Below are 56689 nucleotides of genomic sequence, written 5' to 3'. Positions count from 1 at the left end.
GGCCTCCGAGAGCCGGTCGTCGGCCCGGGTGGCGCCGCGCTCGGTGACGGTGCTGGCCGCCACCTCGGCGAGCACCTCCTGCACGTCCACGGCCTCGGAGAGGACCGCTCCGGTGCACGACATGTCGCCGACGGTGCGGTAGCGCACCCGTCGGGCGGTGGTGACCTCCCCCGGCCGGGGCCTGCTCCACGGCCCGGGCGTGAGCAGCATCCCGTCCCGCTCGAAGACCTCGCGCTCGTGGGCGTAGTAGAGGGTCGGCAGCTCGATCCCCTCCCGCGCCACGTAGCGCCAGACGTCCAGCTCGGTCCAGTTGCTGAGCGGGAAGACGCGCACGTGCTCACCGGGGCGGTGCCGGGTGTTGTAGAGCCGCCACAGCTCGGGGCGCTGGTTGCGCGGGTCCCACTGGCCGAAGTCGTCGCGCAGGCTGACGATCCGCTCCTTGGCACGGGCCTTGTCCTCGTCGCGACGGCCTCCCCCGAAGACGCCGTCGAAGCGGTGGGCCGCGATCGCCTCCAGGAGCGGGAGGGTCTGCAGGGGGTTGCGGGTGCCGTCGGCCCGCTCCCGCAGCCGGCCGTCGTCGAGGTAGTCCTGCACCCGGGCGACCACCAGCTCCACGCCGTACCGCTCCACCGCCCGGTCCCGGAACGCCAGCACCTCGGGGAAGTTGTGCCCGGTGTCCACGTGCAGCACCGGGAAGGGCACCCGGGCCGGCCACAGGGCCTTGGCGGCCAGGTGGAGCATCACCACGGAGTCCTTGCCGCCCGAGAAGAGCAGGACCGGTCGCTCCAGCTCGGCGACCGTCTCCCGGATGATGTGGACGGCCTCGCTCTCCAGGGCGTCCAGCAGGGCGTGCTCGCCCCCGCGCACCGGCAGCTGGGCCACCGGCGGCAGGGACGCGGGTCGCAGGTCGGGGGTCAGGGTGCTCATGGCGCCTCCCGGGGCGTCGGGGTGGTCGAGGAAGGGGGTATGGCGCGCGCGCCGGCGGGTGCGGTGCCGTCGCCACCGGCGGGAGCGCCGGGATGCAGGCCGCACTCGGTCTTGGCGAAGCCGGCCCAGCGACCGGCCCGCGGATCCTCGCCGGGGGCGACCGGGCGGGTGCACGGCGCGCAGCCGATCGAGGGGTATCCCTGCGCGAGGAGGGGGTTGGCCGGCAGCATCTCGCGCTCGGCGTGGTCGAGCACCTGCTCGAGGGTCCACGTGGCCAGCGGATTGATCTTGACCAGGCCGAAGGCCTCGTCCCAGGTGACCAGGGGGGTGTCCGCCCGCGTGGGACCCTCCTCCCGGCGCACGCCGGTGACCCAGGCGTCGTAGCCCGCCAGGGTGCGCCGCAGCGGGTCCACCTTGCGCAGGGCGCAGCACCGGCCGGGGTCACGGTCGTGCAGGCGCGGACCGAGGTCGGCGTCCTGCTCGGCCACGGTCCGCCCGGGGAGCACGTCGACGACGGTGACGTCGAGCTGGTCGGCGACGCGGTCGCGGGTGGCCAGGGTCTCGGGGAAGTGGTAGCCGGTGTCGAGGAAGAGGACGTCGACCCCGGGCCGGTGCTCGGCCACCAGGTGGGGGAGCACGGCGTCGGCCATCGAGCAGGCCACGGCGATCCGGTCGAACTCCTCGGCCGCCCACCCCAGGACGAGGTCGGCCAGGGCGCGCGGACCCAGGTCGGTCTCCACCGCCGCGAACCGTCGGCCGGCCTCCTCGGCGAGCGTGCGAAGGTGCCCGGGCGCGAGCGCCGGCTCGGTGCGGTTCATCGCAGCTCCTCGTCGTCCACGCGGTGCGCCCAGCGGGCGAAGGTCTCGCCCGCGGTGCGCGTCGCGGCATACCTGCGCACGACCCGTTCCACGTAGTCCGGCAGCTCCTCGGCCGAGACCTTCAGCCCGCGGACGGTCCGCCCCAGGCCCGGCTCCTCGAGGCCGACGGAGGCCAGTCCCCCGCCGAGGTGGACCTGGAACCCCGGCGCCTGCACCCCGTCGCCGGTGGTGATGATCTGGCCCTTGAGCCCGATGTCGGCCGTCTGGATGCGGGCGCAGGAGTTGGGGCAGCCGTTGACGTGCAGGCTGATCGGGCTGTCCAGGAGCGGCTCGACGTCGGCCAGGCGCCGCTCCAGCTCGGCGACCGCGGTCGCGGCCGTCGCCTTCGTCTCGACGATCGCCAGCTTGCAGAACTCGATGCCGGTGCAGGCGATCGTTGACCGCCGGAACACCGAGGGGGTGGCGGTCAGACCGAGGCCTGCCGCGCCCTCGAGGAGCTCGTCGACCCGGTCGGGGGGCACGTCCAGCACGATGAGCTTCTGGTGCGGGGTCAGCCGGACGCGTCCGGACCCCACGGCCTCGACCAGGTCGGCCAGCCGCTGCAGAGCGCTGCCGGGGAGTCGGCCCACCGTGGGGGCCAGGCCGACGTAGCGCAGCCCGTCCTTCTGGCGGTGCACCCCGACGTGGTCGCCGGGCCCGCTCGGCGCGGCGGGCGCCGGACCGTCGGGCAGCGGGTGACCGAGGTAGTCGGTCTCCAGGACCTGCCGGAACTTCTCCGGACCCCACTCGGCGAGCAGGAACTTCAGGCGCGCCTTGGTGCGCAGACGGCGGTAGCCGTGGTCGCGGAAGATCCGGACCACGCCGTGCCAGACGTCGGCGGCCTGGTCCGCCGGGACGAAGGCCCCGAGCCGCTCGGCCAGCCGGGGCGCCGTGGACAGCGCGCCACCGACCCAGAGGTCGTACCCGGGCCCGAGCTCGGGGTGGACGACGCCGACGAGGGAGATGTCGTTGATCTCGTGGACGACGTCCAGGCTGGGGTGGCCGGTGACGGCGGACTTGAACTTGCGGGGCAGGTTGGCCAGCTCGGGGTCGCCGACGAAACGGGTGACGATCTCCTCGATGACCGGGGTCGGGTCGATGATCTCGTCGGCGGCCACCCCGGCGACCGGGGAGCCGAGGACCACCCGGGGGGTGTCGCCGCACGCCTCGGTCGTGGACAGCCCGACCGCCTCCAGCCGCGCCCAGATCTGCGGCACGTCCTCGACCCGCACCCAGTGCAGCTGGATGTTCTGCCGGTCGGTGATGTCGGCGGTGTCCCGGGCCAGCTCGGTGGACAGCTCGCCGACCACCCGCAGCTGGGCGGTGGTCAGCGCTCCGCCGTCGATGCGGACGCGGAGCATGAAGTAGCGGTCCTCCAGCTCGTGCGGCTCCAGCTGGGCGGTGCGCCCGCCGTCGATGCCGGGGCGCCGCTGGGTGTACAGGCCCCACCAGCGGAACCTGCCGTGCAGGTCGTCGGTCGGGATCGAGTCGAAGCCCTCCCGGGCGTAGATCGTCTCGATGCGCTCGCGGACGTTGAGCCCGTTGTCGGCGGCCTTGACGGCCTCGTTGGCGTTCAGCGGCTCGCGCCCGTCCACCGCCCACTGACCCTGCGGCCGGCCCGGGCGCGAGGGACGGACCCGGGCCCCGGTCGGAGGTGAGCCGGCACGGGCGGCGGCGGACGGAGGCACGACGGGAGTGACGGTGGGGGTGGAGGCGTTCATGGGGCAGCCTTTGCGGTGCGGGCGGGCAGGGGGCGGTCTCGGCCGGAGGGGCCTGGGTCGGGACGGGCCGGAGCGGACGCGCGTCCGACGGGGCCGGAGCTGACGGGGGCACCGGGGCGCGGCAGCCAGCGGCCCGGGCGGGGGTGCAGGCGACGTCGGTGCGTGCGGCGCGGGACGTCCTGCCGGACCGAGGAGGTCGGCCGGCGGCCGGTCAGACGCGCGGCGGCGGGGCGGGGGTCAGCGACACGGGCACATCAGCATGCTGCTGACGCGCAGAAGGTCCAGCTCGGCGCACCGGGTCAGGTGCCAGCCCGTCGACGTCATGCGGACCATCATGCACGGTTATCCGTCTGGTGACAAGTGGTTACCACCGAGGGGTGCGTGGAGTGCGGCTTCGTCGCCGATCTCGACGTCCGCACCGTCGGGAACGTCACGGCGCGGCCCGAGGCCCGCCCGGACCCGGCCCCCGTCGCCCGGGGACGGCACGCTGCTGCGCGCGGGGGCAGAGACGCGCGACGCCCGGCCCCCCTGGCGGGGGACCGGGCGTCGCGACGCGGAGGGTGCGTCAGTCGTTGACGCGGTCCTTGAGCTTGGAGCCCTGCTTGAAGCCGACGGACTTGCTGGCGGCGATCTGGATCTCGGCGCCCGTCTGGGGGTTGCGGCCGGTGCGGGCCGAACGCTCGCGGACCTCGAAGGTGCCGAAGCCGGGGAACGAGACCTTCTCGCCCTTGGCGAGCTCGGCGGAGACGGCCTCGAGGACCGAGCTGACGACCTTGTCGGCAGCGGCCTGGGTCATGCCCGCCTCGCGGGCGACGGCCTCGACGATGACCTTCTTGCTCATGGGTACAGCCTTTCATCGCATGGATGGGTCGGCTCACGGTAGGCAGAGTTGCGGCCGGATTGCCAAAGCAACACGCCCGAATCCTCGTCAGAGAGCGGAAAAACGGACCCGGGAGACCCCTGACGGCCGTCCGGGGGTACCCTGACCACGTCGTGCAGACGAAGTCCGGTGGGAAACCGGCACTGTCCCGCAACGGTGGAGCTCCGCAGCAGCTGCTGACGGAGCCGAGTCCGGTCGAACTGCACGGCGATCCGCACCACACGCCCTCGAGGACCCAGGGCCGGTTCGGACGACGGCCCGCTGGATGCCAGGCCCTGTCGCTCGAGCGAAACCCGACCTCGACCGACAGGAGGACCTGATGACCGACCCGCGCCCACCGCATACCCCCCGTGGCCCCCGGCCCCCTCGCACCCCACGCGCCCGCACCCTCCTGGCCGCCTCGGCCGCCCTCGGGCTGCTGCTGGCCGGCTGCGGCAGCTCCGGCGACGACGACCCGGCCGCCGTCCCGTCCGCGGGTACCGACGAGGCCGGCACCACCACGGACGCCAGCACCGCGACCGACGGCGGGTCCGCGGCCGACGGCGGCTTCCCCGTGACCGTCGACACCGACGGCGGCGAGCTGACCCTGGAGGAGCGTCCCGAGCGGATCGTGTCGCTGTCGCCGGCGGCCACCGAGATCCTCTTCGCGATCGGCGCCGGCGACCAGGTCGTGGCGGCCGACGAGTTCTCCACCTACCCCGAGCAGGCCCCGACCACGGACCTGTCCGGCTTCGAGCCCAACGTCGAGGCCGTGGCGGCCTACGAGCCGGACCTCGTCGTCGTGGCCTACGACCCGGGCGACCTCGTCGCCTCGTTGGACGCCCTCGACATCCCGGTCCTCGTCGACGCCCCGCCGGTGGACGTGGAGAGCGGCTACGACGACATCGCCGCCTACGGCCTGCTCACCGGGCACGTGGACGAGACCGCGGACGTGGTCGCGCAGATGCGCTCGGAGATGGAGGAGGCGTATGCCGCCGCGCCCCAGGACGCGGACGTGCGCGTCTACCACGAGGTGGACGACACCTTCTTCGCGGCCAGCAGCAACAGCTTCATCGGCTCGGTCTACGCCGAGCTGGGCGCCGAGAACGTCGCCGACGAGGCGGACACCGACGCCAGCGGCTACCCCCAGCTGACCGAGGAGGCGGTCGTGGCCGCCGACCCCGAGCTCATCGTCATCACCGACGAGATCGGCTACGGGCCCGAGGACGTCGCGGCGCGCCCCGGCTGGTCGGAGGTCACCGCCGTGCGCAACGACGCGATCGTCGTCGTCGACGCCGACATCGCCTCCCGCTGGGGGCCCCGCCTGCCGCAGCTCGTGCAGACGCTCGCCGATGCGGTCGCCGAGGCGGCCGCGGTGCCCGCCGGTCGCTGAGCCCGATCCGCAGCACACCGACGAGTCCGAGGAGACCGTGGCCACCACGACCGCGCACCGCCCGGGCGACCCCCTGGACCAGGCGGCCGCCCGGGCGTTCCGGCTGACCTGGCCGGCCGTCCTGGGTGGCGTCGCCCTGCTGGCGCTCGCGGCGCTGGTGTCGGTCACCCAGGGCGCGGCGGGGCTGTCGGTCGAGGGGGTGCTGCGCTCGCTCGTGGGAGCCCTTCCGGGCCTGTCGGTGGAGCAGACGCTGACCGACCAGCAGCAGGCCGTCCTGTGGCAGATCCGGCTGCCCCGCACCGCGCTGGCCGCGCTCGTGGGGGCCTCCCTGGCGGTGGCCGGGGCCGGCTACCAGGGGGTCTTCCGCAACCCCCTGGCCGACCCCTACCTGCTCGGCGTCTCCGCCGGGGCCGGCCTGGGGGCCGTGCTCGCGCTGGGCTTCGGCCTGGACCTGTCGTGGGGGCCGGTCGGCGCGCTGCCGGCGGCGGCCTTCGTCGGGGCGCTGCTGGCCGTGACCGGGTCCGTCGTGGTGGCCCGCGGGTCCTTCCGCGACCCGGCCACCCTCCTGCTCGCGGGGGTGGCCATGGCGGCCCTGTTCTCCGCCTCGCAGACCTTCGCGCTGCAACGGCTGGACCAGACCGCGGCCCGCGAGGTCCTGTCCTGGCTGTTCGGCCGGCTGGCCACCCACGGCTGGCCCCCCGTCCTGCTGCTGCTGCCCTACGTGCTCCTCGCCGGGCTGGTGCTGCTGCTGCACGCCCGGCACCTCGACGTGCTGCGGCTCGGCGACGACGAGGCCCGGGCCCTGGGGCTGAGCCCCGCACGCTCCCGGCTCGTGGTCGTCGGGGCCGCCACCCTCATCACCGCGGCCGCCGTGTCGGTCAGCGGGCTCATCGGCTTCGTCGGGCTCGTCACCCCGCACGTGGTCCGGCTGCTCGTGGGCCACTCCTACCGCGTCCTCGTGCCGCTGTCGGCCCTCGTCGGCGCGGCCTTCCTCACCATCGCCGACGTCGGTGCCCGCACCCTGGCCGCCCCGGCCGAGCTGCCCGTCGGGGTCATCACGGCCTTCGTCGGCGCCCCGTTCTTCTCCTTCGTCCTGTGGCGCGGAAGGCAGGATCCATGACCCCCGCGAACCCCCCGTCGTCGACGTCCCCGCGCACGACCGCGGTGTCCCGGCCGTCGGCCCTTCCCCCGACCACCACGGCGGTCCCCCTGCGCCCGGTCGACGCCCTCCGGGTGCGTGACCTGCGGGTCGTCTACGACGACACCGAGGTGCTCGGCGGCATCGACCTGGACCTGCGGGCCGGCGAGTGGCTGGGACTCATCGGCCCCAACGGCTCGGGCAAGTCCACGCTGCTGCGGGCCCTGGTCGGGCTGGTCCCCTCCACCGGCACCGTCGAGCTGGGCACCGGGTCGCCCCCGGGCCCCACCGACCTGTCGCACATGCCGCAGAACCCCGAGCTGCCGCCGGGGATGACCGTCGTCGAGTACGTCCTGCTCGGCCGCACCGCCCACGTGGGCTGGCTGCGCTCGGAGTCGGCCACCGACCGCAAGGTGGCCACCGACGTGCTCCGCCGGCTCGGGCTGACCTCCTTCGCGGGGCGGTCGGTCCGCCGCCTCTCCGGCGGGGAGGCCCAGCGGGTGGTCATCGCCCGCGCCCTGGCCCAGCAGTCCCCGGTCCTGCTCCTCGACGAGCCGACCAGCGCCCTCGACCTGGGTCACCAGGTCGAGGTGCTCGAGCTGGTCGACGAGCTCCGCCGCGAGGACGGGCTCACCGTCGTCGCGGCCATGCACCACCTGGACTCCGCCGCGCGCTACTCCGACCGGCTGGCGCTGCTCGACCGTGGTCAGCTGGTCGCGCTGGGCACGCCCGCCGAGGTGCTCGAGCCCGCCCTCCTCTCCCGGGTCTACGGCCACCCGGTCCACGTCCACGAGGTGGCCGGCGACCTGGTGGTCGTCCCCGCCCCGAGGTCCCGGCCGGGGCGCGGGGCCGAGGCGGGGCCGGTGCTGCTCGAGGAGCGGCGGACCGAGCGGACCCGGACCATCTCGTGAGGCTCACCACACCGTGGGGACGGCGGCGAGCGCCGTCAGGGCCGGGTCGGCGGTGACCAGCACCCCGGACCGGGTGAGCGCCTGAGCGGCCAGCATCCGGTCGAAGGGGTCACGGTGGCTCCACGCGAACCCCCCGGCCAGGATCGCGTCCTGGGGGGTGATGTCGACGAGCGTGGCGCCGAGCGCCGCCACCTGCTGCTCGAAGGTCGCCACGAGCAGCTCCCCGCCCGGCAGCTTGCCCACCCGTGACCTCGTCGCCAGCTCCCAGGCGGACGCGGCCGAGACGAGCAGCTCGTGGCGGACGTCGGTGATGAGTGCTCGCGCGTGGGTGGACAACCGGTCCGGCTCGTGGACCGCCCAGACGACGACGTGGGTGTCCAGCAGGAAGGGGGCGCTGCCGCTCACCGTCCCTCCCAGGCGTCCAGCTCCTCCCCTGGGAGCTCGTCGAAGAAGGTGGCGGGGAGCCGGTAGGACCCGAAACCCAGCCGTCGGGGGCGGGGGGTCACGGGGACGAGCCGCGCGACCACGCGGTCCGCCCGGGCGATGAGGACCTCCTCGCCCTCCTCCACGCGCGCCAGCAGCGCCGACAGGTGGGTCTTGGCCTGCTGCACCTTCACGACCTCCATCGTCCGAGACTAGGTTGGTCGACCAGGTTGGTCAACACCTCGACACCAGTGACCGTCGCCGTAGGAGCGGATCGCCGCCAGCGGCGGCTCAGGCGCGCCACCCGGACGCCGGTGGCTGCCGCCAGCGGCCCGGATCGTGGCCCTCGTCCTCCGGGAACCGCCCGGCCGCGTCCGCCCAGGTCAGCTGGGACGCGGGTATCGGCTCCCACGGCGGGCGGTCGTAGTAGTCGTGCGCGGCGAGCAGGACCATGCCGGACATCGGCAGCTCCTCCACCCGGACCGTCCGCCCGGCGACGTCCAGCTGCTCTCCCGGGGCCAGGTCCGAGCCACGCTCCAGGACGCGCTGCGCCGCGCCGTTCAGCACGGCGGACGCCTCTCGAGGTGGAAGACCCAGCACGACGAGCTCGGCGTGGCCGGCACCGAACAGGCCGGTCGTGTAGCAGAACGGGACGCCCACCCGCGGGGGCAGGAGGGCCGGATCGCCCCCGGCCGCCACGAACAGGTCGCGGACGCCGTCCTGCGCGTCCTCGGCCTCCTCGGGGCCGGTGCCGAGCGCCCGGCAGCACGCACAGGCCGGCTCGTCCCCCTCGGCCGCCGCGACGGCCACGTAGGTCAGGTGCACGCCCGTACGGCGGATGTTCTCGGTGATCGCACGTCGCTCCTGCTCCAGGAACGCCTCCATGGCAGAGGTGATCTCCATGCCAGCTCCCTCCCCGTGCACCGCTCGCCCTCACGCCCTCCCCCGGCGCGGGCCCCGGACCCTCCGGCCGGTGCACGTCGAGCACGGTACGCCGACCCGCCGACGGAACAGGCCGCCTCGTCCACAGGTCGCGGTAGGTTGCCGCACGTGCCGATGACCTTCCTCACCGGCGGCGCCCGCAGCGGCAAGTCGTCGATCGCCGTCCGCCGGGCGCAGGCCGTCGGGGGACCCGTCGTGCTCGTCGCCACCGGGCAGGCCGACGACGGGGACGTCGAGATGGCCGACCGGATCGCCCGCCACCGGGCCGAGCGCCCCGCGGGGTGGCGCACGGTCGAGGAGCCGACCGAGCTGGTGACCGCCCTCCGAGAGGTCGCCGGTCCCGGAACCGACCCCTGCCCGACCATGGTCGTCGACTGCCTCTCCCTGTGGGTCGCCAACCTCATGGCCCGCGGCGACGACGAGGCACCCACCCTGGAGCAGGCGCACGCCCTCGGCCGGTGGGGCGCGGCATACCCCGGGACCGTGCTGGTCGTGACCAACGAGGTCGGCTCCGGCATCGTCCCCATGCACCCGCTCCCGCGGGACTACCGCGACCGGCTGGGCCGGGTCAACGCCACCGTCGCGGGGTATGCCGACCTCGCCCAGCTCGTCGTCGCCGGCCGCACCCTGACCCTCGACCCCGTGGAGGGGACATGAACGACCACCCCACGTCCCGCCCGCACCGGGAGGACCACGTGACCGGCCCGTCCGACCCGGAGGCGCTCGCGGTCGTCGAGCGCACGGTGGCCGCCGTCCGCCCGGTGGACGCCGAGGCCGCGGCCGCCGCGGCCGGGGCGATGGACGGCAAGGTCAAGCCGCTGCGCAGCCTCGGCGAGCTCGAGCGGCTGGCCGCCCGGCTCGCCGGCATCCAGGGCACGGCGCAGCCGCACGTCGACCGGCCCGCGATCGTGGTCTGCGCCGCCGACCACGGGATCGCCCGCAGCGGGGTCAGCGCCTACCCCCAGGAGGTCACCGGCCTGATGCTCCAGGGGTTCGCCGCCGGGACCGCGGCCGTGGGCGTGCTCGCCCGCCAGGCCGGCGTCCGGCTGGTGGTCGCCGACCTCGGTGTCGTCGACCCGCCGGCGACCGCGCCGGGGGAGAACGAGGTGCTCGACCGCCGCGTGCGGGCCGGCACCGCCAGCAGCCTGGACGGACCGGCGATGAGCCTGGCGGAGGCCCAGCGGGCCGTGGCGCACGGCATCGCCCTGGCTGACGACCTCGTCGACGACGGGGTCGACCTCGTGGGCCTGGGCGAGATGGGCATCGGGAACACGACCACCGCGAGCGCGCTGACCGCCGCCCTGCTGGGCCGGGACCCGGCCCGGGTCACCGGACCCGGCACCGGGGTGAGCGGCGACGTCCTCGCCGCCAAGGTGCGGGCGGTCGACGCGGTGCTGCGGCGGCACGAGGGCGCCGAGGGCACCTGGGCGGTGCTGGCGCGGATGGGCGGGCTGGAGGTCGCGGCCCTGGCCGGGGTCGCCCTCGGCGCCGCGGCCCGCCGGGTCCCGGTGCTGCTCGACGGCTTCATCAGCACCGCCGGGGCGGTGGTGGCGTCCCGGCTGGCCCCGCGGTCGGTCGACGCGATGGTGGCCGCGCACCTGTCGCCCGAGCCCGGGCACGCGGTCCAGCTGGAGGAGCTCGGCCTGGAGCCGGTGCTGCGCCTGGGGATGCGGCTGGGCGAGGGCACCGGGGCGGCGCTGGCCGTGCCGGTGCTCCGGTCGGCGGTCGCGCTGCTGCGCGAGATGGGCAGCTTCGCCGACCTGGGCCTGCCCCAGGACCGGCCGACGGTCTGAGCGCGTGCGCACCGGGTTCCTCGACGCCGTCGCCCTCCTCACCCGCCTGCCGGTCCGGCAGGCCGGTGGTGACGGCGCCGACCTCGCCCGGGCGGCGGTCTGGTTCCCCGTGGTCGGGGCGCTGCTGGGCGGCGCTCTCGTGGGGACGGGCCTGCTGCTCGTGGCGTGGGCCGGGCTGCCGGTGCCGGTGGCCGTGCTGCTCGTCGTGTCCCTCGAGCAGCTGGCGACCGGGGCCCTGCACCTCGACGGGCTGGCCGACCTCGCCGACGCGTCCGGCGGGACGGACCGGCAGGCGCGGCTGCGGATCATGAAGGACCACGCCACCGGTGTCTACGGGACGGCCGCCGTGGTGCTGGCGCTGCTGCTTGAGGGAGCGCTGCTGGTCGAGCTCGTGCCGACGGCGGACCCGGGCGCCGCCGGGATGACCTCCGCCGTCCTGCTCGGCGCGGCCGCGTGGTCGCTGTCGCGGGCGGCCATGCTCCCGGTCGCCCTGGCGCTGCCCTACGCCCGGGAGGACGGCACCGGCCGGGCCGTCGTGGACGGGCTGGCGCGACGGCATACCCTCCTCGCCTGGGTGGCCCCGGTGGTCCTGTGCGCGCTGCTCGGGTGGACCGGGGCGGCGATGCTCGGCGGCGCCCTCGCCGCCGCCCTGCTGGTGGGATCGCACGCCGGGCAGACCCTGGGAGGGGCCACCGGCGACGTGCTGGGCGCCACCGCGCAGGCCGCGCTCCTGGCCGCGCTGCTGGTGGCCGTCGCGGCGCTCTGACGGGGTCCCCGGGCTGACCGTTCATCTCGTGAGGACGACCGTTCGTCGTCCGGTCGGCGCCGCCGGACGACCTGCCCTCCGCGGGGACTGACGCCGACGACGACGCTGCCCCTACCGTGGCGCGGGTCACACCGCCGTGACGCCGGCGGACCGCCCCCGTCCACGAGGAGAACACCCGTGAGTCCCACCCTTCCACCAACGTCGGAGGTCATCTGATGGACATGCAGCAGCGCCAGGCGTACTGGCGACGCAACCTGCGCCTCATGGCCGTGCTGCTCACGATCTGGGCCCTCGTCTCCTTCGGGGCGGGCATCCTGTTCGTCGAGCCGCTCAACAACGTCAACTTCATGGGGGTCCCGCTCGGCTTCTGGTTCGCCCAGCAGGGCTCGATCCTGACCTTCCTCATCCTCATCGCGGTCTACGTGTGGCGGATGGACAAGCTCGACGCCGAGTTCGGGATCACCGAGTACGAAGAGGAGGTGCACCACTGATGGGTGCCGTTCAAGCCTGGACCCTCGTCTTCGTCGTCATCACCTTCAGCCTGTACATCTACATCGCCTACGCGAGCAAGGTGAAGGACACCGCCGGGTTCTACGTCGCCGGCGGCGGCATCCCGGCCCCGGCCAACGGGGCGGCGATCGCCGCCGACTGGATGAGCGCCGCGTCGTTCATCTCGATGGCCGGCATCATCGCCTTCAGCAGCAACGGGTACGCCGGGTCCGTCTACCTCATGGGGTGGACGGGCGGCTACGTGCTGCTGGCCCTGCTGCTGGCGCCCTACCTGCGCAAGTTCGGCAAGTTCACCGTCCCCGAGTTCGTCGGCGACCGGTTCTCCGAGACCGCGCGGATCATCGCCGTCATCTCGGCGATCGTCGTCTCCTTCGTCTACGTCGCCGGCCAGATGGCCGGTGTCGGCCTGGTCTTCCAGCGCTTCCTGGGCGTCAACCAGACACTGGGCGTCGTCATCGGCATGGCGATCGTCTTCGCCTACGCCGTCTTCGGCGGCATGAAGGGGATCACCTGGACCCAGGTGACCCAGTACTCCGTGCTGATCGTGGCCTACCTCATCCCCGCGGTGGCCATCTCCCAGAAGCTCACCGGGATCCCGATCCCGCAGATCGGCTTCGGCCAGATCATGGGCGAGCTCAACGCGCTGCAGACCGAGTTCGGGCTCAACGCCTACACCGGGGCGTTCACCCAGATGAACATGCTCAACATGTTCCTCATGACGGCCACGCTGATGTTCGGCACCGCCGGACTGCCGCACGTCATCGTGCGGTTCTACACCGCCCGCAGCGTGCGCGCGGCCCGGTTCTCGGCCCTGTGGGCGCTGTTCTTCATCTCGCTGCTCTACCTGACGGCCCCGGCCATCGGCGCGTTCAGCAAGTACAACGTCCTCAACCAGATCCCCGGCACCGGCGTCGACGACGTCCCGGCCTGGTTCGCCTCCTGGCGCGACGTCGGCCTCATCACCGTCAACGACCTCAACGGCAACGGCACGATCGACGTCGCCGGCGGCCTGGGCGAGGGCTTCGAGCTGGCGATCAACAACGACATCGTGGTGCTGGCCGCGCCGGAGATCGCGGCCCTGCCGGCCCCGGTCATCGGCCTGGTCGCCGCCGGCGGTCTGGCGGCGGCGCTGTCCACCGCCTCCGGCCTGCTGCTCGTCATCAGCTCGGCGGCGGCCAACGACGTCTACTACAAGCGGATCAACCCGCAGGCGACCGAGGCCCGTCAGCTGATGGTCGGCCGGTTCGCCATGGGTGGCGCCATCCTCGTGGCCGGCTACCTGGGCATCAACCCGCCCGGGTTCGTGGCGCAGGTGGTCGCGCTGGCGTTCGGCCTGGGAGCGGCGAGCTTCTTCCCGACCCTGTTCCTGGGGATCTTCTGGAAGAAGTGCACCGCCAAGGGTGCGGCGGCCGGAATGGCGGCCGGTCTGCTCATCACCTTCGCCTACATGATCTGGACGATCCCGATCTACGGCGGCAGCGAGGGCATCTTCGGCATCGCGGCCACCAGCTTCGGGTTCGTCGGCATGCTCATCAACTTTGCCGTCACGATCGTGGTGTCGCAGTTCACCGAGAAGCCGACCGAGGTCATGCAGCAGCTGGTCGAGGAGGTCCGCTACCCCGGGCGCAGCGAGCTCGTCGCCGCGCACGCCACGGGCGCCCTGGACGAGGAGCTCCTCCACGGGGAGCACCACGACCACGACCCCGACGCCCGTCACCCCTGACGGACGTGCGACCGGTCCGACGTCAGCACGAGGACCGGTCCTGCACCGGTCAGCGTCGACCGGTCCCGTCCGGCCGGCACGGTCGCCAGGCCTCGCGCCTGCGGCCGTGCCGGCCCGGACCGGCGGACGACCCGGCCCCCGCCCCAGGTGGGCGGACCGGCCGCCCCGCCCCGCTCCATACCCCTGCAGCACCCTCCGCGTTAGGCTGATCCCGATGGCGACCCAGACCGCCCCCGTCCGCACCCGCAGCCGCAAGATGCCCGGGCAGATGCGCCTGCTCGCCGCCAGCCTGATGATCCTGCTCGGGGCGTTCGTCCCGTGGCTCTACACCCCGCTCGGCACCATCACCGGGATGCGCGGTCCCGGCCTGTGGACCGCCACCGTGGCCATGCTCGCGCTCGCCGGGGCCCTCGTGCCGGCCAAGCTCCGGATGATGGCGATCCTGCAGGCCCTCGTCGCGGCCGGCATCAGCATCGTGCTGCCGGTCTGGCAGTTCGTCCACATCTTCAGCCTCGTCGGGATGAGCGGGTGGATGCCCGGCCCCGGCCTGCTGCTGACCTTCGCCGGCGGCATCCTGTCCGCCGTGGCCGCCTGGCAGCTCTGGACGATCCGCCCCGTGCAGGCCTGAACCGAGCCCGTCGGCCGGTCGCCCCGACTCTCGGCCGGTTCTTACACGAACCCCGTCAGCTGACCTGCGGAAACGCGCACCGGCCCTGCACAAACCGGACGACAGTGGGCGCCGCGCCGGCGTCGACCGGTCCCGTCAGCCGCGGTAGCGGTGCTGACCCGGCTCCCCCTCGCCGGCCGTGCCGGTCGCGTGCTCGGCGTGCGAGAGGGCCTCGGTGAGCAGCCGGCGGACGTGGTCGTCCTCGGCCCGGTAGAAGACGTACGTCCCCTCGCGGCGCGTGCGCACCAGCCCCGCCAGCCGCAGCTTGGACAGGTGCTGGCTGACCGCCGTCGGGCCGGCCTCGACCAGCTCGGCGAGCGCCCCCACGCTGTGCTCGCCGTGCAGCAGGGCCCACAGCAGCTTGACCCTCGTGGGGTCGGCCAGCAGCCGGAAGGTGTCCGTCACGGCACGGGCGTGCAGGTCGTCGGGGACCTGGACCGTCCGGACCGGTTGCTCGTGCACGAGCCCACCCTAGCGAATTCACTACCTTCGCAGGTATGCAGATATGCTGGGCGGGTGCGAAGGGACCAGGAGGAGCCGGTGACCGGGGTCGACCCCGCCCCCGAACGGCCGGTCGTCGGCGAGCGCCACGACCACGACCACGACCACGACCACGACCAGAGTCTGCTCGGCCGGCTGCGGCACGCGGTCACCCCGCACAGCCACGACCACGCCGAGACGATCCAGTCGGCGCAGGAGTCCAGCGCCGAGGGCATCCGGGCGGCGTGGATCAGCCTGGTCGGGATGGGGATCACGGCGGTGGTCCAGGTGGCCATCGTCTGGATCTCCGGGTCGATCTCGCTGCTGGCCGACACCGTGCACAACCTGGGCCACCTGGCCACGACGATCCCGCTGATCATCGCCTTCCGGATCGGCCTGCGGGCGCCCACCCGGCGCTATCCCTACGGCTTCCGGCGGGCCGAGGACCTCGTGGGCCTGTTCATCGGCCTCATCATCGCCCTGTCCGCCGCCCTCATCATCTGGGAGTCCGTCCGCGCGATCGGGCAGCCCCGGGAGCTGACCAACCTCGGCTGGGTGGCCGCGGCGGCGCTGGTGGGGGCGGCCGGCAACGAGGTCGTCGCGCGCTACCGCATCCGGGTGGGCCGGCGAATCAGCTCGGCGGCGCTCGTGGCCGAGGGGCAGCACGCCCGCACCGACGCCCTCACCTCGCTGGCGGTGCTCCTCGGCGTGGGCGGCGCGATGCTGGGCTACCCCCAGGTGGACGCCGTCGTCGGCCTGCTCATCGCCGCGGTCATCCTTCTGGTCCTCTGGGCCTCGATGCGCACGACGGTGCACCGCCTCATGGACGGCGTGGAGCCGCAGGTGCTGGCCCGCCTCGAGGAGGTCGCCGGCTCCGTCCCCGGCGTGCGGACGGTGCGCCGGACCCGCGCCCGGTGGTCGGGCCACCGGATGGAGGCCGACCTCGAGGTCGACGTCGACCCCGCCCTCACCGTCGGCCAGGCCGACGACGTCGCCCACGAGGTCCGGCGGGCGCTGACCTCCACGGTCCCCAACCTCGACGGGGTCGCCGTGCACGCCTGCGCGGCTCCCGACACGGCGGTGTGAGGCGGCAGGCCCAGGACGACGCCGACGTCAGCCGATGACCGGGACCTTCGCCCCCTCCGGCTCCTCCTCGGGGTCGCTGGAGGCGATGTGCACCAGCGCGTCGCCGCTGTTGACCAGCGGCGCCTCGGTGCGGCCGATGACGATGCCGTCCCGGTCGGCCTTGACGATCGCCAGCCGCCGGCCGAACGAGTCGTGCAACTCCCCCAGCCGCTCCCCCTCGACGACCCGCTGACCCAGGGAGGCCCCCAGGCCGAGGATGCCGGTCCGCCGGGCCCGCACCCAGCCGCTGCGCCAGCAGACCACGCTCGGACCGCCGGGCGGGACCACCTGCTCGTCCTCGGGCAGCATGCCGAGGGCGTGCAGGACCCGCAGGACACCGTCCACGCCGGCGGTGATCGCCCACTCGTCGAACCGCCAGGCCTCCCCCGCCTCATAGAGCAGCACCCGGGCCCCACGCTCCCGGGCGGCCGAGCGCAACGACCCGTCCCGCAGCCGGGCGTGGTAGAGCACCGGGGCGCCGAAGGCCTCGGCCAGCTCCCGGGTGCGCGGGTCCTCCAGGTCGCACCGGACCTGGGGCAGGTTGGAGCGCCGGTCGGAGGCGGTGTGCAGGTCGATCCCGACGTCGCTCTTGGCCACGATCTCGGTCATCATCAGGTGCGCGATCCGGGCGGCCAGCGAGCCGCGGGCCGCGCCGGGGAAGCTGCGGTTCAGGTCGCGGCGGTCGGGCAGGTAGCGGTCCCGGGACATCACCCCGAGCACGTTGACGATCGGCACCGCGATGAGGGTTCCCCGGATCCGTCGGGCGGACACCTGGGCCAGCACCCGCCGGATCACCTCGATCCCGACGACCTCGTCGCCGTGGATCGCCGCGTCCACCCACACCGTCGGGCCGTCCTCCCGGCCGTGCAGCACGTGCACCGGCAGGCTGACCTCGGCCCCGGTGACCAGGCGGCTGATCGGCAGGGACACCTCCTGCCGCGAGCCGGCGCGGACCCGGACGGACCCGATGGCGAAGGAGGGACGGGGCCGGCGGCGCGCGGCGGCCACTACCGGCCCCAGTTCCGGCGGCGCACGGTCCGCTCGGGCCGCCCGCCGGCGTAGGAGAGCGCCGGGTCGACGAGGAAGCCCTGGACAAGGGCCTCCCGCCCGACGAGCATCCGGAAGCCCATCTCGTCGCGGTCGGTCAGCGTCACCTCGGCCTCCACCGAACGGTGCCCGAGGACGAGCTGGAGGAGCACGACATACCGGGTCTCTTCGTGGCCGGAGCTGCTGCGCACGGCCCGCTCGTCGTGGACCGGCAGCTCGACCGTGACCGCGTCGGCGGCGCCCGCCTGCCAGGGGTGGACGTCGAAGCGGACCCACGGGCGCCCCTCGACCTCGTAGGTCCTCAGGTCGAAGGCGTGCAGCGAGGAGGTGCGCGCACCGGTGTCCACCTTGGCCTTGATCCACGGCACACCCACGGCGTCGATGCGCACCCACTCGCGCCAGCCGACGACGACCTTCGGCGGGGTGGTTTCATGGGTCTGCCCAGGCACGTCCCCATCTTGTCAGGAACACCCGATGAAGCTCGCCATCCTCTCGCGGTCGCTGCGCGCCTACTCCACCCAGCGGCTGCGCACGGCCGCCCTCGACCGCGGCCACCAGGTCAAGGTCCTGGACACGCTGCGCTTCGGCATCGACCTGTCCGGCCTCGAGCCGGACCTGCACTTCCGCGGCCGTCCCCTGTCGACCTACGACGCGGTGCTGCCCCGGGTCGGCGCGTCGGTGACCTACTTCGGCACCGCCGTCGTGCGGCAGTTCGAGCAGATGGACGTGTACACGCCCAATACCGCCAACGGCATCATGAACAGCCGGGACAAGCTGCGCGCCAGCCAGATCCTCTCGCGCCACGGCATCCCGATGCCGGCGACCGTGCTCGTGCGCAACCGCTCGGAGATCCCGCACGCGATCGAGATGGTCGGCGGGGCCCCGGTCGTGCTCAAGCTGCTGGAGGGCACCCAGGGGATCGGGGTCATCCTCGCGCCGGAGGCCAAGGTCGCCGAGGCCATCGTGGAGACGCTCCACGGCACCAACCACCAGGTGCTCATGCAACGCTTCGTCAGGGAGAGCAAGGGCACCGACGTGCGGGCCCTCGTCGTCGGCGACCGCGTGGTGGCCGCCATGCGCCGGCGGGCCACGGGCGAGGAGTTCCGCTCCAACGTCCACCGCGGCGGGTCGGTCGAGGCCGTCGACCTGGACCCGGCCTACGCCGAGATCGCCGTCCGCAGCGCGCACATCATGGGCCTGCGGGTGGCCGGCGTCGACATGCTCGAGGGCCGTGACGGCCCGCTGGTCATGGAGGTCAACTCCTCCCCCGGCCTTCAGGGCATCGAGACCGCGACCAGGCTCGACGTGGCCGGCGCCGTCGTCGACTACATCGCCGACCAGGCCGACTTCCCCGACATCGACGTGCGGCAGCGGCTGGCGGTCTCGACCGGCTACGGCGTGGCCGAGATCGCGGTGCTCGCCGGCTCCGAGCTGGTCGGCCGGACCATCGGCGACTCGGGGCTGCGGGAGAAGGACGTGCAGGTGCTCACCCTGCACCGGGGCACCCGCGTGGTGCCCAACCCCGGGGCGACCAAGGTGCTGGAGGACGGGGACCGGCTGCTGTGCTTCGGCCGCCACGAGAGCATGCGCTCGCTCATCCCCGCGCGCCGGCGCCGCCCCAAGCGGGTGCGCCGTCTGCCCAAGGAGCCGATCCACGACGTCGTCCCGGAGGTGCCGGCCGGTGGTTGATCCGCCAGCCCCGTCGCCGCGCAGCAACCGGGGGCCGGCGGTCGCCGGGCGCAACCGGGCGGCCCTCGTCGACGCCGCCGCGCGGCTCTTCTCCGAGCAGGGGTTTGACGTGCCGCTCTCCGCGGTCGCGCGCGCCGCCGGGGTGGGTCAGGGCAGCCTCTACCGGCACTTCCCCACGCGCCAGGACCTGGCCGCCGCCGTGGTGTCCCGGAGCATGGAGCGGCTGCGTGCCCTGGCCGCCGACCACCCCGGGGCCGACGGCTTCGCCGTGCTGTGGCAGGCGGTGGTCGAGCAGCTGGTCCACACCGGCGGCTTCCTCGACGCCGCGCTCGGCCCCCGGGGCGAGGTGGGCGGCACGGTCCCGGCGGAGGATCTGGCCGGGCTGCTCGCCGAGCCGCTCGCGCTGGCCGCGGCGGAGGGCCGCGTGGACGCGGGCCTGTCGGTCCCGGACGTCATGCTCGTGCTGACGATGGTCCACGGCGCGGTGCACCGGCTCGGCGAGGAGCGGGAGCGACGCGCGACGGCATACCGCGCCCTGGCCCTCGTCGGGCGGGGACTGGTCCCGCCCGACGGGCCCCAGGTCTGACCGGCCGGGTCAGGCGGAGGCGACCAGGTCCTGCGCGGCGACGGCCATGTGGCGACCGCCCCGCAGGCCGAAGACCGAGGCGGGCGCGATGGTCGAGCCCGGGCCCGGGTAGGTGCGGCCCATGACCGAGGCGGAGACGTTGCCGGCCGCGTAGAGACCCTCGATGACCGAGCCGTCCTCCCGCAGCGCCCGCGCGTGCTCGTCGGTGAGGACCCCGCCCTTGGTGCCGAGGTCGCCGATGACGACCCGGTAGGCCGAGAACGGTCCCTTCTCGATCGGCCCCAGGCACGGGTTGGGCCGCACCGTCGGGTCGCCGTAGTAGCGGTCGTAGGCCGAGTTGCCCTTGCCGAAGTCGCCGTCGACGCCCGAGCGGGCGAACCCGTTGAACCGCTGGACCTGCTCGCGGAAGACCTGCGGGTCGAAGCCGGCCTTGTCGGCCAGCTCGGCCAGGGTGCGGGCCTTGACGAGCAGGCCGGCCTCCTCGAGCTTCTTGTTGGCCCGCGGGTCGAGGGCGTAGTTGCGCAGGTAGCGACGGGCGTGGCGGGCCTCGCTGATGATCCAGTAGGCGCCGTCCTTGTCGTGCTCGAGCATGTGGTGGCCCAGGTCGACGTAGGACTCCGCCTCGTTGGCGAACCGCCGCCCCTGCGCGTCGACCATGATCGTGTAGGGCAGCGCCCGCTCCCCGACGATGAAGCCCGGGTCGTGGTCGCCGACGGGGGCCACCGAGGCGCCCCACCAGGCGTCGTCCATGAGCTCCAGCGCCGCCCCGTGGCGGGCGGCGAGCGCGTGGACCTGCCCCAGGTTGCCGGGGGCGCCGGAGGGGTCGCCCTCGATGCCGTGGTGCTTCTGCCGCCAGTCCTCGTTGTGGTCGAAGCCGCCCGCGGCCAGCATGACGCCGCGCCGGGCGCCGATGCGCACCTCCGCCCCGTCCCGCCGGGCGACGACCCCGACGACGCGGCCGTCCTCGACCTCCAGGTCGACGACCGGGCTGTCGAGCCACAGCTCCACGCCGAGCTGCTGCACGGCGACGTCGTAGAGCGAGGCCGCCAGGCCGGCGCCGATGCCGGCGAGCTTCTTCCCGCGGACCAGGCCGCCGAGGATGCGGCCCACGACCCGCACGCCGCGGGTCATGCCGCCCACGGTCGACCAGGCCCGGCCGATCTGCCACACGTCGTCGGTCATCAGCGGCAGCGCCATGAGCAGCCGCAGGGTCTTGGCCGCGTCGCCGATGCGGTCCAGGTCGAAGGGCCGGGCCTCGATGCCGCGGCCGATCTTGCCGCCGGGCAGCTCGGGGTAGTAGTCGGGGTAGTCCTTGGCCCGCGCCCACTGCACGCCGTAGCGCTCGGTGAGGTCGACGACGTCGCCGACGCCGTCGACGAAGGCCTCCTTGCGCTCCCTGGAGGTGGCCCGGCCCTCGTCCCCGACCGTGGCCTCCAGGTAGGTCAGGGCCTCCTCCCGGGAGTCCCCGGCGCCGTCGCGGCGCATGAGCGGGTTGTCCGGCATCCACAGGCCGCCCCCGGACATGGCGGTGCTGCCGCCCCACTTGTCGGTGCTCTCGAGCATGAGCACGGTCAGCCCGCGGTCGGCCGCGCCGATCGCGGTGGCGAACGCGGCGGCGCCGGAGCCGACCACGACGACGTCGTAGCTGTGCCGGCGCGGGCCCCGGTCTTCAGGTGCGGTGGTGTCCATGGGCGCTTCTCCTCGGGTCGACCATCCGGACAGCCGTGTCCGGATAGTCCACTCTACCGAGGAACGCCGCCGGCCGGGAGGGCGGGGAGGGTCTGCTCCCACGGGGCGGAGGGAGGGACCGCCGGCACCACGGCATACCCCTGGCCCGGGGTCGGTCGGGGGTCCGGCTCGCCCCGGCAGGGCCACATCGCCATGGCCCGTTCGGCCTGGGCGGTGATCGTCAGCGAGGGGTTGACGCCGAGGTTCGCCGAGATCGTCGAGCCGTCGACGACGTGCAGCCCGGGGTGGCCGTGGACCCGGTGGTAGGGGTCGACCACGCCCGTGGCCGGCGAGTCGCCGATGACGCAGCCGCCCAGGAAGTGCTCGGTCATCGGCACGTTCAGGACGTCGCCGACGGCGCTGCCGGGCCGGCCGGACAGGTGCCGGGCCATCCGCCGCACGGCCTCGTGGGCGACCGGGATCCAGGTCGGGCTGGGCGCCCCGTGGCCGCGGCCCGAGGTGAGCCGGTAGCGGCCCAGCGGCCCGCGCCCGGCCCGCACGGTGATCGAGTTGTCGAGGGTCTGCATGACCAGGGCGATCGTCGTGCGCTCCGACCAGCGGGACAGCCCGAGCACGTGGTCGACGAGCCCCCCGGGGTCGGCGGCGGCGGCGCGCAGCCACCGGCCGGCCCGGCGCACCCGGGCGGCGGTCCCCGAGGTCCCGGGGTCGGGGTCCCCGTCGGCCAGGAACGGGGTGCTGAGCAGGCCCATCGCGTTCTGGCCGCGCCCGTAGCGGCACGGCTCGACGTGGGTGTGCTCGTCGGGGTGGAAGCTGGAGGTGATCGCCACCCCGCGGGTGAGGTCGGGTCCGGCGGCGTCCCGCGGGCGGGTGGCACCCAGGAGGGCCTCGGAGTTGGTCCGGGTCAGCTCGCCCAGCCGGTCGGACAGGTGGGGCAGGTCCCCGTCCCGCCGCAGGCGGTGGAGCAGGTGCTGGGTCCCCCAGGTGCCCGCGGCCAGGACCACGTGGTCGGCGGTGCGGGTATGCCGTGCTCCCGGGCGCAGGCGCGTCAGCCGGGTCCCGGTGGGCACGGTGGTGACGACGTAGCCGCCCTGCGGCCGGGGCCGGATCCGGGTGACCGTGGTGTCGGGGACGATCCGGGCGCCGAGCCGCTCGGCGAGGAAGAGGTAGTTCTTGACGAGGGTGTTCTTGGCCCCGTGCCGGCAGCCGACCATGCACTCGCCGCACTCCAGGCAGCCGCGCCGGCGCGGGCCGGCCCCGCCGAAGTACGGGTCGTCGACCTCGACGCCGGGCTCGAGGGCACCGTCCCGGCCGAAGAAGACGCCGACCGGCGCGGCACGGAAGCTCTCGCCCACCCCCATCTCCTCGGCGACCCGGCGGTAGAGGGCGTCGACGGGCGTGACGGTCGGGTTGGTCACCACGCCCAGCATCCGCTCGGCCGTGTCGTAGTGGGGGTCCAGCTCGGCCCGCCAGTCGGTGACGTGGGCCCACTGGGGGTCGCGGAAGAAGGCGTCCGAGCGGGGCCGGTAGAGCGTGTTGGCGTAGTTCAGCGAGCCGCCGCCGACCCCGGCGCCGGCCAGGACGAGCACGTCGCGCAGCAGGTGGATGCGCTGGATGCCCCGCAGGCCCAGCGCCGGGGCCCACAGGAAGCGGCGCAGGTCCCAGGAGGTGGCCGCGAAGTCCTCGTCGGCGAACCGGCGCCCCGCCTCCAGGACGGTGACGGCATACCCCTTCTCGCGCAGGCGCAGCGCGGCGACCGAGCCGCCGAAGCCGCTGCCGACGACGAGCACGTCGGTGTGCTCGGGCGTCGGCGCCGGCCGGGTCACCGCTGGTGCCCGTCCGCGACCACGGCCTCCAGGCGCTCCAGCGTCCGCTCCATGGAACGGCGGGTGCTGCCGGCCAGGCGACGGACGGCCGGGCGCCCGAGCGGCGCCTCCGTGCTCACGTCCCAGGTCTCGGTGACCTGGGTGCCGGCCTCGACCGGGCGCAGGTCGTAGCGCCAGGTCCGGCCGGTGAACAGCAGCCGCAGCGGGAACGGGGCCAGGGTCCGCCAGGCGATCACCCGGTCGGGCTCGAGCTCGACCACCTCGTTGCGGGTGGCGTAGCGCAGGCCCCACCGCATGTCCATGCCGAAGCTGTCGCCCTGCCGGAGGGTGCGCGACCCGCCGCGGGCGGCGGTGACGGTGCCCGACCCGTCGATCTCGGCGTGGCGTGCCGGGTCCGCCAGGACGGCGAAGATCCGGTCGGCGGGGGCGGGGATGGTGCGGGTGACGCTGACCCGGTCGGTGCTCATGGGTCAAGGGTCGCACCGGCGTCCCGGGTGGAGGTCGTCGGCCCGCTGCGCGACAGTGGAGGCATGGCCGAGAAGAAGAAGGACCAGGACCCCGGGCCCAGCGTCAAGGACCCGGAGATGTACGAGTCGCTCCGCGAGGACGGGGCGAGCAAGTCGAAGGCGGCCGCGATCTCCAACGCGGCGGCCAACAGCTCCCGGGAGGAGGTGGGGCGCCGGGGCGGCGAGAGCGAGGCCTACGAGGAGTGGACCGTCGACGAGCTGCAGGAGCGCGCCCGCGAGCTCGACGTCGAGGGGCGGTCCTCGATGACCAAGGACGAGCTGATCGAGGCCCTGCGGAAGTAGCGCCGGGACGACGAGACCGGCGCCGTCCTCGTGGTCGAGGACGACGCCGGTCGCGTCAGGGTCGGGTCCGTTCCGGGCCCGGTGCGGCTCAGCCGCGCAGGTGCTCCACCGGGCGCCAGGAGGCGCCGGTCCGGGTCAGCACCTGGGTGCCGCGGGCGACGCCACGCCCGAGACCGGCCGGGGAGTGCTCACGGGCGCCGGCGGCGTGGCCGATCGCGAGCAGGGCGACGAGGGACAGGACGACCAGCAGGGTCAGTTCGAGCATGGGTCAACCTCCTTGGAGATGGTCGGGGACGACGGTCGACCACCTCCCGGACCGGCCGGGCGGGTGATCTGTCACCAACCCTGACAGGGGTTTTGCGTAAGGACAAGTCACGGTTTCTGCTCGGTACCTGTCAGAATCGCTACATGTTCAACCCGGACCACCTCCGCACGCTGCAGGCCGTCGTCGAGGAGGGCACCGTGCTCGCGGCGGCCGACCGGCTGCGGCTGACGCCCTCGGCGGTCAGCCAGCAGCTGAGCCGGCTCCAGCGGGAGGCCGGACAGCCCGTCATGGTCCGCCAGGGCCGCAACCTCGTGCCCACCGACGCGGCCGACGTCCTCGTCCGGCTCGCCGAGCGGGTGGTCGACCTCGACGAGCGGGCCCGGGCCGAGCTGGAGACCCTGCAGGAGGAGGTCTCCGGCCCGCTGGTGGTGGCCGCCTTCGCCACGGCGCTGCGCGGCCTGGTCGCCCCGGCCGTGACCCGCCTGGGCGAGCGGCACCCCCACCTGGAGATCACCCTGCGCGAGCACTCGCCCGAGGAGTCGATCCCCGCGCTGCTGCGCGGAGAGGTCGACCTGGTCGTCGTGCACGACTGGACCGACCGGCACGCCTCGCCGCGACGCGGCCTGCAGGCCCACCTGCTGGGGCTGGACCCGGTCGACCTGGTCACCCTCCGGGACGAGCCGCTGGAGCTGGGCCCGGACGGCGTCGACCTGGACGACCTCGGCGGGCGCGTGTGGATCGACGACACCCCCGGGGTCTTCAGCGACTGGCTGCTCGAGGCCTTCGCCCAGCGCTCGCTCCCGCACCGGATCGGGGCGACGGTGGACAGCGTGAACACCCGGGTCACCCTCGTGGCCGAGGGGTTCGGCATCTGCCTGCTGCCCCGGCTCGGCCGGGAGGTGCTGCCGGACGAGGTGGTCGCCACCCCGCTGGTGGAGGCGCCGACCCGGCGGATCCACGCCGTCCACCGCGAGGCCAGTGCCCGCCGCCCCGCGGTCGAGGCCGCGGTGGCGGCCCTGGACGCGGTCTGGCAGGAGCGCGAGGAGCTGCCCAACTCGCCGGCCCGCGACGACGGCTGAGGCGCATCCGGCCACGGCCCCCGGCTCAGGTCGGGTCGGCGACCCGCAGCACCACCAGCGTGTCCAGCGCGGGCCGGGCGGCGTCGGCCACGGGCCGCTCGCGGAGCTCGGCCCGCTCCACCTCGACCTTGACCTCAACGGGCAGCCGGCCCACCTCGGCCACCACGTGGTCGGGGTCGCGCAGGACGGCCGGGTCCTGAGGTCCGCCCGTGCCCTCCCCCAGGTTGCGGCGCGCGTGCAGCACGACCACGACCCGCCCTCCCGGGCGCGTGGCCGCGACCGCGTGGGCCAGGGCCGCCTCCCACGGCCCCGGGGGCAGCTGGAGGTAGACGAGCAGGACGAGGTCGTAGCCCCCGCCCCCCGTGTCCGCCGGCTCGGTGGCGTCGCCGACCGCCGTGCCCAGGCGGTCCTGCTCCTCGGGGGTCAGGACCTGCCCGGCCAGCTCGCGCATCCGGTCGACCGCCACGGCGGAGAAGTCGACGGCGTCCACCGTCCATCCCCGCCGGACCAGCCAGAGGGCGTGCCGACCCTCCCCGGCGGCCACGTCCAGGGCGCGGCCGGGCTGCCAGGGCCCCACGACCTCCTCGACCCACGGGTTGGGGTCGCTCGTCCCCACCTGGTCGGACGCGGCCTACCGCTCGTCCCAGTCCTTGGCCTCCACCTCAGTCCTCCTTGTCGGGTCGGTCGGCCCGTGGGTCCCGGCCGGCGTCGGCGCCGACCGCGGCCCGCAGGTGCTGCGCCGTCAGCGTGTCCGAGCCGTCGACCATCTCCTGCGGGGTGCCCTCGAAGACGATGCTGCCTCCCTCGTGGCCGGCGCCGGGACCCAGGTCCACGATCCGGTCGGCCTGGGACACCACCGCCAGGTTGTGCTCCAGGACGATGACCGAGGTGCCGCCGTCGACGAGCCCGTGGAGCATCTGCACGAGCCGGTGCGTGTCGGCCAGGTGCAGGCCGCTGCTGGGCTCGTCGAGCACGACGACCTCGGCCTCCCGCAGCTGGGCGGCCAGCTTGAGCCGCTGCCGCTCGCCGCCGGAGAGGGTGGTCAGCGGCTGCCCGAGACGGACGTAGCCCAGCCCCACGTCGAGCAGCCGTCGCAGCACGGTGGCCGCCTTGCCCGTGGTGAACACCTCGGCGGCGTCCGCGACCGAGAGGTCCAGCACCTCGGCGATCGTCAGCCCGTGCAGGCGGTGCTCGAGCACCTCGGGCCGGAACCGCCGACCACCGCACTCCTCGCACGGGGTGCTCACCCCGTGCACCATGACCAGGTCGGTCCAGACCACCCCCTGGCCCCGGCAGACCGGGCAGGCCCCCTCGGAGTTGGGGCTGAACAGCGAGGCCGGCACCCCGTTGGCCTTGGCGAACGCCGTCCGGACCGGGTCGAGGAGCCCGGAGAAAGTGGCCGGGTTGGACCGCCGCGACCCCCGGATCGGGGACTGGTCGACGATGAGGACGCCCTCGCGACCGGCGAGCGACCCGTGCACGAGCGAGGACTTGCCGGACCCGGCCACCCCCGTGACCGCCACCAGCACGCCCAGGGGGACGTCGACGTCGACGTCGCGCAGGTTGTTGGTGCTGGCGCCCCGGATCTGCAGGTATGCCGTGGGCTCGCGCACCTTCGTGCGTAGGCCCGGTCGGTGGTCCAGCCACTCCCCGGTCACCGACCCGGAGGCGGACAGGCCGTCGGGTGCGCCGGCGTAGACCACCTGCCCGCCGTCGTCGCCGGCGCCCGGGCCGATGTCGACGACGTGGTCGGCCAGGGCGATGACCTCGGGCTTGTGCTCGACGACGAGGACGGTGCTGCCGCTGTCGCGCAGCTGGAGGAGGAGCTGGTTCATCCGGGCGATGTCGTGCGGGTGCAGCCCGACGGTGGGCTCGTCGAAGACGTAGGTGACGTCGGTGAGGGCGGAGCCGAGGTGGCGCACCATCTTCACGCGCTGCCCCTCCCCGCCCGAGAGCGTCCCGGTCGCCCGGTCGAGGGAGAGGTAGCCCAGCCCGACGTCGATCATCGAGCGCAGCACGCCGGCCAGACCTTTGGTGACCGGGGCGACCGAGGGCTCGTCGAGCCCCTCGACCCAGGCGAGGAGGTCACCGAGCTCCTGCGAGGAGCACTGGGGCAGGGTGCGGCCGTGCACGGTCGCGGTGCGGGCGGCCTCGTTGAGCCGGGTGCCGTCGCACTCGGGGCACGGGCCGGTCGTGGCGATCCGTTCCTTGAACCGGCGCACGTGCGCCTGCTTCGGCTCCACGTCCCCGAACCAGCTGCGGCGGAACCGGGTGACCAGGCCCTCGTAGGTCATGTTGATGCCGGCGACCTTGACCTTGGTCGCCGGCTGGTGCAGCAGCCAGTCCCACTCCTCGTCGGTGTAGTCGCGCAGCTTCTTGTCGGGGTCGATCCGCCCGCTCTCGGCGTAGCTGCGCCACATCCAGCTGCCGACCGCCAGGTTGGGCGCGTCGATCGCGCCCTCGGTGAGCGAGCGGTCCCGGTCGAGGAAGGTGTCGGGGTCGATCCGGGCGATCGTGCCCAGGCCCTCGCAGGCCGGGCACATGCCACCGACCGTGGAGAACTCGCGGATCTCGGCCTGTGCCTCGCCCTTCTCGACCGTCATCTTCCCGCGGCCGGACGCGGAGGCCAGGTTGAAGGAGAAGGCCGAGGTCGGCCCGACGTGCGGCTCGGACAGCCGGCTGAAGATCACGCGCAGGTAGGTGAGGGCGTCGGTGGCGGTGCCGACCGTGGAGCGGGCGTTGGCGCCGATGCGCTCCTGGTCGACGACGATGGCGGCGGTGAGGTTCTCCAGGTGGTCCACCTCGGGCCGGGCGGACGGCGGCATGAACGACTGCACGAAGGTGGAGTAGGTCTCGTTGATGAGCCGCTGGGACTCGGCGGCGATCGTGCCGAAGACCAGGGAGGACTTGCCCGAGCCGGAGACGCCCGTGACGACGGTCAGCCGGCGCTTGGGCAGGTCGACGTCGACGCCGCGCAGGTTGTTGACACGGGCGTTGCGCACGCGGATCGTGTCGTGGGAGTCGGCGGGAACGGTCATTCTTCGATCATGGCAGCCGGCACCGACGGACGAGGGAGGCAGCGATGTCCGGGACGAAGGACCACGCAGGAGGCTTCAGCCAGGCCGAGCGGGAGGCGATGAAGGCACGGGCCGAGGAGCTGCGGGCCGAGAAGGGTGGCCGCAAGAAGGCCACGGACCTGGAGAAGCTGCTCGAGGCGATCGAGGAGATGCCGGAGGAGGACCGGGCGATCGCGGCGGGACTGCATACCCTGGTCTCCCGGACCGCACCCGGGCTGGACGCGCGCACCTGGTACGGCATGCCCGCCTGGGCCCGGGACGGGCAGATCCTGCTGTTCCTGCAGCCCTCGGGCAAGTTCGGGACCCGCTACTCCACGCTGGGCTTCAACGACGGGGCGGCGCTGGACGACGGGGAGATGTGGCCCACGGCGTTCGCGGTCACCCGGCTCACGCCGGAGGTGCAGGAGCGGATCACCGGGCTGCTGCGGAGGGCGCTGGGCCGGGACTCCTGACTCAGGGCGAGCGTCAGGCGCGGACCCGTGACGGGTCGTGATCCTCGGCAGGGGCAGTGTCGCGCGCCAAGCTGGCCTCGATCGCACGGCAGAGCCGTTCGCAGTTCCCCCCTCCGGAAAAGGCGAAGAACCGGTCGGCGCGATCTCGGTACTCAGGCTGCATCTCGCACGAGGTCCCCACCAGATCCACCAGCGAGTCGACCAGTTCGGGAACGGTCTTCACCACCGGGCCGAACCCGTCCCGCTCATAACTGAAGTAGCCCTCCGAGTAGAGATGACCCTGGAAGAACTCGTCCCGGTCACCCTGCGCATAGACGACCGGCTTGCGGAGGTAGGCGAAGTCGAAGGCGACGCTGGAGTAGTCCGTCACCAGGACGCTCCCCCGGGAGAACAGATCGCGATAGTCGTGGGGGTAGGGGCTGATCGAGATGCGCTCCGAGGGTGCGAAGGTCGAGTGCTCGGCACTGTGGGAGGGGTGCAGAGCCAGAATCCCGGTGAACCCGCGCTCAGCCATCACTGCGTTGAGCCTGGGATCGGAGATCACGCTCTGCCAGTACGCCAGGTAGTCACTCTCGGCAAAGCGCTCAGACTTCCCCACTCTCCCCGTCTCCGGATCGAGAGGTCCCGCCAGCGCCTTGCGCCAGGTCGGCGCCAGCACCAGGAGTCGGTCCGGACGGGAGACGAGTCGGTCGAACCGCGGCAGTCCGGTCAGGGCGACCTGGTCCGGACGGTAGCCGTAGTCTCCCTGGACGATCGAGTCCCGCTCGGCCGGGCTGCTGGTCACGAAGAGGTCGAAGCCCTTCGCTCGGCGGTTGAGCCACGCGCTCTGGTCGTCCTTGGTCACCCCGTGCTGGAGGAAGACCGACCGGTGCGACAGGAGGTCGTTGAGGTAGGTTCGCCTGCGCCCCAGCGGATCCAGCATATAGTTGTCCCCCGCCGAGTTCATGACGACCGCCGCGTCCAGGTAGGCCCGCAGATGCGCCCGAGACCCCGGGACGACGACCTTGCCCAGACGCTTGAGCTCTGCATACTCGTCAGCATCCTTGCGGAGCACGAAGTACGGGACCACCCCGGGCCGGGGCTGAGCGCAGAGGTGCCGGAACATCGCCTCGCCGTTGTCGCCGGCCTCGGACTTGTGGTCGGCCATGAGCCAGATCTCACGCCGGCGCAGCGCGCGGCGCGCTATCGCCCCCGCGCGCATGGCAAGCACCTGCGCCTTGGCCCCGGCTCTGGCGGCCCGACGGAAGACACCCGCCTCCGCCCGGAGGACCTCGAGCAGCCCGAGGTCGACGCGCTCGATGGAGAAGCGACGCTGCCGTCGGAAGACCGTCCTTCCCAGACGCCGATAGTAGAACGCGTCCGACCGGCCACTGAAGCCGGTGAAGCGATGCATCAGGGGCTGGACGGGGACCGCTATCCCCCCGTCTGCGGCGTCATGCCCGGCGCGGACCATGGGAGTCAGCAGCTCGCCGGCCCGAAGCTCCACCTGCACGTGGAACGGCACCGCCGCCGCGACCTCGTTGCCGTAGCTGGACCGGACCGGACGCGGGTCGTGGACGCGCTCCACGGGGTAGCGGCGGCCTCCGACCTCGAAGTGGAGGTCGAAGTCGTCGATGTCCGGAAGACGGAACACGCCGTCCACGAGGACGCGGTCCCCGTGCACCTCGAAGAACTCGATGTCGCACCGGACCGGACGGTGCCGGGCCCGGGGCTTGACCTCGAGGCTGTAGACCGGCTTGTCCCCCACGAAGTAGGTCGTGCCGCGACGCTCGGCCAGGTCGCGGATGGGGACTCCCGCGCGCATGCTCAGCATGCTCAGCCGCACCTCGACCGGTGCTCGCTGCGCCAGGATCACGCCGACGTCGAGCTGGCGCAGCAGACCACGCAGCAGGTCTCGGTAGTCCGGTTCAAGATCTGGATCCATGGCGGCCAGATCGGCCCGGAACCTCCAGGAGAGGTCGTAGGCCACCATCGCCTGCACGTACCGCGGGGCTTGTCCGTACATCTCTCGGCCTGCGTCGAGCACGCGTTGGTAGGCGTACCGGGGGATGTCGGTATAGAACTCCCGACGGAACTGGCTGCTGGAGACGAGAGAACCACCGACTGCATGCCGCCGGTTGTAGTAGGTCGCTTCGGCGACCACGCCGTAGGCCATCTTCCGCAGAATGACCAACGTGTTGAGCGTCTGATCCTCGGAGATGAACAGGCGGGGGTCGAAACGCAGTCCCGGATCCTTGAGGACCTCAGACTTGATGAACGTCCCTCCCCCGGCAGCCTGTGGGGTGTTCCACTCGCGCGAGACGTCGATCACCCTGGTCGTGGCGAAACGGTTCCGGTTGTTCCAGTGCGGGCCGCGTCGCGCGCCGAACATCATCAACGGGATGGCAACGAGATCGCACTCGTCCTCGTGCTCGGCGAAGAAGTTGCCGACGGCCTCCAGTGTGTTCTCGGAGAGCCGGTCGTCCGAGCCGAGGAATCCGACGTACTTGCCGCGGGCGGCGTCGACACCCGAGTTCAGTGCGACGGAAACCCCTCCGTTGGGCTGATGAAGCGCGACGACCCGGCCGTCCTGCGCGGCGTACTCGTCCAGGATCGATCCCGTCGAGTCCTCGGACCCGTCGTCGACGACGACGACCTCCACCTCGTGCGGGTCGATGGTCTGGTCGAGAACGGACTGGATCGCCTCGGCGACGAAGTCCTCGCCGTTGTAGACCGGGATGACGACCGAGAAGAGCGGAGCATGGTCCTCGACCGGTGCTGGACTGACGGAGGTCACGCGACCACCTTTCTGGAAGTTTCCTGTGTGGCCGTGGCGGCGCATCAATGTCCGACGATCGGCGACTGAGCACTCGGAGTCCATCCATCCGGGTGCCCTCGACCCGTGACGGAATGTCAGCGGGACACTACCAAATGGCCTGGTCGGGATGACGACCTGCGTGTTTGCGCACCGGCTGCCCCTCGATACGGCAGCATGGCACACTCACCCGGCCAGGAGAGGAGCATCAGTGCGCCAGCGAATCGCCCGGGCCGCCCGGCTGACCAGGCACGCCGGCAAGGTGGCGGGCCGTCTGACCAACCGTGTCGTCCGGAGCCGCCAGCCCCAGAAGGAGATGAGACGGGAGTGGGCCCGGCAGCGGACGGCCTACCACGATGCCGTTGCGCGTCGGGCGGCGAGAGCGGGCGAGGAGACCATCGCGGTCGACGGTCGTCGGCTGCTGGGCGTGCGCCGGGACTTTCGTACGCCCGCAGAGCATCGCTTCGGCCTACTACGGGCGGCGCTCGACGCCTTCGAAGCCCAAGGACTGTCGGCGTTCGTGCTTCCCGACCCGAGCCGGCTTCCACGGACGGTCGCCGTCGTCGCCAGACCCGGCGATCCAGCCGTGGGACGTGCCGTGACACAGATGACCGCCGAAGCGGGTCACTTCGTCGCGGCACCAGCCCCGCAGCTACCCGGCAAGGTCGCCGTCCCGCAGCAGGAGGTTCCTGAGGGCAGCGTTTTCCGGCTCTTTGCCGTGGTGGCTGGCGACGGCTTCGTCTACGGCCCACGCACGGGCATCGACGTGGAGTGCTGGGAGGTCGACGGCGCGGACCTCGCGTGGGTCCCGCCGCGCCCCAACCCCTATGTCGAACGCGTCTCACCAGCAGGACAGCAGCTGGCACCCCTGACCACCGTCCTGGGCGAGCTCCCCACGCTGCGGACCATGAGTGTCCCCAGCATCACCGACGTCCAGTTCCCCGTCGACGTCGTCTACACCTGGGTGGACGGCAGCGACGAGGAATGGCAACGCTCGCGAGCGGCGGCGTTAGGGGTGAACGACCCCGAGCAGTTCACCGAGTCCGCCACGGCAGAGGCGCGCTTCCGTCAGCATGACGAGCTGCGCTACTCGTTGCGTTCCTTGGAGCGGCACGCGCCATGGGTGAATCACATCTGGATAGTCACCGCCAACCAGGTGCCGGGCTGGCTGCGGACCGATCACCCGAAGGTGACCGTGGTCAACCACCACGACATCTGGAGCGGTGAGGGCAGCCTTCCGACGTTCAACTCGCACGCCATCGAGGCGCACCTGCATCGAATCGATGGTCTCGCGGAGCATTTCATCTACTTCAACGACGACGTGTTCCTCGGGCGCGACTGTGCTCCAGAGCTGTTTTTTGAGGCGAACGGGATCCAGCGCCTCTTCCAGTCTCGCGCTCTCATCCCGGACGGCGACCCACGGCCAGGCGAGATCGCGTCCGAGTCGGCGGGCAAGAACGCCCGCTCGCTCATCGAGGAGCTTGTCGGCCGCAGAATTCGGACGAAGTTGTTCCACGCTCCGTTCGCGTTGCGCCGTTCGGTGTCGGAGGAGATCTGCTCGCGGTACCCGGCAGAGGTGGAAGAGACCGCCCGTTCCGTCTTCCGGCGGATGAACGACGTGACCCTCTCCGGTGCGCTCCACATGTACTACGCCCTGGCCACCGGACGGGCGGTGACGTCGCGACTTCAGTACCGGTACATCAACGTCGACAGCCCGGCGGCCGAGGAGCGTCTTCGCACGCTGACCAGGACACCCTTCGACGTCTTCTGTCTCAACGACACCGGGGCCCACGACACCGACCCCCAGGTCGTCGACCGTCGGACTCGCGGATTTCTCGCGTCGTACTTCCCGGACCGCAGCTCCTACGAGACTGGCTGACCCGTCAAGTTCACCGCAGGTCGCTTGCTCGTTGCGCCAGTCGTGCCTCGATCGCCTCGAACAGGCGCTCGGCGTTGTGCTGGTCGTGGTACGTGAAAAGGCGCTGCACACGTTCCTGGTAGACCTGCTGCTGAAGACATCCCCCGCTCAGGACGCGCTCCAGCTCGTCCAGTGTCTGCTCGAGGGTCTGGGTGACCGGTCCGAAGCCCTCGCGCTCGAAGTCGAACCACGACGGCGCGGCATGGCGCGTCTCGTATTCTTCCCGGTCGAACCTGGCGTAGATCACAGGCTTGCCGAGATACGCGGCGTCGAAGTGCACGGATGAGTGGTCGGTGATGAAGACGTCGCAGCTGCGCACCAACCGCTGGATGCCATCACCCGTGGGCTCCACGACCTGGACGTGGTCGCTGGAGGACTGCACGTCAGCGAACTGGTCGGCGAGGTTGTGGTGGGGCACGAACACCAGCCGGTAGCCGTGGCGTTCCAGGACGTGGTGCAGACGTCTGCTCTGCAGAAGCCCCGACGTGAAACGCTCGTAGGAAGACCCCTCGAACGTGTCCGTCCGGCGATCCTGCCCGGCGAAGACCCGCGACGGCAGGTACCGCCGCCAGGTCGTGATGAACAGCACCGTCCGACTCCCATGAGCGGGAAGGAGCGCGTCGTAACGAGCCAGTCCAGTCTCCGTGAGCTGCTCGTCGTAGCCCGAGACCTCCCGCAACGCCTGGGTCTCCCGGGATGCACTGGTCACGACCATGTCATAGCCCGTCGTCCTGCGTTGCAGCGCTGCGGGACTGGTGTGCACCCCGTGCTGCAGGAATACGCGCAAGGCGCCGATCCGCCATGCTAGATGGTAATGATAGTCGAACCGGTCCCAGGAACGCGGGATCAGGTAGGGGATCGAAAAGGCGTCCGACAGCACGTCGGCGTGGAGCATGAACAGTTGATGACGCCACGAGGAGTGTTCCACGACGTTGCCCAGCCGGCGGAGTTTGCCGAACTCGGGGCTGTCCTTCTCGATCACGTAGTAGACGCGACGGCGCGGATGGCTACGACGGACGTAGCGGAAGAAGTGCAGGCCGTTGTCCTGGGCAGTGTCACTGCGCTCGCCGACGATCCAGACCCGGCGGAGGAAGAGGGGGCGGGTGATGAGTCGGACGAGCAGCAGGGTCCTCACGTGTCGACCGCCCTTCCCCCGGACGATGTCACGAACATCCTGACGCAGCCGGCGCACCTGCCAGGTGAGGGCCGCGCGCCATCCGCGGGCGTCCTGCTGCACCGCGAGTCCTGCCACTCGGGCGGACCCGGTGGTGTACGGCAGGTACCGGGTGTCTCCTCGGCGTCCGTCGATCACCCAGGTCGTTCTTCTGACCTGCCCCGGAGTCACCGAACCGACGCTGGGCCGCAGCGCGCGCGGCTTCGCGGGCCGGTTCCCGACGACATCGATCGCGAGCTCGTAGTTCCCCGTCGGAAGATCGCTCAGCGGCACGTCGGCGACCAGTTGTTCCCACTGTTCCCGACCGGCCCAGTCGACACGCGCGAGCAACCCGGTGGGGGAGGACCAGGCCGAGACACCACCCCGGCGGCGGAGTCCCACGCGAAACTGCCACGGTGGCCGCTCCTGCCACCCGTGGGGCAGGCTCACGCGGACAGTGACCCGGATCTGGTGACCTCGCGGGTCGAGGGCTTCTACCACCGGGCGCGCCGCGGCAGTGGCCAGCGTGCCGGCGTGCGCCAGTCTCTCGGAGTCCTCCCGCGAGGAGCGAAGCACCTCTCGCACGTAGGAGGCGATGACCCAGCGTGGTGTCTTAGCATGCGGGGCCAGGTTCGTTTCACGCCGTCCGGCTGCCGGAGTGTCGGCGGCAGCCGTAACGAGCTCCTGGCGCACGTCCAAGGGACTCTTCAGGACTTTGAGCGGGATGGCAGCGACAACCGGTGCAGACACGAAACGGGTCAGTACGTTCCACTCGACCGCCTCCTTGCCGGCCGCCGAACCCCCGACACCCACGACTGGGACGTCCTGGATACCGTCCAGCCGGAGGACGTGGTCATCCACCACGTCCTCGTCCGCCAGGATCACCACCTGCAGGGCGGGCCGGGCGGCGCGAAGGACAGCCATTCCATCCGCCAGCATTGGCGCGTCACGTCCACCCACGATGAGAAGCACCGCGACGTCCTGCACCATGGGACTCCTTTGTGACTGGGGCAAGCACGAAACTCTATACCGTGCGGCCTTGGCATCTGCTGGGGTGCCACGGCACGCCGGGGTTGGCGTGAACTCGTGGTCGGACGTCCGATCAGCGGGCCTGCGTGTTCGTCGCGGTCGGCAGCAGGCCCATCCCGCCGCCTAGTGGCCTTCGAGCGCGCGTGCCACAAGCGGCGACACATCGGCGGCAGGACTGCGCCAGTCGACGCGTGCGGGATGAGTGACCGACACCACCTTCAGACCGTCTCGCCCACGATGCGTGTGACTGGTCCAGCCCCGGTTGTTCCTCTCGACGATGTGGTCGATGTGCTCGTGGGCTTCGAAGCGGTCACGCACGTAGGCGCCGGTCTTCTTGCCGAAGCACACGACCACGTCAGCACCGAGGTCGCTGACCACCGTCTCGTGGAACGGCCAGCACAGGTCGGCGAGGCGGCTGAAGCTTCCCTCGATGTCCGACTCGCCGCGTGTCCGGGCGAAGATCAGGCAACTGGCCGGCACAGTCGTCGGGTCGAGAGATAGCTGACGAAGGAGGTGAAGCACGCTGCGATCGATGCGTCCGGCCGGTTTCCACGTGTGGGTCGCGTACGCGGAATACGCCGAGGGCCCTGCTTTGACGTTATGCAACTGCTGACGCACTGTCTCCGTGCCGTCGCTGCCGGGGTTCTCCGCGAGCAGATAAAGCCGTGACCGCCCGGCGAACCCGTCCTCCCCGGAGTAGAAGGCGTGGCCCGGGACATCCATCAACTCGTCCGGGATGAGGGCAGCGAGCCGATCAATGGTCGGGGTGGCACTCTCTGGAACGCTCGTCCCAGTCATCATGCCCTCGTGCCGCTTGACTGCCCGCGGCTCGACCGCAGCCCCGCGCCCCTCATCGTCGACTTCATGCCCGCACGTCATACGGGATGAGGTCACGGCACAGGACCGACTGCATCTCGACACCCGCCGGTCGGGCTCGGTCGGTGCATCCCATCAGAAGTTGCTGGCCATGTTGGTGAACCGGGAGTAGTGACCCTGGAACGCCACGACGACCGTGTCCGTGGGGCCGTTCCTGTGCTTGGCCACGATGACGTCAGCCTCCCCCTCCCGGGGTGACTCGCGTTCGTACATCGACTCGCGGTGGAGCAGAATGACGACGTCCGCATCCTGCTCGATCGAGTTGTGGACGGCGATGCCGTTAGCCACGAAGTTGTGGTTGCCCAGGACCGTGGCGTCGAAGACCTCCTCGACCCCGTCCAGCTCGACGGAGACGACGTCGTCGAAGAGGACGTCGTTGACGGCGGCGAGATCGAAGTCCTCGGTGTCCAGCACGTCCACCACGGTCGCGAGAGCGCCCCCCGTCGTGTCCTGCTCCAGAACCCGGGCCATCTCCTGCCACAAGGGCGCAGGCCGATCGAGGACGGCCCGCGGCTCTGTGCGGATCTCGCCCGCCTCGACCAGAGCGAGGGCAGGCGCAGCCTCTGGGCCAAGGTCAACCAGGGGCGCGATCTCACGGAGGAACCGTCGCTGGTCGTCCTTCTCGACGACGGCCAGGGTGGCCGTCCCAGTCATGCTCCGCCGGCGCGTACTGATGCCGAACCGGAGCAGCTGCCGGGACATGTGGTCAGCCAGGGCAGCGGGTCCGGTCCAGTCGATCACGACACCGCCGTCGACGATGCGCACGGCACCCCCGAGGTTCCAGAGCGAACCGAGGAGCAGGCCGATCTGGCGCTTGGACATGTGCGCGGCTGTGTCGGGCGGCAGGTCGAGCCGCCCGCTGCCGAGGTCTCGGGCCAGTGTCCGCACCTGGTCGTCGTCGCTCCACGGCTCGTGCTTCTCCGGGGCGGGCACGTGCCTGGGCACCGCGACCCTGTCACCTGCGCGGAGGTCGCCCAGCTGCTTCCAGCCGTCGTAGGTCAGGAACGGGTGGTTCTCGGTGGCCCGGACGGTCTTGCCGGAGGTCAGCGTCAGACGGAAGACCGGCCGTGTGCCCGTCGGGAAGACATGGGTCAAGTGCCGCCGGACGTAGCGCAGCGACTCGTCCAAGGACCACACGGGCACGTCCCGCTCACCGGACTCGTGGAGCTCGCCCATGGTCACCTCGGACCCGGTGTCGGCCCGCAGGATCCTGGTGTCGGCCGTCAGGCACCCCGACTCACGGAGGTCGCTCATCTGGGGCTTCTTGTCGGTCCGCTGCTCAGGCCCACGGTTGAGCTGGGACAGGGCGATGAGCGGGACCTCGAGCTCCTTGGCGAGCAGCTTCAGCGCCCGGCTGAACTCGGCGACCTCCTGCTGACGGGACTCGACGCGCTTGCCCGAGCTCATCAGCTGGAGATAGTCGACGACGACGAGCTTGAGGTCGTTGCGCTGCTTGAGACGGCGGCACTTGGCTCGGATCTCCATCAGCGACATGTTGGGCGAGTCGTCGATGAACAGGGGCGCGTCGTGGATCCGGCCCTGGGTCTCCGCCAGCCGCGTCCAGTCGCGGTCGCGCATGTTGCCCTTGCGCATGTTCTGCAGGGGGATCTCCGATTCCGCCGACAGCAGTCGCATGGTGATCTCGGTGCGGCTCATCTCCAGGGAGAAGACGACCGTGGGCAGGCCGTGCTTGATCGCCGCGGCCCGCGCGATGTCCAGGGCGAAGGTCGAGTTGTGGGTCGGGATCATCGACCGGCCGGCGAGGAAGAGATGCCGATCGTCGTCCACCTGGAGGCACCTGACGGGCACGCTCGTCACCGGCGTCACCGCCGTCACGGTCCAGGTCGCCGCGTCGAGATCCCCCTCGGGCCGTGCGACGCTCACGCGGGCGCCCTCGGCGACCGCCCGCTTGACGTCGGTGGTCGTCACGGTGGCAGGCTCCGCGTCCTCGCCCAGGCTCAGGTCCCACAGGTGCTCGGCGTCGGCGGTGATGACCGACCCGTCCGAGAACTCCACCTCGTAGCACGGCCGGTCGTGCATGACCTCGGTGGCGGCCACGACCGTGGTCGGGCGCCCGTCCGCCCCGAGCAGCTGGTCCCCCACCCGCACCTCGCCCATCGTCGTCCAGCCGGACGGCGTCGGCAGCGGCGTGTCGAGCGCCAGGGCCTTCCCGACGGCTGGCCTGGCCGCCACGATCACCATCTGGCCCGCGTGCAGGCCGTTGGTCAGCTCGTCCAGCTCGTTGAACCCGGTCGGCACGCCCACCATCTCACCGGTGGAGGAGGCGTTGTGCTCGATCTCGTCGGTCGTGGGCTGGATGAGGTCGGCGAGCGCGTGGTAGTCCTCCCCGCCCCGCTTGTCGGCGACGGCGTAGATCTCGGCCTGGGCGGTGTTGACGATCTCCTCGACGTCGCCGCCGCCGTAGCCGATCTGCACGATCCGGGTGCCCGCCTCGACCAGCCGGCGCAGGACCGCCCGCTCCGCGACGATCTCGGCGTAGAAGGCGGCGTTGGCCGCGGTGGGGACCCCGGCGATGAGCTGGTGCAGGTATGCCGTGCCGCCGACCCGGGTGAGCTCGCCCCGCTTGGTCAGCTCGTCGGCGACGGTGATCGCGTCGACCGGCTCCCCCCGGGAGAACAGGTCGACGACCGCCTCGTAGATCCGCTCGTGGGCCGGCCGGTAGAAGTCGACCGGCTTGATGATCTCCGAGCACTCGCCGATGGCGTCCTTGGACAGGAGCATGGCCCCCAGGGCGCTCTGCTCCGCGGCGACGTCCTGCGGCGGCAGCCGCTCCTCGGCCGGCCCCTCCCCCGGAGGCCCGTACGTCCGTTCCAGCTCGCTCAGCGACATGCGCCCTCCTGCTCTCGCCCGTCCGGCTCTGCGACCACGTCACCACGACCCACCGACAGACCCACAGCGCGCCACGGTACGCCGCCGACGAACCTCCCCCAAGACGCCCCTGTGGACGAGCTGTGGACCGCGTGTGGACCGGCGGTGGACGACACGCGACGAGGCTGCGCACAGCTGTGGACGAGACCTGTGGACGACGGTGCGACAAAGCCCCTGCACCCTCCTGACCAGCGCATATTCCACGCACACCCTGTGGAGAAGAACTCGGCCGACAGAATTTCCTCACCCCTCTCCGGGGCCGTCCCGGGCGTGTCGCCCACGCCACACCGGCGGCCGGGAAGAGATGCGCACCCCGCCGGCGTTTGGCACTCTAGAAGCAAGAGTGCTAATCCATCAGGAAGCACCCGCACGGTGCAGCACTCACCACCAGGACCGAGGGCGGACCGGTGCCGCCGGACCTCCCTCGACCGCACAGAAGGAGGAAGCATGAACCGTTTCGACCCGTTCCGCGAGATGGACCGCCTGATGTCGGAGACCATGCGCACCCCGGCGGCCTCGGCGATGCCGATGGACCTGTTCCGTTCCGGGGAGACGTTCGTCGCCAAGGTGGACCTGCCCGGTGTCGACCCGAGCTCCATCGACGTCGACGTCGAGGACCGCACGATGACCATCCGCGCCGAGCGGCGCGAGGAGTCCGACGCCGAGCAGTGGCTCTCCCACGAGCGCCCGGCCGGCACCTTCGCCCGGCAGCTCACCCTGGGCTACGGCGTGGCCCTGGACCGCATCGAGGCCGACTACACCGACGGCGTGCTCACCCTGACCATCCCGGTGGCCGAGGAGGCCCGGCCGCGCAAGATCCAGGTGGCCCACCGCTCCGGCCTGGGCGGCGGCGACAGCGTCCGCGGCGAGGTCGCCGAGCACTCCGACGACGCCTCCGGCGAGGAGCAGTCCCAGGACGCCTGACCCCGCCCTCCGCGCCCCGGGGCATTCCAGGGCGCACCCCGCACCCCCCCGACCCGGGCCCGGCACCGCCACGGTGCCGGGCCCGTCGTCGTGGGCTGGCACACTTGCCGCTCGTGAGCAGCACCCCCGACCGGTCCTCCCTGCGCCGGGAGGTGCTGCGCCTGGCGGTCCCCGCCTTCCTCGCGCTCGTCGCCGAGCCGCTCTTCCTCCTGGCCGACTCGGCCATCGTCGGCCACCTGGGCACCGCGGCCCTGGCCGGCCTCGGGGTGGCCAGTGCCGTCCTGCTCACCGCGGTCAACATCTTCGTCTTCCTCGCCTACGGCACGACCGCCGTCGTCGCCCGCCGCCTGGGCGCCGGCGACCAGCGCGGGGCGCTCAGCGCCGGTATCGACGGGATGTGGTTGGCGGTGCTGCTGGGCGTGCTCGCCGCGGCCGCCACCGCCCTCTGGGCCCAGCCCGTCGTCGAGGTCTTCGGTGCCACCCCGGGTGCCACCGCGGAGGCGGTGACCTACCTGCGCGTGTCGACGATCGGCATACCCCCGATGCTGGTCGTGCTGGCCGCGACCGGGGTCCTGCGCGGTCTGCAGGACACCCGCACCCCCCTGGTCGTCTCGGTCGTGGGCTTCACCACCAACGCCCTGCTGTCCCTGCTGCTGGTCCACGGGGTGGGCTGGGGGAGCGCCGGCGCCGCGTGGGGCACCGTGCTGGCGCAGACCGGGATGGCGGTGGCGATGACCGCCGTCGTCGTGCGCGCAGCCCGGCGGCTGGACGCCCCGCTGGGCTTCGCCGCCTCCGGGGTGCTGCGGGCCGCGGCCGGCGGGGTCCCCCTCCTCGTGCGCACCCTGTCCCTGCGCGCCGTGCTCCTGCTGACCACCTGGGTCGCCGCGGGGCTCGGCGAGCCGGAGCTGGCGGCCCACCAGGTGGCGATGACGGTATGGAGCTCGCTCGCCTTCGCGCTCGACGCGCTGGCGATCGCGGCGCAGGCGCTCGTGGGCAAGGCGCTCGGGGCCGGCGACGTCGCTGGCACCCGGGCCGCCACGGCGATGATGGTGCGCTGGGGCGTCTGGTTCGGGGTGGTCCTGGCGGTCCTCATCGTGGCCACCCACCGCGTCGTCGCGCTCGCCTTCTCCACCGACCCCCGGGTGCACGCGGCCCTGGGTGCCGCGCTGCTCGTGGTGGCCCTGGGCCAGCCCGTCTCCGGGATCGCGTTCGTCCTCGACGGCGTGCTCATCGGGGCCGGCGACGCCCGCTGGCTGGCGTGGGCGCAGACGGTGTTCCTGCTGGCCTACCTGCCGCTGGCGCTGGCCGTGCGGGCCCTGGACCAGGTCGGCGTCACCGGGCTGGTCTGGCTGTGGCTGGCCTACACCGCATGGATGGCCGTGCGCGCCGCCGGGCTGACCTGGCGGTCCCGGCAGGACACCTGGATGGTCACCGGCGCCTGAGCCTCCGGCACCGGTCAGCCACCCTCGGCGCCGGTGCCCGACCGTCGGGCCAGGTGGATGTCGGCGGGCTCGACCTGGCCGGTCCGGAACCCGGCCCGGCCGACCATGTGCGCGCCGGCCGGGATGGTCAGCAGCTGGAAGACGCCGATGAGCAGCAGCATGCCCACGTCCAGGCCGGACCGGGTGCGCAGCCCCACCCCCAGCAGCACGAGCAGCACGCCGAGCACCTGCGGCTTGGTGCCGGCGTGCATGCGGGTCAGCAGGTCGGGGAAGCGCAGCAGGCCGATGCCCGCGGCCAGGCACAGGAGGGCGCCGACCAGCAGCGCGGCCAGGCCGAGCAGGTCGGCGACGTCGGTCCAGCTCACGGCTCCAACCGTCCTTCCTCCGAGCCCGGGTCACGGTCCTTGGCGACGAACCGGGCCACCGCCACCGAGGCCAGGAAACCCACGAGCGAGAGCGAGATGAGCAGCGGCAGGGTCGTCGACCCGCTCGTGAGCGCGGCCTGGGCCCCCAGCGCGCAGACGACGATTGAGACGAGCACGTCGGTGGCGACCACCCGGTCGAGCACGCTGGGTCCGATGGTGATCCGCACGAGGGTCAGCGCCGCGGCCACCGCCAGCACCGCCCCGACGGTCCACGCGAGCACGCCCTCCAGCACGTCCAGGCTCATCGGGCCTCCTTCCGTCGGCGCGGGTCCAGCAGTTCCTCGGCGCGCGGGTCGAAGGCCCGCAGCACCCGGGCCTCCTGGCCCAGCACCCGGCGGCGGACCGCCTTGGCCTCGCGTGGGGTGGAGACGTCCAGCGCGTGCAGGGTGAGCAGCCGGGTGGACGGCTCGAGGTCGACGACGACCGTCCCGGGCACCAGGGCGGTCATCTCGGCGGTGATCGTCTGCAGCAGCTCGTCGTCGCCGGCCAGCTCGAGGTCCATCACCACGCCGCGCACCGGCGGGCCCGGCCGCACGGTCAGCCAGGCCACCTGGAAGGAGGCCACGAGGACGTCGGCCAGGAAGCGGGCGACGAGCACGACGAACGCCCACGGACGCAGCCGCAGCCGCACCCGCACCCTCGGCAGCGGGAAGACGACGAGCACGAGCACCGCGGTGAGCACCCCGCCGGCGACGACGACGGCCGAATGGCTGCCCCAGAGCAGGACCCAGACCGCGGTGAGCCAGAAGACCGACCACCAGGACAGCCGTCGGGGGGTATGCCGTCGCGCGCCGTTCGTGCTCGTGCCCGTGCCCGTGCTCACAGGCTCACCCCCGGGCCGAGGACAGCGTCCAGGTAGGGCGTGCGGAGCATGAGGTCGACCGCCGCCCGGGTGGTCACGTCGTAGAGCGGTCCGGCCACGACGACCAGGCCGACGCCGACGGCGACCAGCGCGCCGGTCGGCAGCAGCACGCCCAGGCCCAGGGCGCCGTGGTGCCCGCCGCGCAGCGGGCCGCTGCCGGTGATCCCCTCGGGGTTCTCCGACCAGAAGGCGCGCCCCCAGACCCGCGCGACGGCATACAGGGTGAGCAGGGAGGTGACGACCGAGGCGACGACCAGGGCCCAGGCCAGCCACCGTCCGTCGTCGACGCCCGCCTGGATGAGCCCGACCTTGCCGAGGAAGCCGGTGAACGGGGGGATGCCGGCGAGGTTCATCGCCGGGACGAAGAACAGCACGCCGACGATCGGGCTGATCCTGGCCAGGTCGCCGAGCCGGGCGGTGTCGGTGGAGCCGCCGACCCGTTCGACGAGACCGGTGACGAGGAACAGCGTGGTCTGCACGAGGATGTGGTGGGCGACGTAGAAGATGGCCGCCGCCAGCCCGATCGTGCTGCCCAGGGCGATGCCGAAGAGCATGTAGCCGATGTGGCTGACCAGCGTGTAGGACAGCATCCGCTTGATGTCGTCCTGCACGATCGCGCCGAGGATGCCCACGACCATCGTCAGCAGCGCCGCCCACAGCAGCAGGTCGTCGAACCGGGTCTGGGGGAACAGCAGCGTCTGGGTCCGGATCATGGCGTAGACGCCGACCTTGGTCAGCAGGCCGGCGAAGACGGCCGTCACCGGCGCCGGGGCGGTGGGGTAGGAGTCGGGCAGCCAGCCGGACATGGGGAAGACGGCGGCCTTGACCGCGAAGCCGATGAGCAGCATGACGTGCAGCAGGGCGGCGGTCCCGGGCTGGATCTCGCCCAGCCGCTGGGCCAGCAGCGCCAGGTTGACCGTGCCCGCGGCCGCGTAGACCAGGGCGATGGCGGTGAGGAAGATCATCGAGGACAGCAGGCTGACCAGCACGTAGGTCGTGCCCGCCCGGACACGCTCGACCGTGCCCCCGAGGGTGAGGAGCACGAAGCTGGCGGCCAGCAGCATCTCGAAGCCGACGTAGAGGTGGAACAGGTCGCCGGAGACGAAGGTGGTGGTCACGCCGGCCGCGAGCACGAGGATCGAGGGGTGGAAGACCGGCAGCGGCGAGTGCCCGTCGGACTCGTCGTCGAAGGAGCTGGCCCCCTGGCCGACGGAGTAGGCGAGCACCCCCATCGTCACGGTCGTGGAGACGATGACCATGAGGGCGGCCAGCCGGTCCACGATCAGGACGATGCCCTCCCACGGCATCCAGCCCCCGACGAGCATGACCTGGGGGCCCTGGGTGTCGGCCGCCCACAGCAGCCAGCCGGCGAGCACGAGCATGGCGGCCAGCACGGTCATGCTGACGACGCGCTGGACACCGGTGCGGCCGGTCGCGGCGAGCGTGATCCCCGCGCCGATGAGGGGAAGCACGACGAGGAGGGGCACCATCCAGGCCCAGGTGGTCGTCACCGCCGCTCCCCCCTCTCGTCGTGCCCGTGCCCGTGGTGCCGGTCCTCGTCCTCCACGAACTCGTCGTGCGCGTGCTCCGCGCCGGTCTCGTCGTGGTGGCTGCTCTCGGTGCGGTGACCCTCCGCCTCGATCTCGTCGCTCGTCTCGCGCGCGGAGGGCCCGGGGCCGATGTCGTCGGCCTCGGCGCGCGCGTGGATCCGGGCGGACTCGGTGTCGTCGTCGACGAGGTCGACCCCGGACAGCTGGCGTCCTCGGTGGGCGAGCGCGAGCACGAAGGCGGTCATCCCCAGGGTGATGACGATGGCGGTGAGCACCAGGGCCTGCGGCACCGGGTCCGCCATCCGCTCCCCGGTCGGGGAGGCCCCCACGATCGGCGGGGCCCCGGGGGGTCCGGAGGCGATGATGAACAGCAGGTTGATGCCGTTGCCCATGAGCAGGAAGCCCATGAGCGCGCGCACGAGCGAGCGGGACAGGAACAGGTAGGTGCCCGTCCCGACGAGGGCCGCGGAGGTGAGCACGAGGGTGAGGTTGGGGGTCATCGGCCGGCCACCCGTTCCTTCTCGTCGGCGGCGATCTCGTCGATGCCCGAGCCGAAGCTGCGCAGGATGTCGAGCATCAGGCCCAGCACGACGAGGTAGACGCCGACGTCGAAGAGCAGCGAGGTGACCACGTGCACCTCGCCCAGCAGCGGCACGGGGACATCGGTGATCCAGGTGCGCAGGGCGGGCGATCCGAAGAGCATCGGCAGGACGGCCGAGCCGCCGGCGATGAACAGCCCGGTGCCCAGCAGGGAGGCGGGGCGCACCGGCAGGGCCGCGCTGAGCTCGGCGCCGTAGCCGGCGAGGTAGCGCAGGCACAGCGCCAGCCCGGCCACGATGCCGGCGGCGAACCCGCCGCCGGGCTGGTTGTGCCCGGACAGGAGCAGGTAGATCGACCAGAGGACGATCGTGTGGAAGACGAGGTGGGTGACGATCTCCAGGATCGTCGAGCGGCGGTCGGGGTCGAGCAGGTCCACCCGGGCGATCCACGGGGTGACCGCGTCCTGCCGGTCGTCGACGGGGTCGACGCCCGGTCGGGCCCACTGGTCCCGGGCCCGCAGGATCCCCTCGGCCGCCCTGCGCAGGTTCTCGTCCCGGAGGAAGATGAGGCTGGCCACGCCGGTGGCGGCGGCGAGGATGACCGACAGCTCGCCCATCGTGTCCCAGGCGCGCACGTCCACGAGGATGACGTTGACGATGTTCTTGCCGCCGCCGTAGTCGACGGCCCGGTCGGCCAGGCCCGCCCCGGCCGGCTCCTGGACCCGCGACCCGGACGCCACGACCGCGGCGGCCCCGACGACGGCGGCCGCGGCCGCGCCGATGACCGCGCGGACCCGCCGGTTGGCCCGGGTGGGGTCGTCGGGGAAGCGGCCGGAGAGGCGGCGCAGCACGAGGACGAGCACGACGAGGGTCACCGTCTCCACGAGCAGCTGGGTCAGGGCGAGGTCGGGGGCCCCGTGCAGCAGGTAGAGGTAGGCCGTGCCGTAGCCGGTGACCCCGACCAGGAAGACCGCCCGCAGCCGGCGCCGTGCCCGGGTGGCCAGGAAGGCGGCGGACACAACCAGCGCCGCCGTGGCCACCTGGGCGGCCGAGTCGGTGAGCCGCAGGGCCGGCCAGCTGACCTCCCGGGTGACCATCGTCACGGTCGGGACCACGATGATGACGGCCACGATCGTGCCGAGCAGGACGGGCAGCGACCCGCGCTGCAGGAAGCCGGTGACCTCCAGGGCCACCCGGTCGACCCCCCGCATCAGGTGGTGGTAGCCGCGACCGGCGTCGAACGGGGAGAGGGGGACGGGCACCTCGACGGGGCGGCGCGACTGCATACCCCACCAGAGGGCGCCGAGCACCCAGACGAGCACCGAGACCCCCAGCGCCGGGGTGAGCCCGTGCCACAGGCCCAGGTGCACCTCGGGGCCGGCGACGTGCGTCACGAACACGGTATGCGGTGCCAGCACCTCCTCGAGCACGGTCGAGGTGAGGCCCAGCGCGAGACCGGCGACACCGAGGAGGACCGGGACGGCCACGAGCACCCAGGTCGGGCGGTGCCAGTGCGGGGGCGCGGGGCGGCCCACCGGGGGGCGGGAGGAGTCGGTGAACGCGCCCCAGAGGAAGCGGAAGGAGTAGGCGGCCGTCATCACCGAGCCGAGCACGACCGCCACGGCGGCACCGCCCTGCAGGGACCACCAGCCGTCGGCGGGGTCGAGCACGGCGGTGACGGCGGCCTCCTTGCCGACGAAGCCGAGCAGCACGGGCAGCCCGGCCATCGACAGCGCCGACAGGGTGGCCCCGGCCGTCAGCCACGGCATCCGGGTGCGGACCCCGGTGAGGCGGCGGATGTCACGGGTCCCGGTGGCGTGGTCGATCGTGCCGACCGCCAGGAAGAGGGAGGACTTGAACAGCGCGTGGGCCACGAGCATCGTCAGCCCGGCCAGCGTCGCCCCCGCGCTGCCGTAGCCGAGGAGGAGGATCAGGAATCCCAGCTGGCTGACGGTGCCATAGGCCAGCAGCAGCTTGAGGTCGTTCTGCCGGGTGGCACGGAAGGCGCCCAGCAGCATGGTGGCGCCGCCCAGCACGAGCACGGTCACCTGCCAGGCCGGCAGGTCGGCGTAGGCCGGGGCGAACCGGGCGACCAGGTAGACCCCGGCCTTGACCATGGCGGCGGCGTGCAGGTAGGCGCTGATCGGGGTGGGCGCCACCATGGCCCCGGGCAGCCAGAAGTGGAAGGGCACCAGGGCCGACTTCGTGATCGCACCCACGAGCAGGAGCACCACGCCGACGCTGGTGGCGGTGCCGGCCGTCGGGAAGGCCACCAGCTCGCTGATCCGGTAGGTGCCGCCCGCGGTGCCGAGCACGACGATCCCCACGAGCATCGCCAGCCCGCCGGCCGTGGTGACGATGAGCGCCTGCTTGGCCGCGCGGGTGCTCGCCGGGCTGCGCGAGAGGTAGCCGATGAGCAGGTAGCTCAGGATCGTGGTGAGCTCCCAGAAGACGTAGAGCAGCAGCAGGTCGTCGGCGGTGACCAGGCCGAGCATGGCGCCGGCGAAGGCGGTGAGCGAGGCGGCCAGCAGGCCGACGTTGCCGCGGGTGTCGTCGCGCAGGTAGTGCGCGCAGTAGACGAGCACCAGGGCGCCGACGACGGAGACGACCATGGTGAGCACCCAGGCGAGGGTGTCCACCCGGAAGGTCAGGTCCATGCCGAGGTCGGAGACCCAGTTGACGCGCTCGGTGTGCGGCTCCGCGCCGCCGGCGGCCCACACCTGGGTGGCGGCCCAGACGGCGGTGGCGGCCGGAGCCAGCGCCAGCCCCCAGAACACCCCCGTCCCCAGCCGGCGCACGAGGCTGGGCGCGACCAGCGCCGCCCCCAGGTGCAGCAGCAGGAGGGCAACGATCATGCGGCGGCCCTCCCCGGGTCGGTGGTGTGCGGTCCGCAGAGTCTACCGGCGGACGCACGTCGGCCCCGGTCCCGCTGCTGCGGGGCCGGGGCCGTCGGTGCGGCGCGGCGTGCGCCGGGTGGTGCGTCGGGCCTCAGGAGGCGACGACGGTCACCGTGACGTCCGCGGAGACGTCGTCGTGCAGGCGCACCTGGACCGGGTGGTCACCGACCGTGCGGATCGGGGTCGGGACCTCGATCTTGCGCTTGTCGACCTGCGGGCCGCCGGCCGCGACGATCGCGTCGGCGATCTCCGCGGGGGTGACGGCGCCGAAGAGCCGGCCGCCCTGGCCGGCCCGGGCCGAGACGGTGATCTCGGCGTCCTGGAGCCGGGCCTTGGCGGTCGAGGCCTCCTCGGCGGTCTTCACGGCGCGCTTCTCGCGGCCACGGGTGATCGCGTCGACCTGCTTCTGCCCGCCCTTGGTCCAGGGCATGGCCACCTTGCGGGGCAGCAGGAAGTTGCGGGCGTAGCCGTCCTTGACCTCGACCACGTCGCCGGCGGTCCCGAGACCCGAGACCGGCTGGGTGAGAATGAGCTTCATCACTTCTCCTGTCGTCGGGTGGTCAGCGGGCGGAGCTGGAGTAGGGCAGCAGCGCCATCTCACGCGCGTTCTTCACGGCGTTGGCGATGCGGCGCTGCTCCTGCACGGTCACGCCGGTGACGCGCCGGGCACGGATCTTGCCGCGGTCGGAGATGAACTTGCGCAGCAGCGCCGTGTCCTTGTAGTCGATCGCCTCGATCTTGGCGGCCTTGAGAGGGTTCGCCTTCTTCTTGGGCTTGCGCACAACGGGCTTGGCCATCGTGGTGCTCTCCCCTTTCGTGAGAGCCCGAGCGGTGCTCGGGATGGTGTGGTTCTTCAGGTATGCAGCGGGCGGGCGGCGGACCGTCCGTCCGGTGCGGGTGGGGCCGGGTCGCGGGCGACCCGGTCCGGTGCGGCGTCGGTCAGAACGGCGGCTCGTCGTAGGACGGCGCGCCGCCCCATCCGCTGCCGGACTGCTGACCGCCGCTGGTCGCCCCACCGGTGGCCCACGGGTCGGCGTCGGGCTGACCGCCGCCCTGCTGGCCGCCCGCGGGCTGCGCCTGCGGCTGGCCGCCGGGCTGACCCTGGGGCTGGCCCCAGCCGCCGGCCTGCTGGCCGCCGCCGGGCTGACCGCCCTGCTGGCCGCCCCAGCCGCCGCCACCCTGGCCGCCGCTGCCGCGCTGGGTCTTGGTGACCTGGGCGGTGGCGTAGCGCAGGGAGGGACCGACCTCGTCGACCTGCATCTCCATGACGGTGCGGTTCTCACCCTCGTTGGTCTGCCAGGAGCGCGAGACGAGCCGTCCGGTGACGATGACGCGCATGCCCTTGGACAGCGACTCGGAGGCGTTCTCCGCCGCCTCGCGCCACACCGAGCAGCGCATGAACAGCGTCTCGCCGTCCTTGAACTCGTTGGCCTGGCGGTCGAACTGGCGCGGGGTGGACGCCACCGTGAAGTTGGCGACGGCCGCTCCGCTGGGGGTGAAGCGCAGCTCCGGGTCGGCGGTCAGGTTGCCGACGACGGTGATGGGGGTCTCTCCGGCCATGTCAGATCATCCTCGGTCCGTGGTCCTTCGATGGGGGGTGTGCGGGCGACTCAGGCGTCGCGGCGCAGCAGCTTGGTCCGCAGGACGGACTCGTTCAGGCCCAGCTGGCGGTCCAGCTCCTGGGCAGTCGCGGGCTCGGCGGTCAGCTGGACCACCGCGTAGATCCCCTCGGCCTGCTTCTTGATCTCGTACGCCATCCGGCGACGGCCCATGACGTCGATGGTGTCGACGGTGCCACCGTCCTTGGGCACCACGGCGAGCATCTTCTCCAGCGTGGGCTGGAGGTTCCGCTCGTCGGTCTCGGGGTCGAGGATGATCATCAGCTCGTACTGACGCATGCGTGAACCCACCTCCTTCGGTCTCGTGCGGTCACGGTCTCTCCGTGACAGGAGGGCTTCATACGTCCCACCTCCCCGAGCCTGCCACGGTCGGTGCGACCGGGACCGGCGTCGTCCACAGGCGGGGCCTGCGACGGGGCGGTGAACCCGTCCACGGTACCGGGCACGCCCGCGGGCGGCCTAATCCGCCGGACCCCGGGCCGGGGGTAGCGTCGGCGGCGATGACCGCCACCGCCCTCCCACCTGCCGGCCCGGCCACCGCCCGGGCCCGCACGAAGGGTCCCCTGCGGGGCGACATCGAGGGGCTGCGGGCCGTCGCGGTCCTCATGGTGCTGGCCTACCACGTGGGCCTGCCCGGCTCCTCGGGCGGCTTCGCCGGGGTGGACGTCTTCTTCGTCATCTCCGGCTACCTCATCACCAGCCAGCTCGTGCGGGAGGCCACGCAGGAGGGACGGGTCTCGATCCCGAGGTTCTACGCCCGGCGGGCGCGGCGGCTGCTGCCCGCGGCCACGGTCGTGCTGGTGTCCACGACCCTCGCGGGGCTGCTGGTCCTGCCGCGGGGGCGGCAGACCGAGCTGGGGACGGAGGTGCTGGCCGCGACCGGGTATGTCGTCAACTGGCTCTTCGCCTCCCGCGAGGTGGACTACCTGGCCGAGGACGCCGACCCCTCCTGGGTGCAGCACTACTGGTCGCTGTCGGTCGAGGAGCAGTTCTACGTCGTCTGGCCGCTGCTCATCATCCTCGTGCTCTGGCTGGCCACGAAGCTTCGCCTCCGTTTCCTGCGGCTGCTCACCGTGGTGCTCGCGGGGCTGGTGGCGGCCAGCCTGGTGTGGTCGGTGGTGCACACCGCGGACTCGCCGGGAACGGCATACTTCTCCACCCTCACCCGGGCCTGGCAGCTGGGCGCGGGCGCCCTGCTGGTGCTGCTCACCCCGGCCCTCGCGCGGGTTCGCCGCCCGGTCGCCGCGGGCGCGGCCTGGGGCGGGCTCGCGCTGGTGGCGGCGACCCTGGTCGTCGTCGACGGTGGCACCGCCTGGCCGGGGTCCGCGGCGCTGCTGCCCACGGTGGGGACGGCCGCGGTGATCGCCGCGGGCATCGCGTGGGCGGACAGCCCGCCGGCCCGTCTGCTCGGCGTCGCACCGATGCGGTTCCTCGGCGGGCTGTCCTACGGGCTGTACCTGTGGCACTGGCCGGCCCTGAGCCTGCTGGCCGAGGTGCGCCCGGACGCGTCGCTGCCGGTGCGCGTCGTGGTGGCGCTGGGTTCGGTGGTGCTCGCCTGGCTGACGCTGCGGCTCGTCGAGGACCCGGTCCGGTTCAGCCCGCTCCTCGCCCGCGACCAGCGACGGACGCTCACGCTGGGGGCGGTGGCGATGGCCACGTCGGGCGCCCTGGCGCTCGCCCTGGTCGTCACCGCCCCCCGGCTGGAGACCACGCTCGACGGCGCGGACGGGGCGGTCGCGCTCGTCGACCCCGCCAGCCGGGCGTCGGAAGAGCTGCGGATGCGCAGCGACCCGGCGGCCGCCGTCGGACCGGTCGACCAGCTGGTCCCCGACCCGGCGACCGTCGAGGAGGACCTGTCCCTGGCCTACCGGGACGGCTGCCAGGTCAACGTCGAGGGCACCGAGCCGACCCCCGTCGACGAGTGCTGGTACGGCGACCCCGACGGGGACACCACGGTGGCGCTGGTCGGCGACTCCAAGGCCGAGCAGTGGAGCTCGGCGCTGCACGCGGTCGCCCTGCAGGAGGGCTGGCGCCTCAAGGCCTACACCAAGTCGGCGTGCGCCTTCGTCGACGAGGGCCGGTCGGAGTCCTGCCACGCCTACAACCGGGAGCTGTCGACACACCTGGGCGAGCCGGAGCATGCCCCGGACATCGTCGTCACCTCGGCGGGTGCCGGGTACGACGCGGAGATGGTGGACTCGGCGGTGGGCCTGCTCCGGCCGGCGCTGGACGCCGGGGCCGAGGTGGTGGTGCTCGCGGACACGTCGGGGCAGCGGCCGCGCGGCATGGGTGAGGACGTCACGGTCTACGAGTGCCTGGACGTCCACCGGGACGACCCGGCTCCGTGCTGGTCCGAGCCCCGGGAGGCCCCTGGCGACAAGCTGCTCGCCCCGCTGGCCGAGCGGCTGGACGCGTCGTTCGTCGACCTCGACCCCTGGATCTGCCCGGACCCGGACGAGCTGGGCGGCTGTGCGCCGGCCGTCGGCGGGGTGATCGTCAACCGCCAGGGCAGCCACCTGACCGGCAGCTACGTGCGCAGCCTCACGCCGGTCCTGCACCACGCCCTGGTCGTGGCCGGTGTCGCCTCGACGCCGTTGGACCAGATCGGCTGGGCGCCGGCCGTGGACCCGCAGCGCAGGTGATGCGGGTGGTCTCATCCAAGTCTCACCATGGCCCGGGCCATACTTGACCCGGTCACCCACGAAGGAGCCTGTATGAAGATCGCGATCGCCGGGACCGGGTACGTCGGCCTGTCCAACGCCGCCGTGCTGGCCCAGCACCACCAGGTCGTGGCCCTGGACATCGACCAGGGCAAGGTCGACCTGATCAACGACCGGCGCTCCCCGATCGTGGACCCCGAGCTGTCGCACCACCTGGCGACCAACCACCTGGACCTGCGCGCCACCACCGACCCCGCCGACGCCTACGACGGCGCCCAGGTCGTGCTCATCGCCACCCCGACCGACTACGACACCGAGACCAACTTCTTCGACACCTCCACCGTGGAGAAGGTCACCACCGACGCCCTGGCCCACGCCCCCGGCGCCACGATCGTCATCAAGTCCACCATCCCGGTCGGGTTCACCGAACGCCTGCGCACCGAGCACCCCGGCGCGGCCATCCTGTTCTCCCCCGAGTTCCTGCGCGAGGGCCGCGCCCTGCACGACAACCTCCACCCCAGCCGGATCATCGTCGGCGACACCGGCCAGGCCGGCCGGCTGGTCGCCGACCTGCTCCTGGAAGGAGCCCTCGACAAGGACGTGCCCGTCCTGCTCACCGGGTCCACCGAGGCCGAGGCCATCAAACTGTTCGCCAACACCTACCTGGCCATGCGCGTGGCCTACTTCAACGAGCTGGACACCTACGCCGCCACCCGCGGCCTGGACACCCGCCAGATCATCGAAGGGGTGGGCCTGGACCCCCGCATCGGCGCCCACTACAACAACCCCTCCTTCGGCTACGGCGGCTACTGCCTGCCCAAGGACACCCGCCAGCTGCTGGCCAACTACGGCGACGTCCCCCAGACCCTCATCACCGCCATCGTGGACGCCAACACCACCCGCATGGACTTCATCGCCGCCGACATCCTGTCCCGCAACCCCAAGACCGTCGGGATCTACCGGCTCATCATGAAGACCGGCTCGGACAACTTCCGCGCCTCCTCCATCCAGGGCGTCATGTCCCGCCTCCAGGCCCGCGGCGCCGACATCGTCATCCACGAACCCGCCCTCGAGAACCAGACGTTCCAAGGAGCCCGGGTCATCGACGACATCGACGAGTTCACCAAGACCTCCGACGTCATCATCGCCAACCGCCTCGACGACACCGCCCGCTCCTTCGGCGACAAGCTCTACACCCGCGACCTCTACAGCCGCGACTGACCACGGAACGGCTTCAGAGCCAGTTCACCTCAGGGCGTTCGGGCCACGTCGCCAGGCGGAACTCGACCCGGAGTACTCATGATCGCGGCTCCTCCTCGGCAATGCGGGTGAGGAGATCGACGAAGAGGGGTGCCTGGGCTCGCCAGTCGTAGTGAGCGGCGACCATCGCGTGCCCGGCGCGTCCGACCCTGGCCGCCTCCTCGGGATGGTCGTGCCAGCTGATTATCTGGTCGACCACCGACTCGACATCTCCGAACGGCACGATCGAGCCGCCGCCACTGCGCCGGACCAGGTTTGCCGGTACGGGTAGAGGCGTCGTGATCGCGGGAACGCCGTGGGCCATGTACTCGACCACCTTGGTCGGCATGCTCGGCCGAAAGTTCGCGACGTCGTGCAGGAGCGAGAGGCCTGCGAGTGCACCGTCGAGCCGAGTCAGCGCTTCCTCGTTGGGCACGAATCCTGACCAGGTCAACAACCCCTCGTCCTGGGCGCGGCTCAACAGGGTCGTCGCGCGGCCGTGAGCGGGACCGAGCACCTCCAGTCGGACCTGCCCGGAGGTCCTATGGGTGAGGCGCCTGGCGACCTCGATCATCTCCTGCACGCCGCGCTCGAGCGTCACACTGCCTAGGTAGACGACGCGATGAGGATGGTCGGGACGCGAACCTGCTGGTGGAGGATCCACCGGTACCGTGGTGGTGTTGGGGACGACGTGGTGGGGCTGACGGAAACGTCCGGCGTACTGCGCATCCGCCAGCATGAGGGCAAACCGTCTCTCGGCCCATCGCTCTACGGCGCGCACGGCTGCGGCCGCAGGGCCTCTGAGCCCTCTCGGGAGCCACGTGCGCACCTCGACCGCAGCCGCCGTGTCCTCGTGCACGTCCCACACGACGGGGGGGAGCGAGGGCAGACCCGCACTCGCCGGGAGCAGTTCTGGGTCGTGCAGGATGACGACGTCGTGGTCGGGTCCGAGCGTGCGGAGGATGCTCCGTGCGGAGCGCAGAGCAGCGATACGGCGCCGTCCGACGGCGCGCCTCACCGGGACCGTACGGAGCCCCGCCACGTCCTGGGGACGTGGGATGCCGTACCCGTCCCACGGCGCGACGTAGGTGACGTGCCATCCAGCCGCGAGGAGCGCGGAGATCTGCCGATGCCTGATGCGTGCATCGTCTGGGTGATGCACGACGGTCAGGACCAGTGCCCGCAAGGGTGGGCTCACGTCTTCTCCGGGGGGCTCCCCGTCGGGCCCTTCCGGGCACTCTTCTTCCGTGGTCGGCCGTACTTGGCGGCGTAGGCATCCACGACGTCTGCCGCGGGTCCGTCCATGACGAGAGCCCCGTCGTCCAGCCACAGCGCCCGCTCGCACATCTTGGTGATGGATCCCAAGTTGTGGCTGACCAGAAAGACGGTGCCTGCTGCCCCGCGAATCTCGGCGATTCGATCCTCGGCGCGCTCGCGGAACTGGGCATCCCCTGTGGCCAAGGCCTCGTCGACCACGAGGATGTCAGGCACGACTGCCGTCGAGATCGCAAACCGCAGCCGCGCACCCATCCCCGACGAGTACGACTTCATCGGAAGATCGATGAACTTGCCCAGATCGGCGAACTCCACGATCTCGTCGAACCGGGCTCGCACCTCCTTGGGCGTGAGACCCAGAGCCTGGGCCCCTATCCAGATGTTTTCCCGGCCGCTGAGGTTCGGCAACAGGACGGCGTTGACTCCGAGCAGCGCTGCCCTTCCCTTCAACCACAGTCGTCCCTCCGTCGGAGGCACGAGACCGGCGATGCTGCGTAGCAGGGTGGATTTTCCAGAGCCGTTGCGCCCCACGAGTCCGATCGACTCACCCTCGAACGCCACCAGAGACACACCTTTGACCGCGTGCACCTCTCGAATCCCCACGTTCTGAGTGCTGCGCTGAAAAATCTTCTTGAGGGCTCCCATGTCGTCGTCGTCCTCGATCGCCTTGCCCGTCCCGTAGATCCGGTAGGTGACGGAGACGTTCGAGGCGATGACGGTGGGCGTTCGTCCGTTCTGGGTCCCAGGCCCGTGGAAGCTCGGCTCAGGAGCGCCCATAGGTCCCCTCACCCCTCCAGAAGACGATCAGGCCGATCACCAGGAGGCCGGCCGCCCAGCCGCTGGCTGCCACCCACGTCTCCCAACGAACCGGGTACTCCTGCATCAAGGGCTCGCGCACGAGAGTCAGGAGGGCGGCGAACGGTTGGTACTGGAGCACCCCCGCCAACCACTCGGGGGCGTCGTCCCCGACCCGTTCCAGGGCAGCATCCACGCTGAAGAACACCCCGGATACGTAACGCAGTATCCGGACGACCAGGGGGACGAGATTCGCCGTGTCGCGCACCGCGTTGACCACCCGTGCCGTGATCATCCCCATACCGAGGCTGACGAGGAGCACCAGGAGGAGAGTGACAGGAAAGAGCAACCAGGTCAGGGACGGCTTCTCGCCGCTGACCAAGGCGATGAGCAGGAGAGTCAGGAAGGCCGGCAAGGCGGCCACGAACTCGGACAGGACGGTGGTGATCGGCAGGAGGACCCTGGGGAAGCTCAGTGATCGGATCATGGCTGACTTCTTCAGGACAGACTTGCTGCCGCTCGTGAGCGCCGCCGCCAGCGGGATGTACGTGAAGAGTCCGATGGTCAGGAAGGCGACGAAATTCTCGATGCCGCCGCTGGTGCCGATGAGAATCCCGAAGATCAGGTAGTAGGCGACCCCCATGAGCAGGGGATTGAGGATGGACCACAGGAGGCCGAGGTAGTTGTCCTGGTGGTTGGACACGAAGTCCCCCCTCGCCATGGCCCACATGAGATGTCGGTGACGCCAGACGTCACGCAGGTACGACATCAGACCGGGACGCTGCCCCACGAGTTCGAGTCCGTGCCGCCGGGCCAGCTCCTCCGCGGCCTCTGGGGACAGGGGTGGAGCGAGCGGGCCGTCGCCGCCGCTCACAACCGGTGGATCTTCTGCCCCGGAGAAACCTTCCCCCGGGTGTCGAAGAACGCAGCGGCTGCAGCCGCGATGGTGTCGAGGTCGTACTCGCGGTGGTTCTGGACCAGGATGGCCAGGTCGGCCTCACCGACCGCGGCCGCAGCATCCTCGACCCGGACGGCCTCTGGCACCGAGGTCC

At 72.2% G+C, this 56689-nt stretch carries 53 protein-coding genes and 1 pseudogene (1 of these 54 cut by a window edge); 20 read left to right on the top strand and 34 right to left on the bottom strand.

Going from position 1 to position 56689, the window contains the following annotated elements:
* The 4 genes from cysD to FJR00_RS06300 all read right to left on the bottom strand — a co-directional run.
* Positions 1–927: the 5' portion of a sulfate adenylyltransferase subunit CysD gene (gene cysD, locus FJR00_RS06315; protein WP_141337955.1), read on the bottom strand. The gene continues 36 nt to the left of window position 1, outside the view; the window shows 927 of its 963 coding nt (coding positions 1–927); it begins with the start codon at positions 925–927; its stop codon lies off the left edge, out of view.
* On the bottom strand, positions 924–1745 hold the full coding sequence (locus tag FJR00_RS06310; protein ID WP_141337954.1) for a phosphoadenylyl-sulfate reductase: 822 nt from the start codon (positions 1743–1745) through the stop codon (positions 924–926). Before FJR00_RS06310 ends, cysD begins: the two co-directional genes overlap by 4 nt.
* Complete coding sequence (locus tag FJR00_RS06305) at positions 1742–3505, bottom strand: nitrite/sulfite reductase (RefSeq protein ID WP_141337953.1); 1764 nt, start codon at positions 3503–3505, stop codon at positions 1742–1744. The genes FJR00_RS06310 and FJR00_RS06305 overlap by 4 nt, the downstream gene beginning before the upstream one ends.
* 565 nt (positions 3506–4070) lie before the next feature.
* Positions 4071–4346, bottom strand: coding sequence for an HU family DNA-binding protein (locus tag FJR00_RS06300; protein ID WP_141337952.1), 276 nt, complete (start codon positions 4344–4346; stop codon positions 4071–4073).
* Between the two features lie 358 nt (positions 4347–4704).
* Between FJR00_RS06300 and FJR00_RS06295 the strand changes: the two genes are divergently transcribed.
* From FJR00_RS06295 to FJR00_RS06285, 3 genes are read left to right on the top strand one after another with little or no spacing between them, the layout of a single operon-like run.
* Complete coding sequence (locus FJR00_RS06295) at positions 4705–5757, top strand: ABC transporter substrate-binding protein (protein WP_141337951.1); 1053 nt, start codon at positions 4705–4707, stop codon at positions 5755–5757.
* Between the two features lie 37 nt (positions 5758–5794).
* Entirely contained in the window at positions 5795–6877 is a 1083-nt protein-coding gene (locus FJR00_RS06290; RefSeq protein ID WP_238330349.1) for a FecCD family ABC transporter permease, read from the top strand.
* Positions 6874–7806, top strand: coding sequence for an ABC transporter ATP-binding protein (locus FJR00_RS06285; RefSeq protein ID WP_141337949.1), 933 nt, complete (start codon positions 6874–6876; stop codon positions 7804–7806). The genes FJR00_RS06290 and FJR00_RS06285 overlap by 4 nt, the downstream gene beginning before the upstream one ends.
* Before the next feature lie 3 nt (positions 7807–7809).
* Here the strand turns inward: FJR00_RS06285 and FJR00_RS06280 are convergent, their stop codons facing one another.
* From FJR00_RS06280 to FJR00_RS06270, 3 genes are all read right to left on the bottom strand, one after another.
* On the bottom strand, positions 7810–8211 hold the full coding sequence (locus FJR00_RS06280; protein WP_141337948.1) for a type II toxin-antitoxin system VapC family toxin: 402 nt from the start codon (positions 8209–8211) through the stop codon (positions 7810–7812).
* Positions 8208–8432, bottom strand: a complete 225-nt coding sequence (locus tag FJR00_RS06275; RefSeq protein WP_075959185.1) for a type II toxin-antitoxin system Phd/YefM family antitoxin — start codon at positions 8430–8432, stop codon at positions 8208–8210. The genes FJR00_RS06280 and FJR00_RS06275 overlap by 4 nt, the downstream gene beginning before the upstream one ends.
* Positions 8433–8520: 88 nt before the next feature.
* A complete protein-coding gene (locus FJR00_RS06270; RefSeq protein ID WP_141337947.1) occupies positions 8521–9132 on the bottom strand; it encodes a DUF4262 domain-containing protein in 612 nt (203 codons plus the stop codon).
* Positions 9133–9285: 153 nt separating this feature from the next.
* Between FJR00_RS06270 and FJR00_RS06265 the strand changes: the two genes are divergently transcribed.
* The 6 genes from FJR00_RS06265 (at position 9286) to FJR00_RS06240 (ending at position 14591) form a co-directional block, all read left to right on the top strand.
* Positions 9286–9828, top strand: coding sequence for a bifunctional adenosylcobinamide kinase/adenosylcobinamide-phosphate guanylyltransferase (locus FJR00_RS06265; RefSeq protein ID WP_141338076.1), 543 nt, complete (start codon positions 9286–9288; stop codon positions 9826–9828).
* Positions 9825–10964, top strand: a complete 1140-nt coding sequence (gene cobT, locus FJR00_RS06260) for a nicotinate-nucleotide--dimethylbenzimidazole phosphoribosyltransferase (protein ID WP_141337946.1) — start codon at positions 9825–9827, stop codon at positions 10962–10964. The genes FJR00_RS06265 and cobT overlap by 4 nt, the downstream gene beginning before the upstream one ends.
* 4 nt (positions 10965–10968) lie before the next feature.
* The gene (gene cobS / locus FJR00_RS06255; RefSeq protein ID WP_141337945.1) at positions 10969–11730 is read left to right on the top strand and encodes an adenosylcobinamide-GDP ribazoletransferase; all 762 of its coding nucleotides are present in this window, start codon (positions 10969–10971) and stop codon (positions 11728–11730) included.
* A 215-nt stretch (positions 11731–11945) separates the two neighbouring features.
* Positions 11946–12221, top strand: coding sequence for a DUF4212 domain-containing protein (locus FJR00_RS06250; protein WP_141337944.1), 276 nt, complete (start codon positions 11946–11948; stop codon positions 12219–12221).
* On the top strand, positions 12221–13963 hold the full coding sequence (locus FJR00_RS06245; RefSeq protein ID WP_141337943.1) for a sodium:solute symporter family protein: 1743 nt from the start codon (positions 12221–12223) through the stop codon (positions 13961–13963). The genes FJR00_RS06250 and FJR00_RS06245 overlap by 1 nt, the downstream gene beginning before the upstream one ends.
* 214 nt (positions 13964–14177) lie before the next feature.
* The gene (locus FJR00_RS06240; protein ID WP_202876604.1) at positions 14178–14591 is read left to right on the top strand and encodes a hypothetical protein; all 414 of its coding nucleotides are present in this window, start codon (positions 14178–14180) and stop codon (positions 14589–14591) included.
* A 135-nt stretch (positions 14592–14726) separates the two neighbouring features.
* Here FJR00_RS06240 and FJR00_RS06235 read toward each other — a convergent pair whose 3' ends face one another.
* Complete coding sequence (locus FJR00_RS06235) at positions 14727–15092, bottom strand: ArsR/SmtB family transcription factor (RefSeq protein WP_141337942.1); 366 nt, start codon at positions 15090–15092, stop codon at positions 14727–14729.
* Between the two features lie 54 nt (positions 15093–15146).
* Here FJR00_RS06235 and FJR00_RS06230 point away from each other — a divergent pair, with 54 nt between their 5' ends.
* Positions 15147–16196 (top strand): cation diffusion facilitator family transporter, encoded by a 1050-nt coding sequence (locus FJR00_RS06230; protein WP_202876603.1) that lies wholly within the window; start codon positions 15147–15149, stop codon positions 16194–16196.
* Positions 16197–16223: 27 nt separating this feature from the next.
* On the opposite strand, the gene FJR00_RS06225 is transcribed toward FJR00_RS06230, so the two are convergent.
* Both FJR00_RS06225 and FJR00_RS06220 read right to left on the bottom strand, forming a co-directional pair.
* Entirely contained in the window at positions 16224–17243 is a 1020-nt protein-coding gene (locus tag FJR00_RS06225; protein WP_238330348.1) for a succinylglutamate desuccinylase/aspartoacylase family protein, read from the bottom strand.
* Complete coding sequence (locus tag FJR00_RS06220) at positions 17243–17731, bottom strand: ATP-dependent zinc protease family protein (protein WP_141337941.1); 489 nt, start codon at positions 17729–17731, stop codon at positions 17243–17245. Before FJR00_RS06220 ends, FJR00_RS06225 begins: the two co-directional genes overlap by 1 nt.
* A 25-nt stretch (positions 17732–17756) precedes the next feature.
* Here FJR00_RS06220 and FJR00_RS06215 point away from each other — a divergent pair, with 25 nt between their 5' ends.
* Both FJR00_RS06215 and FJR00_RS06210 read left to right on the top strand, forming a co-directional pair.
* A complete protein-coding gene (locus FJR00_RS06215) occupies positions 17757–18971 on the top strand; it encodes a RimK family alpha-L-glutamate ligase (RefSeq protein ID WP_141337940.1) in 1215 nt (404 codons plus the stop codon).
* Positions 18964–19557: a TetR/AcrR family transcriptional regulator gene (locus tag FJR00_RS06210; protein WP_141337939.1), complete on the top strand. Its 594-nt coding sequence runs from the start codon at positions 18964–18966 to the stop codon at positions 19555–19557. The genes FJR00_RS06215 and FJR00_RS06210 overlap by 8 nt, the downstream gene beginning before the upstream one ends.
* A 9-nt stretch (positions 19558–19566) precedes the next feature.
* On the opposite strand, the gene FJR00_RS06205 is transcribed toward FJR00_RS06210, so the two are convergent.
* Genes FJR00_RS06205 through FJR00_RS06195 form a run of 3 tightly spaced genes read right to left on the bottom strand, consistent with a single transcriptional unit; the run spans position 19567 to position 23536 of the window.
* A complete protein-coding gene (locus tag FJR00_RS06205; protein ID WP_141337938.1) occupies positions 19567–21246 on the bottom strand; it encodes an FAD-binding protein in 1680 nt (559 codons plus the stop codon).
* A gap of 53 nt (positions 21247–21299) precedes the next feature.
* Entirely contained in the window at positions 21300–23069 is a 1770-nt protein-coding gene (locus FJR00_RS06200; protein WP_141337937.1) for an FAD-dependent oxidoreductase, read from the bottom strand.
* Positions 23066–23536 carry an SRPBCC family protein gene (locus FJR00_RS06195; protein WP_141337936.1) on the bottom strand — a complete coding sequence of 157 codons (471 nt, stop codon included), beginning with the start codon at positions 23534–23536 and terminating at the stop codon, positions 23066–23068. The genes FJR00_RS06200 and FJR00_RS06195 overlap by 4 nt, the downstream gene beginning before the upstream one ends.
* A 63-nt stretch (positions 23537–23599) precedes the next feature.
* Between FJR00_RS06195 and FJR00_RS06190 the strand changes: the two genes are divergently transcribed.
* Positions 23600–23878 carry a DUF7218 family protein gene (locus tag FJR00_RS06190; protein ID WP_075959200.1) on the top strand — a complete coding sequence of 93 codons (279 nt, stop codon included), beginning with the start codon at positions 23600–23602 and terminating at the stop codon, positions 23876–23878.
* 88 nt (positions 23879–23966) lie between these two features.
* Here the strand turns inward: FJR00_RS06190 and FJR00_RS15695 are convergent, their stop codons facing one another.
* Positions 23967–24143 carry a hypothetical protein gene (locus tag FJR00_RS15695; protein ID WP_158068714.1) on the bottom strand — a complete coding sequence of 59 codons (177 nt, stop codon included), beginning with the start codon at positions 24141–24143 and terminating at the stop codon, positions 23967–23969.
* 143 nt (positions 24144–24286) lie between these two features.
* On the opposite strand from FJR00_RS15695, the gene FJR00_RS06185 reads away from it, so the two are divergent.
* Positions 24287–25222 (top strand): LysR substrate-binding domain-containing protein, encoded by a 936-nt coding sequence (locus FJR00_RS06185; protein ID WP_141337935.1) that lies wholly within the window; start codon positions 24287–24289, stop codon positions 25220–25222.
* A gap of 25 nt (positions 25223–25247) precedes the next feature.
* On the opposite strand, the gene FJR00_RS06180 is transcribed toward FJR00_RS06185, so the two are convergent.
* Both FJR00_RS06180 and FJR00_RS06175 read right to left on the bottom strand, forming a co-directional pair.
* Positions 25248–25838 (bottom strand): methyltransferase domain-containing protein, encoded by a 591-nt coding sequence (locus FJR00_RS06180; protein ID WP_238330347.1) that lies wholly within the window; start codon positions 25836–25838, stop codon positions 25248–25250.
* 46 nt (positions 25839–25884) lie between these two features.
* The gene (locus tag FJR00_RS06175; protein ID WP_141337934.1) at positions 25885–28260 is read right to left on the bottom strand and encodes an excinuclease ABC subunit UvrA; all 2376 of its coding nucleotides are present in this window, start codon (positions 28258–28260) and stop codon (positions 25885–25887) included.
* 44 nt (positions 28261–28304) lie between these two features.
* On the opposite strand from FJR00_RS06175, the gene FJR00_RS06170 reads away from it, so the two are divergent.
* On the top strand, positions 28305–28751 hold the full coding sequence (locus FJR00_RS06170; protein ID WP_141337933.1) for an iron chaperone: 447 nt from the start codon (positions 28305–28307) through the stop codon (positions 28749–28751).
* Positions 28752–28764: 13 nt separating this feature from the next.
* On the opposite strand, the gene FJR00_RS06165 is transcribed toward FJR00_RS06170, so the two are convergent.
* A complete protein-coding gene (locus FJR00_RS06165; protein ID WP_181409526.1) occupies positions 28765–31527 on the bottom strand; it encodes a bifunctional glycosyltransferase/CDP-glycerol:glycerophosphate glycerophosphotransferase in 2763 nt (920 codons plus the stop codon).
* Positions 31528–31756: 229 nt separating this feature from the next.
* On the opposite strand from FJR00_RS06165, the gene FJR00_RS06160 reads away from it, so the two are divergent.
* On the top strand, positions 31757–33424 hold the full coding sequence (locus FJR00_RS06160; protein WP_181409525.1) for a stealth family protein: 1668 nt from the start codon (positions 31757–31759) through the stop codon (positions 33422–33424).
* Positions 33425–33434: 10 nt separating this feature from the next.
* Here FJR00_RS06160 and FJR00_RS06155 read toward each other — a convergent pair whose 3' ends face one another.
* The 3 genes from FJR00_RS06155 to dnaB form a co-directional block, all read right to left on the bottom strand.
* Complete coding sequence (locus tag FJR00_RS06155; RefSeq protein WP_141337930.1) at positions 33435–35606, bottom strand: CDP-glycerol glycerophosphotransferase family protein; 2172 nt, start codon at positions 35604–35606, stop codon at positions 33435–33437.
* Between the two features lie 162 nt (positions 35607–35768).
* Complete coding sequence (locus FJR00_RS06150; RefSeq protein ID WP_141337929.1) at positions 35769–36443, bottom strand: hypothetical protein; 675 nt, start codon at positions 36441–36443, stop codon at positions 35769–35771.
* A gap of 153 nt (positions 36444–36596) precedes the next feature.
* The gene (gene dnaB / locus FJR00_RS06145; protein ID WP_141337928.1) at positions 36597–39371 is read right to left on the bottom strand and encodes a replicative DNA helicase; all 2775 of its coding nucleotides are present in this window, start codon (positions 39369–39371) and stop codon (positions 36597–36599) included.
* 486 nt (positions 39372–39857) lie between these two features.
* Between dnaB and FJR00_RS06140 the strand changes: the two genes are divergently transcribed.
* Complete coding sequence (locus FJR00_RS06140) at positions 39858–40334, top strand: Hsp20/alpha crystallin family protein (RefSeq protein WP_141337927.1); 477 nt, start codon at positions 39858–39860, stop codon at positions 40332–40334.
* 113 nt (positions 40335–40447) lie between these two features.
* A complete protein-coding gene (locus FJR00_RS06135) occupies positions 40448–41776 on the top strand; it encodes an MATE family efflux transporter (protein WP_238330346.1) in 1329 nt (442 codons plus the stop codon).
* A 14-nt stretch (positions 41777–41790) separates the two neighbouring features.
* Here the strand turns inward: FJR00_RS06135 and mnhG are convergent, their stop codons facing one another.
* From mnhG to rpsF, 10 genes are all read right to left on the bottom strand, one after another.
* Entirely contained in the window at positions 41791–42141 is a 351-nt protein-coding gene (gene mnhG / locus FJR00_RS06130; protein WP_075959207.1) for a monovalent cation/H(+) antiporter subunit G, read from the bottom strand.
* Positions 42138–42446, bottom strand: coding sequence for a monovalent cation/H+ antiporter complex subunit F (locus FJR00_RS06125; RefSeq protein ID WP_075959208.1), 309 nt, complete (start codon positions 42444–42446; stop codon positions 42138–42140). Before FJR00_RS06125 ends, mnhG begins: the two co-directional genes overlap by 4 nt.
* Positions 42443–43024 (bottom strand): Na+/H+ antiporter subunit E, encoded by a 582-nt coding sequence (locus FJR00_RS06120; RefSeq protein ID WP_141337926.1) that lies wholly within the window; start codon positions 43022–43024, stop codon positions 42443–42445. The genes FJR00_RS06125 and FJR00_RS06120 overlap by 4 nt, the downstream gene beginning before the upstream one ends.
* On the bottom strand, positions 43021–44553 hold the full coding sequence (locus FJR00_RS06115) for a Na+/H+ antiporter subunit D (RefSeq protein WP_141338072.1): 1533 nt from the start codon (positions 44551–44553) through the stop codon (positions 43021–43023). The genes FJR00_RS06120 and FJR00_RS06115 overlap by 4 nt, the downstream gene beginning before the upstream one ends.
* Positions 44554–44570: 17 nt before the next feature.
* The gene (locus FJR00_RS06110) at positions 44571–45113 is read right to left on the bottom strand and encodes a Na(+)/H(+) antiporter subunit C (protein WP_141337925.1); all 543 of its coding nucleotides are present in this window, start codon (positions 45111–45113) and stop codon (positions 44571–44573) included.
* A complete protein-coding gene (locus tag FJR00_RS06105; protein WP_141337924.1) occupies positions 45110–48007 on the bottom strand; it encodes a Na+/H+ antiporter subunit A in 2898 nt (965 codons plus the stop codon). Before FJR00_RS06105 ends, FJR00_RS06110 begins: the two co-directional genes overlap by 4 nt.
* Before the next feature lie 133 nt (positions 48008–48140).
* The gene (rplI, locus tag FJR00_RS06100; RefSeq protein WP_141337923.1) at positions 48141–48587 is read right to left on the bottom strand and encodes a 50S ribosomal protein L9; all 447 of its coding nucleotides are present in this window, start codon (positions 48585–48587) and stop codon (positions 48141–48143) included.
* 22 nt (positions 48588–48609) lie between these two features.
* The gene (gene rpsR / locus FJR00_RS06095) at positions 48610–48846 is read right to left on the bottom strand and encodes a 30S ribosomal protein S18 (RefSeq protein WP_075959211.1); all 237 of its coding nucleotides are present in this window, start codon (positions 48844–48846) and stop codon (positions 48610–48612) included.
* A gap of 142 nt (positions 48847–48988) precedes the next feature.
* Positions 48989–49609 carry a single-stranded DNA-binding protein gene (locus tag FJR00_RS06090; protein WP_141337922.1) on the bottom strand — a complete coding sequence of 207 codons (621 nt, stop codon included), beginning with the start codon at positions 49607–49609 and terminating at the stop codon, positions 48989–48991.
* A 50-nt stretch (positions 49610–49659) separates the two neighbouring features.
* Positions 49660–49947, bottom strand: coding sequence for a 30S ribosomal protein S6 (rpsF, locus tag FJR00_RS06085; protein ID WP_075959213.1), 288 nt, complete (start codon positions 49945–49947; stop codon positions 49660–49662).
* 221 nt (positions 49948–50168) lie between these two features.
* On the opposite strand from rpsF, the gene FJR00_RS06080 reads away from it, so the two are divergent.
* Positions 50169–52310 (top strand): acyltransferase family protein, encoded by a 2142-nt coding sequence (locus tag FJR00_RS06080; RefSeq protein ID WP_141337921.1) that lies wholly within the window; start codon positions 50169–50171, stop codon positions 52308–52310.
* 72 nt (positions 52311–52382) lie between these two features.
* The gene (locus FJR00_RS06075) at positions 52383–53549 is read left to right on the top strand and encodes a nucleotide sugar dehydrogenase (protein ID WP_141337920.1); all 1167 of its coding nucleotides are present in this window, start codon (positions 52383–52385) and stop codon (positions 53547–53549) included.
* A 76-nt stretch (positions 53550–53625) separates the two neighbouring features.
* On the opposite strand, the gene FJR00_RS06070 is transcribed toward FJR00_RS06075, so the two are convergent.
* From FJR00_RS06070 to FJR00_RS15690, 4 genes and pseudogenes are all read right to left on the bottom strand, one after another.
* Positions 53626–54306 (bottom strand): glycosyltransferase, encoded by a 681-nt coding sequence (locus FJR00_RS06070; RefSeq protein WP_141337919.1) that lies wholly within the window; start codon positions 54304–54306, stop codon positions 53626–53628.
* Positions 54307–54761: 455 nt separating this feature from the next.
* The gene (locus FJR00_RS06065) at positions 54762–55619 is read right to left on the bottom strand and encodes an ABC transporter ATP-binding protein (RefSeq protein ID WP_141337918.1); all 858 of its coding nucleotides are present in this window, start codon (positions 55617–55619) and stop codon (positions 54762–54764) included.
* A complete protein-coding gene (locus FJR00_RS06060) occupies positions 55606–56511 on the bottom strand; it encodes an ABC transporter permease (protein WP_272949571.1) in 906 nt (301 codons plus the stop codon). Before FJR00_RS06060 ends, FJR00_RS06065 begins: the two co-directional genes overlap by 14 nt.
* Positions 56508–56689, bottom strand: a pseudogene (locus FJR00_RS15690) (nucleotide sugar dehydrogenase); the annotation flags it as partial. The gene FJR00_RS06060 and the pseudogene FJR00_RS15690, both read right to left, overlap by 4 nt.

The organism is Ornithinimicrobium kibberense, from assembly GCF_006519705.1.
Taxonomy (GTDB): domain Bacteria; phylum Actinomycetota; class Actinomycetes; order Actinomycetales; family Dermatophilaceae; genus Ornithinicoccus; species Ornithinicoccus kibberensis.
This window is presented reverse-complemented; position numbering and strand designations above follow the sequence as displayed.

Coding starts and splice junctions, on each gene's coding strand:
- FJR00_RS06310 (WP_141337954.1), bottom strand. CDS start 1,745: ATGAACCGCACCGAGCCGGCGCTCGCGCCCGGGCACCTTCGCACGCTC.
- FJR00_RS06305 (WP_141337953.1), bottom strand. CDS start 3,505: ATGAACGCCTCCACCCCCACCGTCACTCCCGTCGTGCCTCCGTCCGCC.
- FJR00_RS06300 (WP_141337952.1), bottom strand. CDS start 4,346: ATGAGCAAGAAGGTCATCGTCGAGGCCGTCGCCCGCGAGGCGGGCATG.
- FJR00_RS06295 (WP_141337951.1), top strand. CDS start 4,705: ATGACCGACCCGCGCCCACCGCATACCCCCCGTGGCCCCCGGCCCCCT.
- FJR00_RS06285 (WP_141337949.1), top strand. CDS start 6,874: ATGACCCCCGCGAACCCCCCGTCGTCGACGTCCCCGCGCACGACCGCG.
- FJR00_RS06275 (WP_075959185.1), bottom strand. CDS start 8,432: ATGGAGGTCGTGAAGGTGCAGCAGGCCAAGACCCACCTGTCGGCGCTG.
- FJR00_RS06270 (WP_141337947.1), bottom strand. CDS start 9,132: ATGGAGATCACCTCTGCCATGGAGGCGTTCCTGGAGCAGGAGCGACGT.
- FJR00_RS06265 (WP_141338076.1), top strand. CDS start 9,286: ATGACCTTCCTCACCGGCGGCGCCCGCAGCGGCAAGTCGTCGATCGCC.
- cobT (WP_141337946.1), top strand. CDS start 9,825: ATGAACGACCACCCCACGTCCCGCCCGCACCGGGAGGACCACGTGACC.
- FJR00_RS06250 (WP_141337944.1), top strand. CDS start 11,946: ATGGACATGCAGCAGCGCCAGGCGTACTGGCGACGCAACCTGCGCCTC.
- FJR00_RS06245 (WP_141337943.1), top strand. CDS start 12,221: ATGGGTGCCGTTCAAGCCTGGACCCTCGTCTTCGTCGTCATCACCTTC.
- FJR00_RS06240 (WP_202876604.1), top strand. CDS start 14,178: ATGGCGACCCAGACCGCCCCCGTCCGCACCCGCAGCCGCAAGATGCCC.
- FJR00_RS06215 (WP_141337940.1), top strand. CDS start 17,757: ATGAAGCTCGCCATCCTCTCGCGGTCGCTGCGCGCCTACTCCACCCAG.
- FJR00_RS06205 (WP_141337938.1), bottom strand. CDS start 21,246: ATGGACACCACCGCACCTGAAGACCGGGGCCCGCGCCGGCACAGCTAC.
- FJR00_RS06195 (WP_141337936.1), bottom strand. CDS start 23,536: ATGAGCACCGACCGGGTCAGCGTCACCCGCACCATCCCCGCCCCCGCC.
- FJR00_RS06190 (WP_075959200.1), top strand. CDS start 23,600: ATGGCCGAGAAGAAGAAGGACCAGGACCCCGGGCCCAGCGTCAAGGAC.
- FJR00_RS15695 (WP_158068714.1), bottom strand. CDS start 24,143: ATGCTCGAACTGACCCTGCTGGTCGTCCTGTCCCTCGTCGCCCTGCTC.
- FJR00_RS06185 (WP_141337935.1), top strand. CDS start 24,287: ATGTTCAACCCGGACCACCTCCGCACGCTGCAGGCCGTCGTCGAGGAG.
- FJR00_RS06175 (WP_141337934.1), bottom strand. CDS start 28,260: ATGACCGTTCCCGCCGACTCCCACGACACGATCCGCGTGCGCAACGCC.
- FJR00_RS06170 (WP_141337933.1), top strand. CDS start 28,305: ATGTCCGGGACGAAGGACCACGCAGGAGGCTTCAGCCAGGCCGAGCGG.
- FJR00_RS06155 (WP_141337930.1), bottom strand. CDS start 35,606: ATGGTGCAGGACGTCGCGGTGCTTCTCATCGTGGGTGGACGTGACGCG.
- FJR00_RS06150 (WP_141337929.1), bottom strand. CDS start 36,443: ATGACTGGGACGAGCGTTCCAGAGAGTGCCACCCCGACCATTGATCGG.
- dnaB (WP_141337928.1), bottom strand. CDS start 39,371: ATGTCGCTGAGCGAGCTGGAACGGACGTACGGGCCTCCGGGGGAGGGG.
- FJR00_RS06140 (WP_141337927.1), top strand. CDS start 39,858: ATGAACCGTTTCGACCCGTTCCGCGAGATGGACCGCCTGATGTCGGAG.
- FJR00_RS06125 (WP_075959208.1), bottom strand. CDS start 42,446: ATGAGCCTGGACGTGCTGGAGGGCGTGCTCGCGTGGACCGTCGGGGCG.
- FJR00_RS06115 (WP_141338072.1), bottom strand. CDS start 44,553: ATGGTGCCCCTCCTCGTCGTGCTTCCCCTCATCGGCGCGGGGATCACG.
- FJR00_RS06110 (WP_141337925.1), bottom strand. CDS start 45,113: ATGACCCCCAACCTCACCCTCGTGCTCACCTCCGCGGCCCTCGTCGGG.
- FJR00_RS06105 (WP_141337924.1), bottom strand. CDS start 48,007: ATGATCGTTGCCCTCCTGCTGCTGCACCTGGGGGCGGCGCTGGTCGCG.
- rplI (WP_141337923.1), bottom strand. CDS start 48,587: ATGAAGCTCATTCTCACCCAGCCGGTCTCGGGTCTCGGGACCGCCGGC.
- rpsR (WP_075959211.1), bottom strand. CDS start 48,846: ATGGCCAAGCCCGTTGTGCGCAAGCCCAAGAAGAAGGCGAACCCTCTC.
- FJR00_RS06090 (WP_141337922.1), bottom strand. CDS start 49,609: ATGGCCGGAGAGACCCCCATCACCGTCGTCGGCAACCTGACCGCCGAC.
- rpsF (WP_075959213.1), bottom strand. CDS start 49,947: ATGCGTCAGTACGAGCTGATGATCATCCTCGACCCCGAGACCGACGAG.
- FJR00_RS06080 (WP_141337921.1), top strand. CDS start 50,169: ATGACCGCCACCGCCCTCCCACCTGCCGGCCCGGCCACCGCCCGGGCC.
- FJR00_RS06075 (WP_141337920.1), top strand. CDS start 52,383: ATGAAGATCGCGATCGCCGGGACCGGGTACGTCGGCCTGTCCAACGCC.
- FJR00_RS06070 (WP_141337919.1), bottom strand. CDS start 54,306: ATGCTGGCGGATGCGCAGTACGCCGGACGTTTCCGTCAGCCCCACCAC.
- FJR00_RS06065 (WP_141337918.1), bottom strand. CDS start 55,619: ATGGGCGCTCCTGAGCCGAGCTTCCACGGGCCTGGGACCCAGAACGGA.